Source organism: Paenibacillus zeisoli, from assembly GCF_003994465.1.
Lineage (GTDB): Bacteria > Bacillota > Bacilli > Paenibacillales > Paenibacillaceae > Fontibacillus > Fontibacillus zeisoli.
Genome location: NZ_RZNX01000001.1, coordinates 115,343 through 173,013 on the forward strand (window position 1 = coordinate 115,343; position 57,671 = coordinate 173,013).

The 57,671-nt window shown below is 46.2% G+C and carries 52 protein-coding genes and 1 pseudogene (1 of these 53 cut by a window edge); 39 read left to right on the forward strand and 14 right to left on the reverse strand.

Translation table 11 applies throughout. From position 1 onward, the window contains the following. The 3 genes in view from EJP77_RS00475 to EJP77_RS00485 are tightly spaced (at most 28 nt apart) and all read left to right on the forward strand, a layout consistent with a single transcriptional unit that may run on beyond the window. A protein-coding gene (locus tag EJP77_RS00475) for an ABC transporter substrate-binding protein (RefSeq protein WP_127197235.1) crosses the window boundary here: on the forward strand, positions 1–430 show its 3' portion. It extends 911 nt beyond the left edge of the window; 430 of the gene's 1,341 nt are visible here — the last part of the coding sequence; its start codon lies beyond the left edge, outside the window; the stop codon is at positions 428–430. 28 nt (positions 431–458) lie between these two features. Next, a complete protein-coding gene (locus EJP77_RS00480) occupies positions 459–1,388 on the forward strand; it encodes a carbohydrate ABC transporter permease (RefSeq protein ID WP_127197236.1) in 930 nt (309 codons plus the stop codon). Continuing rightward, complete coding sequence (locus EJP77_RS00485) at positions 1,388–2,278, forward strand: carbohydrate ABC transporter permease (RefSeq protein WP_127197237.1); 891 nt, start codon at positions 1,388–1,390, stop codon at positions 2,276–2,278. The genes EJP77_RS00480 and EJP77_RS00485 overlap by 1 nt, the downstream gene beginning before the upstream one ends. A 115-nt stretch (positions 2,279–2,393) precedes the next feature. Here the strand turns inward: EJP77_RS00485 and EJP77_RS00490 are convergent, their stop codons facing one another. Continuing rightward, positions 2,394–2,753, reverse strand: a complete 360-nt coding sequence (locus EJP77_RS00490; RefSeq protein WP_127197238.1) for a YmaF family protein — start codon at positions 2,751–2,753, stop codon at positions 2,394–2,396. A 210-nt stretch (positions 2,754–2,963) separates the two neighbouring features. On the opposite strand from EJP77_RS00490, the gene EJP77_RS00495 reads away from it, so the two are divergent. The 6 genes from EJP77_RS00495 (at position 2,964) to EJP77_RS00520 (ending at position 7,110) form a co-directional block, all read left to right on the forward strand. Next, entirely contained in the window at positions 2,964–3,515 is a 552-nt protein-coding gene (locus tag EJP77_RS00495) for a glutathione peroxidase (RefSeq protein WP_127197239.1), read from the forward strand. A 178-nt stretch (positions 3,516–3,693) separates the two neighbouring features. After that, on the forward strand, positions 3,694–4,386 hold the full coding sequence (locus EJP77_RS00500) for an AzlC family ABC transporter permease (RefSeq protein ID WP_246021582.1): 693 nt from the start codon (positions 3,694–3,696) through the stop codon (positions 4,384–4,386). Then, complete coding sequence (locus tag EJP77_RS00505) at positions 4,377–4,706, forward strand: AzlD domain-containing protein (RefSeq protein ID WP_127197240.1); 330 nt, start codon at positions 4,377–4,379, stop codon at positions 4,704–4,706. The genes EJP77_RS00500 and EJP77_RS00505 overlap by 10 nt, the downstream gene beginning before the upstream one ends. A 140-nt stretch (positions 4,707–4,846) precedes the next feature. Next, positions 4,847–5,704 carry a carbon-nitrogen hydrolase family protein gene (locus tag EJP77_RS00510; protein ID WP_127197241.1) on the forward strand — a complete coding sequence of 286 codons (858 nt, stop codon included), beginning with the start codon at positions 4,847–4,849 and terminating at the stop codon, positions 5,702–5,704. 36 nt (positions 5,705–5,740) lie between these two features. After that, positions 5,741–6,433 carry a GNAT family N-acetyltransferase gene (locus EJP77_RS00515; protein ID WP_127197242.1) on the forward strand — a complete coding sequence of 231 codons (693 nt, stop codon included), beginning with the start codon at positions 5,741–5,743 and terminating at the stop codon, positions 6,431–6,433. A gap of 5 nt (positions 6,434–6,438) precedes the next feature. Continuing rightward, entirely contained in the window at positions 6,439–7,110 is a 672-nt protein-coding gene (locus EJP77_RS00520) for a GNAT family protein (RefSeq protein WP_127198240.1), read from the forward strand. Between the two features lie 50 nt (positions 7,111–7,160). Here EJP77_RS00520 and EJP77_RS00525 read toward each other — a convergent pair whose 3' ends face one another. After that, on the reverse strand, positions 7,161–7,592 hold the full coding sequence (locus EJP77_RS00525) for a MarR family winged helix-turn-helix transcriptional regulator (RefSeq protein ID WP_185897081.1): 432 nt from the start codon (positions 7,590–7,592) through the stop codon (positions 7,161–7,163). A 109-nt stretch (positions 7,593–7,701) separates the two neighbouring features. Next, entirely contained in the window at positions 7,702–8,673 is a 972-nt protein-coding gene (locus EJP77_RS00530) for a copper amine oxidase N-terminal domain-containing protein (RefSeq protein ID WP_127197244.1), read from the reverse strand. Positions 8,674–8,867: 194 nt separating this feature from the next. On the opposite strand from EJP77_RS00530, the gene EJP77_RS00535 reads away from it, so the two are divergent. Beyond that, entirely contained in the window at positions 8,868–9,710 is an 843-nt protein-coding gene (locus tag EJP77_RS00535; protein WP_127197245.1) for a putative periplasmic lipoprotein, read from the forward strand. Positions 9,711–9,818: 108 nt separating this feature from the next. Continuing rightward, positions 9,819–10,499, forward strand: coding sequence for a hypothetical protein (locus tag EJP77_RS00540; protein ID WP_127197246.1), 681 nt, complete (start codon positions 9,819–9,821; stop codon positions 10,497–10,499). A 230-nt stretch (positions 10,500–10,729) separates the two neighbouring features. On the opposite strand, the gene EJP77_RS00545 is transcribed toward EJP77_RS00540, so the two are convergent. Both EJP77_RS00545 and clpP read right to left on the reverse strand, forming a co-directional pair. Then, on the reverse strand, positions 10,730–10,939 hold the full coding sequence (locus EJP77_RS00545) for a hypothetical protein (protein WP_246021584.1): 210 nt from the start codon (positions 10,937–10,939) through the stop codon (positions 10,730–10,732). A 12-nt stretch (positions 10,940–10,951) separates the two neighbouring features. Further along, a complete protein-coding gene (gene clpP, locus EJP77_RS00550; RefSeq protein WP_127197247.1) occupies positions 10,952–11,536 on the reverse strand; it encodes an ATP-dependent Clp endopeptidase proteolytic subunit ClpP in 585 nt (194 codons plus the stop codon). Between the two features lie 166 nt (positions 11,537–11,702). Here clpP and EJP77_RS00555 point away from each other — a divergent pair, with 166 nt between their 5' ends. Then, positions 11,703–12,263 (forward strand): NADPH-dependent FMN reductase, encoded by a 561-nt coding sequence (locus EJP77_RS00555; protein WP_127197248.1) that lies wholly within the window; start codon positions 11,703–11,705, stop codon positions 12,261–12,263. A 99-nt stretch (positions 12,264–12,362) separates the two neighbouring features. Here EJP77_RS00555 and EJP77_RS00560 read toward each other — a convergent pair whose 3' ends face one another. The 3 genes from EJP77_RS00560 to EJP77_RS00570 all read right to left on the reverse strand — a co-directional run bounded on the left by EJP77_RS00560 (position 12,363) and on the right by EJP77_RS00570 (position 14,312). After that, positions 12,363–12,494, reverse strand: a complete 132-nt coding sequence (locus EJP77_RS00560; protein WP_127197249.1) for a DUF4023 family protein — start codon at positions 12,492–12,494, stop codon at positions 12,363–12,365. A 100-nt stretch (positions 12,495–12,594) separates the two neighbouring features. Continuing rightward, positions 12,595–13,425 (reverse strand): carbohydrate ABC transporter permease, encoded by an 831-nt coding sequence (locus EJP77_RS00565; RefSeq protein WP_127197250.1) that lies wholly within the window; start codon positions 13,423–13,425, stop codon positions 12,595–12,597. Further along, on the reverse strand, positions 13,425–14,312 hold the full coding sequence (locus EJP77_RS00570) for a carbohydrate ABC transporter permease (protein WP_127197251.1): 888 nt from the start codon (positions 14,310–14,312) through the stop codon (positions 13,425–13,427). The genes EJP77_RS00565 and EJP77_RS00570 overlap by 1 nt, the downstream gene beginning before the upstream one ends. Positions 14,313–14,521: 209 nt before the next feature. Between EJP77_RS00570 and EJP77_RS00575 the strand changes: the two genes are divergently transcribed. The 6 genes from EJP77_RS00575 to EJP77_RS00600 all read left to right on the forward strand — a co-directional run bounded on the left by EJP77_RS00575 (position 14,522) and on the right by EJP77_RS00600 (position 22,125). Then, on the forward strand, positions 14,522–16,363 hold the full coding sequence (locus EJP77_RS00575) for a sensor histidine kinase (RefSeq protein WP_342772968.1): 1,842 nt from the start codon (positions 14,522–14,524) through the stop codon (positions 16,361–16,363). Beyond that, positions 16,341–17,999 (forward strand): response regulator, encoded by a 1,659-nt coding sequence (locus tag EJP77_RS00580; RefSeq protein ID WP_127197252.1) that lies wholly within the window; start codon positions 16,341–16,343, stop codon positions 17,997–17,999. Before EJP77_RS00575 ends, EJP77_RS00580 begins: the two co-directional genes overlap by 23 nt. Before the next feature lie 115 nt (positions 18,000–18,114). Then, on the forward strand, positions 18,115–19,446 hold the full coding sequence (locus tag EJP77_RS00585; protein WP_127197253.1) for an ABC transporter substrate-binding protein: 1,332 nt from the start codon (positions 18,115–18,117) through the stop codon (positions 19,444–19,446). A 245-nt stretch (positions 19,447–19,691) separates the two neighbouring features. Further along, positions 19,692–20,306: a bifunctional transcriptional activator/DNA repair enzyme AdaA gene (locus tag EJP77_RS00590; protein ID WP_127197254.1), complete on the forward strand. Its 615-nt coding sequence runs from the start codon at positions 19,692–19,694 to the stop codon at positions 20,304–20,306. Further along, complete coding sequence (locus EJP77_RS00595) at positions 20,257–20,802, forward strand: methylated-DNA--[protein]-cysteine S-methyltransferase (RefSeq protein ID WP_127197255.1); 546 nt, start codon at positions 20,257–20,259, stop codon at positions 20,800–20,802. Before EJP77_RS00590 ends, EJP77_RS00595 begins: the two co-directional genes overlap by 50 nt. A 90-nt stretch (positions 20,803–20,892) precedes the next feature. Further along, entirely contained in the window at positions 20,893–22,125 is a 1,233-nt protein-coding gene (locus tag EJP77_RS00600) for an aminopeptidase (protein WP_127197256.1), read from the forward strand. A gap of 168 nt (positions 22,126–22,293) precedes the next feature. Here EJP77_RS00600 and katA read toward each other — a convergent pair whose 3' ends face one another. Next, positions 22,294–23,748 (reverse strand): catalase KatA, encoded by a 1,455-nt coding sequence (katA, locus tag EJP77_RS00605; RefSeq protein ID WP_127197257.1) that lies wholly within the window; start codon positions 23,746–23,748, stop codon positions 22,294–22,296. 278 nt (positions 23,749–24,026) lie between these two features. On the opposite strand from katA, the gene EJP77_RS00610 reads away from it, so the two are divergent. After that, the gene (locus tag EJP77_RS00610) at positions 24,027–25,025 is read left to right on the forward strand and encodes a phosphotransferase enzyme family protein (RefSeq protein ID WP_127197258.1); all 999 of its coding nucleotides are present in this window, start codon (positions 24,027–24,029) and stop codon (positions 25,023–25,025) included. 191 nt (positions 25,026–25,216) lie between these two features. Further along, positions 25,217–25,345: a hypothetical protein gene (locus EJP77_RS20965; RefSeq protein ID WP_281278440.1), complete on the forward strand. Its 129-nt coding sequence runs from the start codon at positions 25,217–25,219 to the stop codon at positions 25,343–25,345. Positions 25,346–25,383: 38 nt separating this feature from the next. On the opposite strand, the gene ybaK is transcribed toward EJP77_RS20965, so the two are convergent. Beyond that, positions 25,384–25,866: a Cys-tRNA(Pro) deacylase gene (ybaK, locus tag EJP77_RS00615; protein ID WP_127197259.1), complete on the reverse strand. Its 483-nt coding sequence runs from the start codon at positions 25,864–25,866 to the stop codon at positions 25,384–25,386. A 235-nt stretch (positions 25,867–26,101) separates the two neighbouring features. Here ybaK and EJP77_RS00620 point away from each other — a divergent pair, with 235 nt between their 5' ends. The 5 genes from EJP77_RS00620 to treR all read left to right on the forward strand — a co-directional run bounded on the left by EJP77_RS00620 (position 26,102) and on the right by treR (position 33,169). Next, positions 26,102–27,793 carry a M20/M25/M40 family metallo-hydrolase gene (locus EJP77_RS00620; protein ID WP_127197260.1) on the forward strand — a complete coding sequence of 564 codons (1,692 nt, stop codon included), beginning with the start codon at positions 26,102–26,104 and terminating at the stop codon, positions 27,791–27,793. A gap of 297 nt (positions 27,794–28,090) precedes the next feature. Next, entirely contained in the window at positions 28,091–29,794 is a 1,704-nt protein-coding gene (treC, locus tag EJP77_RS00625) for an alpha,alpha-phosphotrehalase (protein ID WP_127197261.1), read from the forward strand. Between the two features lie 39 nt (positions 29,795–29,833). After that, complete coding sequence (treP, locus tag EJP77_RS00630; protein ID WP_127197262.1) at positions 29,834–31,789, forward strand: PTS system trehalose-specific EIIBC component; 1,956 nt, start codon at positions 29,834–29,836, stop codon at positions 31,787–31,789. 166 nt (positions 31,790–31,955) lie between these two features. Then, complete coding sequence (locus EJP77_RS00635) at positions 31,956–32,411, forward strand: ASCH domain-containing protein (RefSeq protein WP_127197263.1); 456 nt, start codon at positions 31,956–31,958, stop codon at positions 32,409–32,411. A 41-nt stretch (positions 32,412–32,452) separates the two neighbouring features. Further along, positions 32,453–33,169, forward strand: coding sequence for a trehalose operon repressor (treR, locus tag EJP77_RS00640; protein WP_127197264.1), 717 nt, complete (start codon positions 32,453–32,455; stop codon positions 33,167–33,169). Positions 33,170–33,329: 160 nt separating this feature from the next. Here the strand turns inward: treR and EJP77_RS00645 are convergent, their stop codons facing one another. Next, positions 33,330–34,364, reverse strand: a complete 1,035-nt coding sequence (locus EJP77_RS00645; RefSeq protein WP_127197265.1) for a glycine-rich domain-containing protein — start codon at positions 34,362–34,364, stop codon at positions 33,330–33,332. 152 nt (positions 34,365–34,516) lie between these two features. On the opposite strand from EJP77_RS00645, the gene EJP77_RS00650 reads away from it, so the two are divergent. The 7 genes from EJP77_RS00650 to rbsB all read left to right on the forward strand — a co-directional run bounded on the left by EJP77_RS00650 (position 34,517) and on the right by rbsB (position 40,488). Next, on the forward strand, positions 34,517–34,717 hold the full coding sequence (locus tag EJP77_RS00650; RefSeq protein ID WP_127197266.1) for a DUF4177 domain-containing protein: 201 nt from the start codon (positions 34,517–34,519) through the stop codon (positions 34,715–34,717). A 113-nt stretch (positions 34,718–34,830) separates the two neighbouring features. Continuing rightward, positions 34,831–35,811 carry a LacI family DNA-binding transcriptional regulator gene (locus tag EJP77_RS00655; protein ID WP_127197267.1) on the forward strand — a complete coding sequence of 327 codons (981 nt, stop codon included), beginning with the start codon at positions 34,831–34,833 and terminating at the stop codon, positions 35,809–35,811. 1 nt (position 35,812) lies between these two features. Beyond that, complete coding sequence (gene rbsK / locus EJP77_RS00660; RefSeq protein WP_127197268.1) at positions 35,813–36,691, forward strand: ribokinase; 879 nt, start codon at positions 35,813–35,815, stop codon at positions 36,689–36,691. A gap of 2 nt (positions 36,692–36,693) precedes the next feature. Next, positions 36,694–37,092 carry a D-ribose pyranase gene (gene rbsD / locus EJP77_RS00665; RefSeq protein ID WP_127197269.1) on the forward strand — a complete coding sequence of 133 codons (399 nt, stop codon included), beginning with the start codon at positions 36,694–36,696 and terminating at the stop codon, positions 37,090–37,092. Positions 37,093–37,106: 14 nt separating this feature from the next. Next, positions 37,107–38,588, forward strand: coding sequence for a sugar ABC transporter ATP-binding protein (locus EJP77_RS00670; RefSeq protein ID WP_127197270.1), 1,482 nt, complete (start codon positions 37,107–37,109; stop codon positions 38,586–38,588). 1 nt (position 38,589) lies between these two features. Then, positions 38,590–39,558: a ribose ABC transporter permease RbsC gene (gene rbsC, locus EJP77_RS00675; RefSeq protein WP_127197271.1), complete on the forward strand. Its 969-nt coding sequence runs from the start codon at positions 38,590–38,592 to the stop codon at positions 39,556–39,558. 15 nt (positions 39,559–39,573) lie between these two features. Continuing rightward, on the forward strand, positions 39,574–40,488 hold the full coding sequence (rbsB, locus tag EJP77_RS00680) for a ribose ABC transporter substrate-binding protein RbsB (protein WP_127197272.1): 915 nt from the start codon (positions 39,574–39,576) through the stop codon (positions 40,486–40,488). A 72-nt stretch (positions 40,489–40,560) separates the two neighbouring features. Here rbsB and EJP77_RS00685 read toward each other — a convergent pair whose 3' ends face one another. Further along, positions 40,561–41,121, reverse strand: a complete 561-nt coding sequence (locus tag EJP77_RS00685; RefSeq protein WP_127197273.1) for a DUF1003 domain-containing protein — start codon at positions 41,119–41,121, stop codon at positions 40,561–40,563. Positions 41,122–41,324: 203 nt separating this feature from the next. On the opposite strand from EJP77_RS00685, the gene EJP77_RS00690 reads away from it, so the two are divergent. Further along, positions 41,325–42,944, forward strand: a complete 1,620-nt coding sequence (locus tag EJP77_RS00690) for a stalk domain-containing protein (RefSeq protein ID WP_127197274.1) — start codon at positions 41,325–41,327, stop codon at positions 42,942–42,944. A gap of 157 nt (positions 42,945–43,101) precedes the next feature. On the opposite strand, the gene EJP77_RS00695 is transcribed toward EJP77_RS00690, so the two are convergent. Then, the gene (locus EJP77_RS00695; protein ID WP_127197275.1) at positions 43,102–43,332 is read right to left on the reverse strand and encodes a hypothetical protein; all 231 of its coding nucleotides are present in this window, start codon (positions 43,330–43,332) and stop codon (positions 43,102–43,104) included. Between the two features lie 261 nt (positions 43,333–43,593). Here EJP77_RS00695 and EJP77_RS00700 point away from each other — a divergent pair, with 261 nt between their 5' ends. The 3 genes from EJP77_RS00700 to EJP77_RS00710 all read left to right on the forward strand — a co-directional run bounded on the left by EJP77_RS00700 (position 43,594) and on the right by EJP77_RS00710 (position 47,216). Further along, a complete protein-coding gene (locus EJP77_RS00700; RefSeq protein ID WP_127197276.1) occupies positions 43,594–45,345 on the forward strand; it encodes a tetratricopeptide repeat-containing diguanylate cyclase in 1,752 nt (583 codons plus the stop codon). Between the two features lie 172 nt (positions 45,346–45,517). Continuing rightward, positions 45,518–45,934, forward strand: a complete 417-nt coding sequence (locus EJP77_RS00705; RefSeq protein WP_127197277.1) for a hypothetical protein — start codon at positions 45,518–45,520, stop codon at positions 45,932–45,934. Beyond that, a complete protein-coding gene (locus EJP77_RS00710; protein WP_127197278.1) occupies positions 45,924–47,216 on the forward strand; it encodes an ammonium transporter in 1,293 nt (430 codons plus the stop codon). The genes EJP77_RS00705 and EJP77_RS00710 overlap by 11 nt, the downstream gene beginning before the upstream one ends. A 53-nt stretch (positions 47,217–47,269) precedes the next feature. Here the strand turns inward: EJP77_RS00710 and EJP77_RS00715 are convergent, their stop codons facing one another. Further along, entirely contained in the window at positions 47,270–48,295 is a 1,026-nt protein-coding gene (locus tag EJP77_RS00715) for a LacI family DNA-binding transcriptional regulator (protein WP_127197279.1), read from the reverse strand. A gap of 528 nt (positions 48,296–48,823) precedes the next feature. On the opposite strand from EJP77_RS00715, the pseudogene EJP77_RS00720 reads away from it, so the two are divergent. From EJP77_RS00720 to EJP77_RS00730, 3 genes and pseudogenes are all read left to right on the forward strand, one after another. Beyond that, a pseudogene (locus tag EJP77_RS00720) lies at positions 48,824–52,492 on the forward strand (GH32 C-terminal domain-containing protein). 147 nt (positions 52,493–52,639) lie between these two features. Next, positions 52,640–53,758 carry a Gfo/Idh/MocA family protein gene (locus EJP77_RS00725; RefSeq protein WP_127197280.1) on the forward strand — a complete coding sequence of 373 codons (1,119 nt, stop codon included), beginning with the start codon at positions 52,640–52,642 and terminating at the stop codon, positions 53,756–53,758. A 290-nt stretch (positions 53,759–54,048) separates the two neighbouring features. Further along, positions 54,049–57,561, forward strand: coding sequence for an S-layer homology domain-containing protein (locus tag EJP77_RS00730; RefSeq protein ID WP_127197281.1), 3,513 nt, complete (start codon positions 54,049–54,051; stop codon positions 57,559–57,561). Positions 57,562–57,671: the final 110 nt, after the last annotated feature.

Genomic DNA, 57,671 nt, shown 5'->3' on the forward strand with positions numbered 1-57,671 from the left:
CTATGGTCAGAATCTCAACTTTGGTGTCGCACCACTTCCTGAGAACAAACCGGACTCAGGGCATTACAGTGTTGGTGGCGGCTTCGTTATTGAGATTCCTTACGGATCTAAGCATCCAGATGAAGCCTTTGAATTCCTGAAATATATGACCGATGTTCAGGCGCAGACCTATTGGGCGCAGAAGAACTTTGACAATGTAGCCAACAAGGAAGCTTCTAACAATCCAGAGCTGCAAAAGAATCCGGTGTACAAAGCATCCGTTGATAATTTGGCTGTCACCAAGATGACGCCGAACCCGTTATTTGCGCCAGACTATATCAATTTGATTAATCCTCAGCGGGACGCGATTATGCTTGGAGAGAAATCAGTCCAAGATGGCCTTAACCAGGCACAAGCCGATGTGGAAAAGTTAATTTCGAACAATAAATAAGCTAAGCATATAGAAAGAAGGTAGGATCATGGCCCGAACCGCGGCAAGTTCACAGGGCAGCTCTCTCAGACGCAGGGAAGCTTGGCAGGGTTACGTTTTTGCCAGCCCCTGGATTGTTGGATTTCTGCTATTCACGGCGGGTCCTCTGTTGTTCTCCCTGTACGCAAGCTTCACGAATTACGATATTACATCCAGGATGGACTGGATCGGGATGCAGAACTATGACACGATGTTCAATCACGACCCTCTATTCTGGAAGTCACTGAGAAATACCCTTTATTTCGTAGTGATCAGTGTCCCTCTTCAGACAGCAGGGGGGTTACTGCTTGCTGTGATTCTGAACCGGAAAGTGGCAGGCATTCGCTTGTTCCGTACTGTATTCTACTTGCCCTCAATCTTGTCAGGGGTTGGCGTGTATGTACTGTGGATGATGCTTCTCTCGCCGAGTGCGGGGCTTGTCAATCTTATGCTGAGCTGGGTAGGCATCGACGGCCCGGCCTGGTTAACCGATCCGGCTTGGACCAAGAATGCCGTCATCCTGATGAAGATCTGGGGAGCTGGCGGGATGATGCTGCTGTATTTGGCCAGCCTGCAATCCGTTCCCCAGCAGTTGTATGAAGCGGCTGAGCTGGACGGGGCAGGAAAGTTACGCAAGTTCTGGCATGTTACTCTTCCCATGATTACCCCGGTCATCTTTTTCGAGATCGTGACAGGGATGATTGGAGGGTTCCAAATCTTCCAGGAAGGGTACGTAATGGGATATAATAACGACCCGGGAGCGCCAATGAACTCACTTCTATTTTATAATCTGCATATGTTCCTAAAAGCCTTTAAAGTGTTCGATATGGGCTATGCGATGGCCATGGCGTGGTTCCTGTTCCTAATCGTGCTTGTCCTCACCCTGATTAACCTGACTCTGTCCAAATTCTGGGTTCACTATGAAGGGGGGGAACGCTGATGAGTCTCTTGGCTGCACAGGAGCAAGCTCGCCTGAAGAAGCTGAGTACCCCTCAGAGAAAGGTGAGGAGCAAATGGGGAGCGGTTTTATTATACGCTATAATGATCGCCCTAGGCCTGCTTCTGCTGACTCCACTGTTCTGGATGCTCTCTACATCATTGAAGTCTATGCAGGAGATCATGTCGTATCCGCCAACCCTGTTCCCCAAGGTGATACACTTTGAGAATTACCAGCATGCCTGGGAGAAGGGGAACTTCGGGAGATATACCCTGAATACTCTGTTTCTGGCGGGCGTTGGGGTGTTCTCCCATGTGCTCTCGAATACGTTCGTAGCTTATGGATTCGCCAAGATCAGATTTCCTGGCAAAAAACTGCTCTTCTCGGTAATGCTTGGAACGATGATGATTCCAAGCTTTGTAACCTTGATTCCGCAGTATATTCTATTCTCGAAATTAGCATGGATCAATACGTACTACCCGCTGACTGTGCCAGGGTTCTTCGGTAGTGCCTTCCAGATTTTCTTGATTCGTCAATTCTTCATGACCATCCCGAACGAGTTAATTGAGGCCGGGAAGGTGGATGGCGCAAGCCATTATCGAATCTGGTGGCAGCTCATGCTTCCACTGTCCCTGCCGGTCATTGCCACAGTAGCGATCATGACCTTCCAGGGCGCGTGGAATGATTTTACCGGGCCGCTGATCTATATTAATTCAGAATCTCTCTTCAATCTGCAGATAGGACTTCAATCCTTCAAAGGCACGGAGTCAACTCAGTGGCATTATTTGATGGCCGGTTCGGTTATCGTGCTGCTGCCGGTAGTGCTGCTGTTCTTCTTCTTCCAAAGATACTTTATTGAAGGAATGAACATCACGGCTGGAACTAAGGGCTGAGAAGGGAGAATCACAAAGAACACCGGGGGCTTAAAGCCTGCTCGGTGTTCTTTGTGTTGTATGAAAAGTGGTAGTATGCAAGATTATGCAGTTTCGAACGGATAAAGTTACAATACTAAACAAGAGGTGCATTAATTAATGTTGCGAAATTGAACTGGTGCACATGGCCATCATTTAATGTTGTCTGACCTGTTACAAAATGTATGTGTTTTCCATTTCCGACGGGGATTGCGGGTCCGGTTCTAATTTTTTTAAGATTATGAAAGTGATTGAGGAAATCTGTTTTGGTCAAATCAATTTCATGGACATGACTGTTCCCTGAACGAATCGCTTGACCTGTAACCCCTGCGAATCGATGGTTATGTCGATCGGCACCTGCTTCAGCAAGTTTCGTACTGCCCTCGAATTCATGTACGTGTCTCTGTGTTTGTCTGGAAGATAAAGGTTTCTTTAAAGTTGGTTTTTTCTTCGGCATTCGTGATTGGCCTCCTAATAATGTGGTTACCTCAGAACATCCTATTGAGGTTAACCCGCTAATGTTCTGGGCGGTAGACCCAAAAACATTTTCTAGAGCTTAAGAGGAACAGTAATCTCCTGAACTTCAAAATTTTTACTGGTTTCTTAGATTACAATTAGTTAGTATTTAGCTTAAGGTAAATAACTTTTTGTAAGGGGATAACAAATCATGAGCATCTATGATTATTCAGCTAAGGCAATGAATGGTAAGGAAATCTCTTTGGAGCAGTATAAAGGCAAGACTGTGTTGATTGTGAACACGGCAAGTGAATGCGGATTTACATTCCAGTATGAAGACCTGCAGCGTTTGTATGACCGGTATAAGGAGAAAGACTTTGTGATCCTTGGATTCCCGTCGAACCAGTTCGCAGACCAAGAGCCGGGGACAAATGATCAGATTAATACTTTCTGTACGCTGAATTACGGGGTTTCTTTTCCCATGTTCCAGAAAGTGGATGTAAGGGGAGACAACGCTCATCCGCTATTCAACTTCCTGGCCTCCAGCAAGCCGTTTGAGGGATTCAATCATTCACACCCGGTTGCCAAAATTCTGATGGATGTCATCAATGAGAAACACCCTGAATATATGAGCGGGGACTCCATCAAATGGAATTTCACAAAGTTCCTGATTAACAAGGAGGGTGAAGTCGTGAAACGATTTGAAGCCACAACTGATCCACTCGACATGGAACAGGATATTGAGAGTGTCCTTCAAGCTTGATTTCGCTGATGAAATCTAAATAGACCTCATTAATTAGAATAATCTCCATAAGCCTCTTGCGCTGCAAGGGCTTTTTTTACTGTCTATGTATAAGGCATGTCCTTTCCTGGACCGGATGTTATAATATAATTTCAATTTAATTGTTAGGACAACATGAGAAGAAAGGGCAGGAAGGATCGTGCATAAAGAGGAATTCATCAGAGGGGTTAAAGATTGTGTCCCTACTTTACTCGGGTATTTAAGTATTGGTTTTGCCGCAGGAATTATTGAGAAAACGGCCGGACTCAGCATCATGGAGATTGGTCTGCTTAGTATCCTGGTATATGCGGGGTCCGCCCAGTTTATTTTTGCCGGCATGGTGAGCACAGGAGGCTCGTTAGTCGGAATCATCACAACCGTATTCTTCATTAATCTTCGTCACCTGCTCATGAGTGCCGCATTGTCCCCTTACTTCCGGCAGCTCTCTTCGGTGAAGAACGCCATGATTGGCGTACTGCTAACGGATGAGACGTTCGGGGTAGCTTCAAGTGAGGTCGCAAGATCAGGAAGGCTGAACAACAGCTGGATGCAGGGGCTGAATCTAACGGCTTACTTTAACTGGATTGCAGCGAATCTGGCTGGTGCCTATTTGGGGGTGTGGATCACTGATCCCGAGAAATTCGGACTTGATTTTGCACTTCCAGCCATGTTCATTGGCCTGCTGGTTCTGCAAATCATGCACCGGAAGAAGTACGTTCTCGACGTGGTTGTTGGACTTACTGCAATCCTGGTAGGGGTGGTCTGCGGGTTCTTCATTTCCAAAAGTGTCGGTGTGATTGCAGCAACTATTGTGGCCGCTTCAGTAGGGACGGTGATCGAACGATGGAGGTAAGTTGGGATATATTCCTGCTTATCGCAGGGTGCTCGGTGGTCACTATACTTCCAAGAGTTGTGCCGCTTGTTCTTCTAAGCCGAATTGCACTACCTGAACCGCTGCTGAGATGGCTAAGCCATATTCCGATAGCGGTGATGGCCGCCTTGGTGGGACAAGAGCTCATCCAGATGGATGGGGGCTTCCAATTAAGTGATCATCTGGATCTTGCTGCCGGAATCCTCACGTTCGCCGTTGCGCTCAAGACCCGGAATTTGCTATGGACTGTGGTGATGGGGTGCGTATTTGCGATGGTACTGAGGCTCCTTGTAAATGGCTGAATTCCAATTTGCGGAGTAGGCTGATACAACGTTGACAGTATCCTCTACTACACTAGGTTACTTGAATGTCAGTACTTGTTAAGAATAACGCCGCAAAGCATAATTAGAGTTATCACTATTGCGCTAACAGAGGAGGACACATGAAACTTAGAGTATCCGCGGTTCAATACCATTTGCATACGATTCAATCCTTTGAGGAATTTGCCAAGCAGGCTGAACACTATGTTAAGACTGCCGAAGAGTTTGGCACGGAGTTCCTGTTGTTCCCTGAATTCTTCACTACCCAGCTGTTGTCGATTGGTAATGAGCAGGGAGAGGCCTTGCCTATTCAAGATCTCCCCAGCTTCACGGAGGCTTACCGTAATCTGTTCTCCAAGCTTGCAGCCCAAGCGAACATGCACATTATTGCCGGAACCCATGTAACAGAGCGGAATGGCAAATTATATAATACGGCCCACTTGTTCTACCCTGATGGGCAAATTGCGGAGCAGCCCAAGCTTCATATCACACCTACTGAGGTTCACGAATGGAACATGGCTGCAGGGGATGGGGTGCAGGTATTCGAGACCGAGAAGGGTACTATTGCGATGTTAACCTGTTACGATATAGAATTCCCTGAAATCGTACGTATGGTGAAGGCAAAAGGTGCGGATGTCATCTTCTGCCCGTCCTGCACGGACGATCGGCATGGCTTTCATAGAGTTCGTTACACGAGTCATGCCAGAGCCATTGAGAATCAGGTATATGTGGTCACTACAGGTACAGTCGGATCTCTACCTACCGTTGATTTCATGAGAGGGAATTTCGGACAGGCCGCGATCATTACACCTAATGACGTGCCTTTTCCGCCTCAAGGTATTCTTGTTCAAGGTGAAATTAACGACGATATGATCGTTACTGCGGACCTGGACCTGCAGCTTCTGTATGAGGTTCGCGAACGAGGCTCCGTAACAACCTGGCGTGACCGGCGTACGGATTTGTATCCAGATTGGGAGTAACCTTGCCTCAGCTGTTATAGGAAGGAGGACGATGGATTGTACCTGAAAGAGTTTTTTGTATATGACCAAGGCCGTCCGGTAAAAGCTGTTATTCGCACCTACAAAGAAGAGGACTTTACGAACCTTATTCAGGTTCAGCAGGAGTGCTTTCCACCTCCCTTCCCATCAGAACTCTGGTGGAATGAGGAGCAGCTGCGGAACCATATTACTTTGTTCCCTGAAGGGGCTTTATGTGTGGAGCTGAATGGGGAATTGGCCGGCTCCATGACCGGTCTGATTGTTGACTTCGAAACCCGACATCCCCAGCATACCTGGGAAGACATTACCGATCAGGGTTACATCCGTAATCATAACCCGAAAGGGAACACACTTTATGTCGTGGACATTAGTGTCAGACCCCGGTATCGCAAGCTGAGCCTCGGACAATGGCTCATGTTCTCGATGTATGAGACGGTAGTTCATCTTGGGCTCGAACGGCTGCTTGGCGGTGGACGAATGCCGGGTTTTCATTTGAAGAAGGATGAGTTGACCGCAGAGCAATATGCGGAGGCGGTTATAACAGGAGAGCTTCAAGATCCGGTTATTTCCTTCCTGTTAAGATGCGGCCGTACTCCGGTCCAGGTGGTTCCCGATTATCTGGAAGATGAGCAGTCGCTGAATTATGGATTACTTATGGAGTGGAAGAATCCGTTCCTGATATCAATGAATGGGAAGGAGAATGAAGCATGAGCAAGCTGACATATGAACGCATTACAAGTATTGCAAGTCCGTTGTTTCCCCAAATGCATCAGCTGATGCAGGAGGTATTCCCGGACGAAGAGGTACTGGAATTTGATCTTTGGAAAGAGCCCTTGGAGGACCCGGGAATTCGGGTATTCGTCGCCATTTATAATGGGGAAGTCGTCGGAACTACAGAATATCGTTATTACAAAGACTTTAACGTGGCCATGACGGACTTTACAATTGTAGGCAAGCCCGGCCTTGGAATCGGTAGGTTCTTGTGGAAGAAGAGACAGGAAGACCTAGAACGGTTAAGCCGGGAGAACGGCAAAGAACTGTTTGGCATGTTCGCAGAGATCTACGATCCCTACCGGGTGAAGGAGCATACTTTTGGCGGCGTGAAGACCATGGATCCGTATGTCCGCCGGGAAGTGCTGTCGCATCTGGGATACAAAAAGCTGGATCTCGCTTATGTGCATCCTTCATGGAACAATGATGGGGAGGCAGTCGAAGGCCTGGATCTTGGATTCATGCCGTCGGACGACAATCTGGAGGGAATTCCATCCTCACTCGTTGTTGACTTCCTGATCCGATATTATACGGTACTCCCGAATAAGCCACAGGCTTGGGTTGACATGATCAACGGGTTAAAAGATAAAGATACGGTTAGCCTACTCCCCTTGTGATAAAGCTAACCTGAACCATAAAGAAGGCTCCTGTACATGACAGGAGCCTCTTATTGTTTCACTGGATCACCAACAAGCTTTCTGTACAAGCTCGTTAATTGCTGTAGTTCCTCATCGGACAGCATATCGAAAAAGCTGGAAAACTGGGTGTTACCATGCTGGCGTGCCTCTGCGACGATAGTTCGCCCTGCTTCGGTAATTTCAAGCTGGACGGATCTGCGATCCTCTTCGCCCCTAGTTCGATGGATAAGTCCCGCTTTCACCAGTGTGTCCGCAAGACCGGTCACTCCTCCGGTTGTTATCTTCAGGCTTGCGGCTAGTCTGGACGGATTCTGAGGACCTTCCTCATTGAGCAGGTTCAGAATGAGTTCATGATTTCTTGATAATCCATTCGTATTTCGCTTGTTCCATTCCTTCTGCCACATTTGATAATGGCTTTCGTACAGCCGGGATAAATTCTTCAGAAGCTCTGTCCGGTCCACTTCCATCCCCCTCTGTAGTGATATCTGTTACATAATATCACTAAGATATTTAGGACTCAAGGATAGAAGAGGCGAAATGAACAATGAAGTGAATATTAGTGTTCCTTGTTTACTCTAAGTAATCAATTGGTGGAAATCCCCCAATTGAGGACGATTTATAACTTCTCAGCATTTTACTAAAGATTAATGGCTTTCCACTTGTCTGTTGATACCCCCAATTTTGCCCTAGTATTTTCTGCAACTGTAGATCTACACCGTTGTCAATATTAAACGCTGTTTTTATTTTATTTTTACTATCTGTTAGTTCACCAATCCAAACGATATTAAATTTGTTGTCTTTAATTTCAAGATGTACGATTAAATCATAAAGAGGTCCAGTGCCTTTCCACTTATCTGAATACGTCTCTACATCCCCACTCAAACCACGATTTATGATGCGAACTGCAAGTTTTGTTGAATCACTGCTATCAAAAAAAAGATTATAAATGTAGTAGTTCTCAGCAGGTTCTTTAATAGTATTGTGTAAAGTAAGCAATTTCCTCCAATCGTAGAACCGCTCACCTACAAGTTGATCAACTTTCTCACGACTTTCACCTGATTTAATTAAGTCATTAAGCGACTTTGCTTGTATGTTAATAAATTCTTCAGTCAAAATCTCTACGTGTTTCTTCTCTTCAAACCATCTGACTTTAGCATTAAAAGCTTGGGAAATAAATCTTAACGGAACCCAGGTTCTTCCGTTTTTGAGAAGTGGAGGATTACTTAATTCGAGTTTAGTGTTATTTTTATATGCAATGTTTTTGTCAATAGCTAAGACCAATGCATTTGATCCATCGTTTACTTTAATCTCCTTAGTCTGAGGGTTCCAATCCAAAATTAGATTTAGTGCACTTAAAGATCGTAATGGTACAAATACGGAATCCTTAATAACAAGTGATGAATCATTAGGATTGACCTTGTTGACCTCTTGTAGCTGTCCATTCACTGAAATGGATATCTTTCCACTTCCATAGGCAATGGAACTGAAAAACACTGAAAAAATGAGAACCATGAGCATAGATAAAAACTTTACTTTTATCATCCAAGTTAATCTCCTTTTTTCTTTTTATGACGCACTTTACCAAAATTTGTTGTGCTGTTCTTAACTTTATTACTAAAATGTCAATAAATAAGCATCTATTTTCCATATTATGGTATGTAGTGGATGAAACATTAAATTTATTAAAGGGGTGGAATTGATAATTCGGGATTTAAAACAATGAGGAGGAGCATAACGTGAAGAAAATCACTATTCTAGGATTGGTTTTGATTTTACTCTCATTTTCACTTGTGGGTTGTGGAAGTAATGCAGATCAAGCCGTAAAAGTACCATCTTCAGTACAGACTCAAAAACAAGAGGAAAATCAAAAATTAAAGGAAAGTTCAATTTCAACGGTTCATGTAGATAAAGATAGTGAGAAGCCTAATTATTTCACTTCTAGAGCAGAGGCTAAAATAACCTCCACGAAGAATCATCTAACATGGAACATGGATACTATAACTCTTACCGCCAAGAAATCATCAACAACAATTACTTCTATAAAAGTAAACACTGGAGCGAGCCAATACGACTTAAGTATACCTAGAGAAATAAAGATTCAACCCACTGACCTCACCTCGATCGCCTTATCGCCAAGCGAGAAATTTATAGCCATAAACGTATTTATTCAGAACGTCGGAAACCTATTAATGGTCGTCAATCTAGATAACGGTAAAAGCATTACATTAAATAATTTAACTCATGTTTCTTACGAAACTATTCATGCTTATAACTGGTCTCCAATAGATGATCAACTTGCCTTTTCATATGGGGATACAAGTTACAGTAAATTAGCTATATATGACTTCAATAATCAAGAATTGAAAAACCTACCCGAAATAAAACACCTGGTCTCCACTATGTATATCATGTGGAATAAGGACGGCACAGATTTTGACTTTATCAGTGAGTCGCCCCCCGATGAGTTCAAGCTATATAGGTATGAAGGGATTACGAATACCGCAGAAAAAATATCTCCAATTTCTAGACAGGAATTCCCCAAATATAAGAAATTCACTCCAAACTACTTTAGATTTTAATTTTCGAATAGCAATGGGTTTACAAACTCATAAAATAATTTCTCATACCAAAAGGGAACTTTTTCAATCATTAATTGTTTATACTTTTATATAATGAAGAGGTGAATTATGATGAAATCTCTATCAAAAGTTGTGCTGTGTACTGCACTCGGGGCGATGGTTGTTGTTGGTTCCGTATATGCAGAATCCAAATTAAATTTGCTTATCAATGGCCAAGGTGTTGTGACGAGCAGTCTAGATCTTCAAGTTAAGGATGGCAAAGTACTTGTTCCGATCGATCGTCTTGCTGAAGCATTTAAAGGCAAAGCGATCTACGATGCTGATAAGAATGAAGTTCAAGTGACGTTGCCGGAATCCGCTCAACAAGCGATTCAGATTGAACGGTTGGAAGGAGCGATGGTTCCCTCAACAGCAAAAGAAGCCTTAAAGGTTTGGGTCAAAGGTATTCAGACACGCAATGGAGCGTTACAATTCGCTGTATTCTCACCTGAACTACGCACCAAAACCAAGAAGGAATTCGAAGATCATTACTGGACAACTGGTGGCTCCAGCCCACACCTATCTGCGATAGAAAGTCTAAAAACAAAGTCACTGAATAAAACGACAATAGAGTTCTCATTCATTTATAGCCTTATCGCTTCTAATTGGAAAGGCAAGGGTTTTGCGGTTGTCACCGTTGAGAAAATTACATCTAAAGGCTATGAAGGCTGGTTTATTAAGAATATTAAAATGAAAGACCCGAGCGATACAGGTACCACGATCGGTGTCGAACCGTTAAAAAATAAATGATCCCACTAAATGATATAACGGACTAAAATCTCTCAGAGCCTTGACAGGGGACAGCCCCCCCCCCCCCGGGTGTGAGATAGGGATCGAGTTCTGAGCGAAAGGGATCGGTAATTTCCGCGAGTTACCTTTTTAGTAGTTTCTATTAATAATTTTACTGTTATCTTTCCACTGTTATCCAGGCAGCCTAGGCATTGCCGAGGCTGCCTGGATTATTCAAGTTGGCTACGAGGCTATTGCGAGAATCCAACTCGAGGCCGCTGCCGTTCTTTTGTATTCACGGCCACTGACTTGATCGAAGAGATGGGGATGTATAGAATCTGGAACTCATCGCTGTATTTAATACCCTGATCGTCAACCTCCTCAATTACCCCGCTTGTGACACTGGAACCATCAATGAAATGAATCGTGACTTCCTTCCCTACCAGGCTTTTGAACATCATTTGAATACCTCCTTATATCGAAGTGATGACTCTGTCAATAATGCCGTATTCGGCAGCTTCCTCGGCCGACATGAAATAGTCGCGGTCCATGTCCCGCTCCACCTTCTCCAGGGGCTGCCCGGTTCTGTCAGCGGTAATCTGAATCACTTTCTGGCGAATTTGAAGAATTCGCTTGGCACTAATCGCAATATCACTGGCCTGACCCTGGGCACCCCCGTGGGGCTGGTGGATCATAATTTCGCTGTTCGGCAGAGCGAACCTTTTGCCCTTGGTTCCGGCAAGCAGCAGCAGCGACCCGAAAGAGGCCGCAAAACCGGTACAGATCGTATGGATATCCGGCTTGATATACTGCATCGTATCATAGATGCCAAATCCAGCTGTAGTAGAACCACCCGGACTGTTAATATACATGAAAATATCTTTGTCCGGATCCTCTGCGGACAGGAACAGCAGCTGGGCCGTAATACTATTGGCAAGCTGATCATCAATGGCTGATCCCACGAATACGATGCGGTCCTTAAGCAGTCTTGAATATATATCGTAAGTCCGCTCACCCCGGCTCGTCTGTTCAACTACATAGGGAACATATTGGCTCATAGTCGTCGTACCTCCATTTTAAGTGAAATTGGTGTTACATCTACTTAACGAATAAGGAATAATGAAGGATACGTGAAGAAGAGATGAAGTTATACGAAGTCGGAATTTTAGCAGGCAGCTCTGTGCTAGAATAAGCAGGAAGGAAAAAGAGGGAGGAGAGGTTCGGATGAGTCATCACACGTATCAAATCCTTATGATTTCGGGAAGCTTGAAGCAGGGATCTATCAATACAGCCGTTCTAAAAGGACTATCCTTGCTGCCCGGTAAGGAGATGAATATGGAGTTCAGGTACTACAATGGTCTGAGCGAACTGCCTCATTTCAATCCTGAACTTGACACAGAGCATGCCTTCGAGGCGGTTGAACATTTCAGGGAACAGCTGCGCACTGCGGATGCTGTGATTATATGTACGCCGGAATATGCGGCCGGGGTTCCGGGGACTTTGAAGAATGCACTGGACTGGATCGTATCTTCCGGTGAATTGATGAACAAGCCGGTTGCCGCCATCAGTGCCTCGCCTTCCATGCAGGGCGGAGCCAAGGCGCTGGATTCACTTGTCCTCACATTAGGCATGATTGAAGCCAGGTTGTTCGACGGAGGGATCGTTCGTATTCCTATGGCAAATAGGAATAAGCTTGGTCCCGATGGGGAAGTTACCGATTCAGAGTTAAGATTAACTCTGCTGGGGACTCTAAACGCGCTGCGTTCTGAATTAGGCAGAGAGTAGGGCTAAGCCCAACTTGGTCGGTCATAAGGCTCAATAAGAAAAGGGATGCCCTGGCCGTTGGTACGGCGCGGGGAACATCCCTTTTTGCTCAACTAACTGCTATTTGTTCGTGCTGTGCTGCTTATTCGGAAGCTGAGAGCCGGGATTTCCTTTGGCCCGGTGTTTGTTCTTCTCGGCCTTCTTCTGAGTGTCGTGCACTTTCTCTACAAATTCATGCAGATCCTCGGTCATGCTGAATTCCTCCTTTAATTAGGGTTCCTTGTTACTATAACCAAAGTAGGAAATTTGATGATGAGGACTACAGTTTGGAAAATAACACCCTGATTAACCGTTAGCCTTTCACTGCCCCGGCGACGACCCCTTTTACAATGTACTTCTGCAAAAGGATAAATACGATTATCGATGGGAGCACAGCCATAACCATCGCTGTCATGGCATACTGCCAATCTGAGGTATACTGCCCAACGAAGGTATAGGCAGCAAGTGTAAGTGTCTTCGTCGCCGGAGAGCCGTTAACCATAAGCAGAGGCAGGAGGAAGTCATTCCAGATCCACATCACATCAATAATGATGATGGTCGTGGTAACTGATTTCAGCAGCGGGAAGATAACTGAGAAGAACAGCCTAAAGCCGGAAGCTCCATCAATCTTAGCGCTTTCGTCAATTTCTCTGGGAATTCCTTTGATGAAGCCATGATAGATAAAGACGGCAAGGGGGGCGCCAAAGCCCCAGTACAGCAGTCCAAGTCCCCAAGTGCTTTCGGAAAGCTTCATATCTTTGGCCAGCTGCAGAACGGTAAGCATGATGGATTGAAAAGGAATCAGCATCGGCATAATACATAGCAGGTAGATTACGGCGCTGTACCTTGTCTTGGTCCGTCCCAGCTTGTATGCAGCAATAGAGGAGACGAGGATGATTCCAGCTAGACCTACAACGGTAATGATCGTATTATTCAGGAATAGTCTTGGATAGTTAATGAAATTCCATACATACGAATAGTTGGCGAACGACAGCTTGTGCGGAAGAGCGATGACGTCGGTCATCACCTCCTGAAAGCTTTTGAACGAGTTAAGGACCGTCAAGATTAATGGAAGAATAAACAGCAGTGACAAGAGAATCATCACAATCTCGAGCAGGATGCGTACGGCTTGATTCCGCTTCATCAGGCTTCAACCTCCCTGCGTTTGAAAATAGTTAACTGCACAATGGTGACAAGCAGTACAGCTACGAATAAAATGAGTGCCTTTGCTGTTCCGTAACCGTACAGGTTGTTCTGGAACGTATCGCGGTAAATATCATAAGCTACGCTGTACGTAGTTCCGCCCGGTCCTCCGCCGGTCAGGGACAGAATCACATCGAACACTTTAATGGAGTTCGTAAGCGCCATAAATACCGAAATGGTAATGGACGGAGCCAGAAGCGGAAGGGTAATGCTGAAGAATCTCCGAAAGGGCCCCGCACCATCCATCACCGCAGCTTCTTTCATATCATCAGGTACAGCCTGAAGCCCGGCAATGTAGATGACCATATAGAATCCGATGGACTGCCAAATGGATACCCCAAGAATGGAGATAAAAGCAAGCCCCGGCTCACCAAGCCAGCTCAGGTGAAAGATTCCAAGGCCTGTGCTGCTCCCCAATGATTCAAAGCCCTGCATGAATATAAACTTCCAAATAAAACCTACAATGACAAGACTCAGAATGTACGGAATGAAGAACGCAGCCCGGAGCCATGTAGTTGAACGAAGCTTCATGTCCAGTACCAGAGCCAGCAGAATCGCCAGCACGTTTACAAGTACGATATACAGCACGGCATACTTGATCGTGAACCAGGCTGAGGAGCTAAAGTTCGCGTCATGTAGGAAAATTTGCTTGAAGTTGTCCAGTCCAATGAACTTCGGATGTTTGGAAATCCCGTTCCATTTCGTGAATGAGTACCTTATGGTCAAGGCAAACGGAATATAGAATGCAATGAACACACAGATCAGTACGGGAAAAGTGAACAATCCAAACTCTAGTTTTTCCACCCATTTTCTTCCTAATCTTCTCATAGAGCACCTCTTTTTTGGTCTGCGCTGTCCATGATCCGGCTTCCATAAATATCCGAATAGGGTCGGCGCTATGTCGTGACCGGTCTGTACAACCGGGTGGATCTCGTTATAATGAATTATAAATTAGCGGGTTCCTCTCACAGAATGGATTTAAGGGAACAGTTAAGGGTAAAAAGGTGAACTGTGGAGAAGACCGGGAGGACACTCTGATGATCATGATTCGTCTCAAAAAATGGGCTGCAGCCCTTGCAGAGAGGGCTACACGCAGACTTGTCAACAAGTTGATTCTACTGTTCTCAACTACGATTGTGCTGATTGTTGGATCGCTGACTCTCATTTCTTATCAGATTATTCAGAAGGAATCAGTCAACAGCAGCATCGCGAGCACGTCTAACAATTTACATCTGGTGAACAAGAATTTGGAGGCTTATTTGACCGGGATGGAAGTGCTGTCACAACCGCAGCTTCGCTATGATGAGATCATGCATGCAATCAAGAATGAACCCAGGGAGTATGCTTCAAGGCAGTATCTGGAGAACTATCTGCGGGACTTGTTCTTCTCACGGAATGATCTTGAGGCGATTTATCTCTATCTGGTTGAAGAGGGAAAGTACTATGCTATCTACCGTGAAGCGTACACAATATCCAATCGATCAGGGACAATTGCACAGCTCGAGCAGCAGACATGGTATAAGCAGACGATGCTCAGCAAGCAGAACCGGGCGTATCAATCGTTCCTGAATCCGGGAGAAGAGACGGGATATGCGATTAACAAGGACAAGATTACAATGGCCTTTCACAAGGTGCTTCGTTCGATTGCAACCCGTGAACCGCAGGCAGTCTTGTCATTCTACTTCAACTCCAAAGCCATGAGTGAGACAATGAAAGATATTCCGTTAAGCAAAGGGGAGCATGTCCTCCTGCTTAGTCCCGATCAGATTCCATTCTATGTGGATGACCGGGCTTTCTATACACGAGCTAGTGAGGCTGGAATGCTAGAAGGAATGAACGGCAGGAGTGATGGACAGTACAACTGGAGTAATGGGGACAACCGGTACCTGGTAGTAGATAATGCAGGAGCGAATCAAGGCTGGTCTCTGGTGAAATCGATTCCGTATCAGGAAATTTACGAGGCTGCGACGAAGACCCGCAATGCAAGCTATTTGATCGGTGCTATCTTTCTATTCATCGCGGTTATTCTAGTCATTCTTACGTCTAATGCCATCACTCTGCCGCTAAAGAAGCTTGCTTACCAGATGCGTCGGTTCAGTGAAGGAACGTTTAATGCTGAGGCAGAAGTCAAAGGCCGAGATGAAATTGCCTATCTGGCAAGGCGGTTCAATCAAATGGTAGAGCGAACCAATGAGCTGATTAATGAGCGGTACAAGATGAAGATTGCTCAGAAAAACGCTATGCTCAAAGCGCTGGAAGCTGAGATTAACCCGCATTTCCTATATAATGCCCTGCAGGCGATCTCCACTAAGGCTCTCAAGCACGGTACGGATGAGGTTGCAGATATGGTTGATGCCCTTGCCATGACTCTCCGGTATTGTATCAGCGGCAAAGAAACGGTACAGGTGTATGAGGAACTGAAGCATATCGAGCGCTATTGGGTGCTCCAAAAGGCACGATTCGGCAGCCGCCTCCGAGTAATAACGGACTGGGATGAAGCTTTAATGGAACTCTATATTCCCAAGCTTTCGCTCCAGACTCTGGTCGAGAACGCAGTGAAACATGGGGTCGAAAGGGTGTCCAGTCCCGTAACAATTAAGATAAAAGCTTATTCTGATAGGGATCAGGCTGTGATTGTAGTAGAAGATGACGGACCCGGCATTCCCAGAGAAAGATTGGAAGAGGTGCAGCGAATGCTTACTGCAGGCTTTGAGGAACGGGAAGGGGAGAGCATTGGTCTTCATAATCTGCAAATGCGCCTCCAGTTTCTGTACGGCGAAGCGGCCGGCCTGTCCATTGAAGCCAGGGACCAGGGAGTTACTATGACAATGTTCCTGCCGAAGGGGGATAGCTCTAATGTATACAGTATTAATCGTTGATGATGAAGAGCCGGTACGCGAAGCTATTCGCATCTTGGGAGAATGGAAGACTCTCGGCGTCAGCCAGATTTATGAAGCGGCAGATGGTAAGGAGGCTCTTGCCATGTTCGAGAAATGTAAGCCGCAGCTGGTCATGGTGGATATGAAAATGCCGGAAATGAACGGGGCTGAATTTCTGCAGGTGGTGGAACAGATCTATCCGCAGCTGCTCACCATCGTCATCAGCGGATACAATGATTTCCAGTTTACCCGCCAAGCGATTCGCTCCAAGGTCGTTGATTATTTACTTAAGCCGGTGAATCGGCAGGATCTGAACCAAGCTCTGCGAAAGGCTATCGGGGTTATCGAGGCCAAACGCATCAGTGAGAATGAACAAATAACCCGGAATATTACACTCAACATGTCTCTTCCGAGACTTAAAGAGAATATTTATTTATCGATTCTGGAGCGTTCCTACAAGGAGCAATCAAGCGAAGGTCTTCTGCCGCTGATTGAAGCAGACGGCTTGAAGAGTTGTTATCTTACTGCCGTAGTCAGAATTATGAATCAGAATGCGGTCTGCAGCAGACGGTTTAATGGGGAAGCAGCCCTGCTTCAATATGCGGTATCCAATGTGCTTGGTGATGTATCCGATTCAAACCTGCAGGCTTTCAGCTTTGCCAACCCGAAGCGGCCAAGAGAAATGGTGGTTGTCTATACCTCAACTAAAGGATACTTGGAAGATAGCTCCTTTAAGGCAGGTCTCCTGGTTAAGAGAGCCTTAACCACGCTCGGCAGATTATTTGATATACAGGTTGTAGCCGGAATAGGATCACCTTACAAAGAATTGTCTGAGCTGGCAGATTCGTATGATGAAGCCAAAGCTGCTCTACAAGCGACCGATCTATTGAGGCTCAGCGGCAGCGTAATCAGCACGGGTACGCTTGAAAGTAGGGGATCCCGAGAATCACTAGGCTTGTCGCTCGGCAGTAGGGTGGCACTCCTGCGCAGTACGCTTGAAGCGGGTAATATGGGACAGGCCCGCAGCCTGCTGGATGACTATTTGAGCACGGTTAAGAGTCTTGGAAAATTTACACTGGGTGAAGCTGACTGGATGCTCCATGATTTTCGTATCCTGCTGAGTGACCTTGCGATTGATTTCGGGGTTCCGGTGAATGCCCATCAGGCATCGGGCTTGTTCCGCATATTGGACACCGCACAGACTGGGCATGATTTCTTGAATTTTGAGCAGTTCCACTCCGTCATGGGAGAACTTCTTAAAATCTATGGGGAGCAGATTCGTCAGAGAGTGGCGGGCAGCCGGTCTTTTCACATTGAAGACGTCAAAGAATATATTGATCGTTATTACTATGAGGACATCAAGATCTCCATGTTCACAGAGAAATATTATTTGAGTAGAGAGTATCTCATGAAGCTGTTCAAGCAGCAGTACGGATTCGGCATCCATGAGTATATGCAGAGCGTTAGAATGGAGAAGGCAGCAGATCTCCTTAACGATCCCCAACTGAAGGTCCAGGAAATCTCCGAGATTCTGGGCTATAAGGACAAGAATTATTTCAGCAAAGCGTTCCGCAATTATTATCATCTATCCCCATCCGAATATCGGGCGCGCAGCGCAAATGCTGACAGAGGTTAAGCAGGTAAGGACACTTTTTTACCCTAAATCATTCACTTATCTACATTTCGATCTCTCACAAGTATCGATACAATAAGCATCATAAGTCAAAGTATAATACGAAGTGGGGGCGTAGATGATGAAAAAAATGATGGCGCTATCAATCAGCCTGATCATGCTCATGGCATTACTTGCAGGCTGTGGCAGCAGCGGAAGTACCGAAGAGAAATCCGGCGGGAATACAGACGCGAAGCAGGGTGCGAGCACAAGTGACACAGACTCTTCAAAGCCGGTTACCATTAACATGTTCACTGCATCACCGGAATACACGCAAGCTTTCAATGCCTACATCGAAGAATACAAAAAAGTTAAGCCGAACGTTACGATTAACCTTGAAATTATGCAAGCTGACTATAACACCGTGCTTAAATCCAAAATTGCGGCAGGCAGCACGCCAGACGTATTCCAGACGACCGCAGGCGGGGATATCGATACCTTTGCTGAGTATAGCGCAGACCTTACGAATGAGCCGCTGGCTGCAGCCATGACGGATGCCGTAAGAGCAGATATGTCTTCCAGTGATGGCAAAGTACTTGGACTGCCGGTGAAAGGCGACTTGTTCGCGCTGATGTATAACAAAAAGCTGTTCGCGGATGCAGGGATTACGACGCCTCCGTTAACTACTGCAGAGCTTAATGAAGCCATCAAAAAGCTTGAGGCCAAGGGCATCACGCCATTCGCAAATGCCTATAAGGAATGGTGGGTATGGAAGCATATCTTTCAGCACTTTGTAGATGCCGCTGCAGAGGAGTCAGGCCAGACAGCCAAAGATCTCGTGAAAGCTCTTATTGAGGGCAAGACAACATTTAAGGATCATCCGGTGCTGTACAATAACTTCTTCAATTTTATTGATACGACAATAGCTCATGGCACATCAAAGCCGCTTGAGCGTGACAGTAATGCTGAGGTTAGTGACTTTGCTTCCGGCAAGGCCGCGATCATGACGGGTAAAGGGGCTTGGGATGAAGAAGCGATTAAGAAGATCGCGCCGGACTTCCAGCTTGGTATTATGGGCTACCCGGTCAGCGATAAGCCGGAGGAGTCCCGGATTATTACGGGCGCAAGTCAGGCGCTCCGGATTAACAAGGATTCGGCAGTGGTGAAGGAATGCGTAGAATTCTTCAACTGGTTGTACACTTCCGACTACGGTAAAAGCTGGTTCTCTACCGTCGCGAAGGTGATTCCACCTATTAAAGATGTTCCTCTTCCGGAAATGGATATGCCTAAGGCAATGAACGACATGCTGAAAACTGCGAAATCAGGTGAGCTCTCTGTGAATTACTCACTAGACACGTTCCATCAGAAGTTTGGTGAGCTCATGCAATCCTATATCGGTAAAACAAAAACAAAAGATCAAGTCATCGAAGAAATTCAACAGGCATGGATTCAACTGGGTTCTTCCCAATAAATTTAACGTAAAAAGTATTTATGTAACAACTCATAGTCTGGAAAAGTGAATGTAAGCCTTATGCGAACAACTTGATGGTATGAATAAGCAATGAGCCCTGCACCCTTTAGGTGACGGGTTCTTTGCTTATGTACCTGGGCTTCGCAATCTTGCTTTTCCATTCAAGAATACATCCCAAAATCAGGATTTGGGGGTATACTGAGTGAAGTGTTCATGAGCCGCAAGGCAAGAGGGAGGCAGGGCCAATGAAAGACGAATTCTGGGAGGCTATTATTACGAATAACGCTTCTTATGATGATCAATTCCTGTATGCGGTTAAGACAACGGGGATTTTTTGCAGACCGTCTTGCAAGTCTAGAGAGCCTAATCGTCAGAATGTTCGCCTATTTAGATCTGCTGAGGAGGCAATTCGTGCGGACTACCGTCCATGTAAGAGATGTAAGCCTGCCGGCAAGCGTCTTCCTAACGAAGACTGGGTAGCTCAAATCACGGACTATATCGATCTCCATTACCATGAGCGGCTTTCACTACAACTCTTGGCAGACCTGTTTCATGGAAGTCCTTATCATCTTCATCGTACGTTTAAGCGAATAACGGACCTGACCCCGGTTGAATATATTCAAAGGCTTAGAGTCAAGAAAGCACAGGAGATGCTGGATAGCACGGATTACACGGTTGGAAATATTGGATTCATGGTGGGGATTCCCAGCTCCCCTTATTTTATTACCCTGTTCAAGAAAATAACCGGATACACTCCTGCCGAATACAGGCAGCGGCATAATAGAATCGACCTTGGAGGAGGGGAACTAGATGGCCGAATTAGCGAAGCCGCAGATTTACTGGACCAGATTCACATATGACAAGTGGAATCTATTTATAGCAGCAACTTCCCAAGGACTATGTTATGTTGGGTCCGATCATAGTCCATACCAAGAGATGGCTGATTGGGTTGCGCGGAGATTTCCGGGAAGCTCGTTAACTCAGGATGAGACCCGGTTGGAATATTATGTGTCAGAGCTGAAGGAATATTTGCAAGGGGACCGTAAGCAGTTCGCCGCACCCGTGGAATATCATGGAACACCCTTTCAAGTTGAGGTATGGAACGCTTTGTGCGAGATTCCTTATGGGGAGACCAGGTCGTATTCAGATATCGCTCTTCACATCCAGCGACCGGCCTCGGTCCGAGCCGTCGGTACGGCCATTGGTGCAAATCCAGTGTTGATCACTGTCCCTTGTCATCGGGTGATTGGCAAGAATGGATCACTTACTGGTTATCGTGGGGGACTTGATATGAAGACAAGGCTGCTTGATCTTGAACGGTCATACGTGGGACTAAACGGAATCAGGGATCTCTAAAGTGCGATGAATCCCTACTAATTGGAGGTCAGACGCTAAGCCGTGATAATATAAGGCAACAAGCTTAAGTCTTAGGAGGTTATCGTATCTATGAATGAGTTCGGATTATTATTATCGAAATATGCAGAGCTGGTAGTTAAGGTAGGGGTTAACATACAGCAAGGTCAAGTGCTTATTGTACAAGCTCCAATTGAGACTGCAGAATTTACCCGTCAGATCGTATCCAAAGCTTATGAGGCTGGTGCCAAATACGTTCAGGTAGAGTGGGAGGATGAACAGGTTACCCGCATCCGGTATGAACAAGCCAGCGATGAATCCTTCGATTATTACCCTAAATGGCAGGCTGACATGATGGAGCAGCTCGCAGAAGGAGGGGGAGCCGTGCTGCATATTAAAGTGCCTGACCCTGAGTTGTTCAAGGGTATCGAGTCCTCCAAAGTTTCTAGAGCCGTCAGAGCTGCAGCCGTTGCCCGCGAGAAATACTCATCTTATGTACGCACCAACAAGGTCAGCTGGTCGTTAATCAAAGCCCCTACTCGTGCTTGGGCTGACAAGGTTTTTGCTGATCTTCCTGAAGAGCAGCGTATTGAAGCTATGTGGGAAGCGGTATTCCAAATGAACCGGGTTGGCCTCCAAGAGGATCCGGTTAAGGCATGGCAGGAGCATATCAGGCACTTGAAGCAAAGTCAGGAACGCATGAATACGAAACGCTATAAGAGCCTTCACTACAGAGCACCTGGAACAGATCTGAGAGTTGAGCTGCCTGAGAAGCACTTGTGGCTTGGCGACGGTGACGAGAATGCAGCCGGCGTATATTTCGTGGCCAACATGCCAACTGAAGAAATCTATACCATGCCGCTGCGAACAGGAGTTAACGGAACTGTAAGCAGTACAATGCCGCTTAATCTGAACGGGCGTTTGATTAACGGAATCCGGTTGACCTTCAAAGACGGGGAAGTTGTAGAATATGATGCTGACACAGGCAGGGAGGATCTTGCTTCCTTGCTAGAGACTGATGAAGGCGCCTCTTATCTGGGCGAAGTTGCTCTGGTTCCCCAGGATTCTCCCATCTCTAGAATGGGAAGAATCTTCTATAACACGGGCATTGACGAGAATGCCTCTTGTCACTTTGCGCTTGGCAGTTCTTATCCGGTTAATTTGGAAGGGGGCACGAAGCTGAGCAAGGAGGAGCTGCTTGCGAGCGGGGCGAATGTGAGCTTGACCCATGTGGATTTTATGATTGGATCGGCAGATCTTGAAATTGACGGTGAGCTGCAGGATGGCCGTATAGAGCCAGTATTCCGTAAAGGCAGTTGGGTGTAGTTCTTAGGCTATCCCATTATCATCATGGATGACTTATGGGATAACTTTTATTGTTGTAGTGCCCGACTAAGAGTCCGGATGTATCCCTTATTTCTTCGGGTAAATCAGTATGACAAAAAAGCCTCCCTTGAAGGGAAGCTTCTTTGTTGCTGCACAGAACTCATTTATTTAAACGCCTTGTGGGGCAGGCAGGCCCAGGCCTTCAGCGATGCGGGTTCCATACTCTGGATCTGCCTTGTAGAAATGCCCGATTTGGCGGATTTTGATCTCGTCCTTCTCCACCGGTGTCATGGCCGCCACAATGTTGGCAACCAGACGAAGCCGTTCTTCTTCACTCAGCAGGCGGTACAGGTCACCCGCTTGGGTGTAATGATCATTGTGATCATAAGGTACGCTGTCTGCCAGGCCGGATACGGCGAAAGGTGCAGGCTTGTGGCTTGGCGATTCGCTTGCACCACCATAACTGTTAGGCTCGTAGTAGATCGATGAGCCGCCATTGCCATCGGCTCTCATGGCTCCGTCACGCTGATTATTGTTCACTTCAGCGATCGGCCGATTGATCGGAAGTGTGTTATGGTTCGCACCTACACGATAACGGTGGGCATCGGCGTACGCGAAGATGCGTCCTTGCAGCATTTTGTCCGGAGAAGCCTCGATGCCGGGTACGAAATTACCAGGAGACAGAGTCACCTGCTCAACTTCGGCGAAGTAGTTCTCCGGGTTCCGGTCCAGAACCATACGACCTACTTCGATAAGAGGGTAGTCCTTCTGGGACCATACTTTGGTGACATCGAACGGATCGAAACGGTAAGTCTCGGCATCCTGGACCGGCATAATTTGAACGTAAAGTTTCCAAGCCGGGAAGTCCCCCTTGTCAATCGCAGTGAACAAATCTTCTGTGTGGTAATCGGGATGTTCCCCAGCGAGTCTGGCCGCCACGGCTACATCCATGTTCTTCACACCTTGCTCGGTCTTGAAGTGGTACTTGACCCATACAGCTTCACCTTCAGCATTCACCCATTTGAAGGTATGACTTCCAAAGCCATGCATATGGCGAAGAGAGGCAGGAATTCCGCGATCCGACATGAGAATCGTTACCTGGTGCAAGGATTCCGGAGACAAAGACCAGAAATCCCATACGGCGTTTGGATTCTTCAAATGCGTTTGCGGATGACGTTTTTGCGTATGAATAAAGTCCGGGAATTTAATCGCATCGCGAATAAAAAATACAGGTGTGTTGTTGCCAACCAGATCGTAGTTACCTTCTTCAGTGTAGAATTTCACTGCAAATCCTCGTGGATCGCGGACCGTATCCGCCGAACCAAGCTCACCGGCTACGGTAGAGAAGCGGATGAAGATAGGGGTGCGTTTCCCTACTTCAGATAGAAAAGCCGCCTTGGTGTACTGCGATATATCCTTGGTGACTTCAAAATACCCGTGGGCACCAGCACCCTTGGCATGGACCACACGCTCAGGCACTCGTTCTCTGTTGAAATGTGCTAATTTCTCAAGCAAGTGATAGTCTTGAATCAAGGTTGGACCACGGTGTCCCGCAGTCATTGAGTTCTGATTGTCACCCACCGGCGCTCCGGTGCTGGTCGTGAGAGGCTTTTGGTTATCCATATAAGGAATCATCCTTCCGTTCGTAATTATATTTGTTTTTAGACTTAATCTAAATCATGAATTGATTATAGCATGCTCTCATTCTCTTCATCATGAGGTTTAGATGAGTTTTTGATGAACAGTGTGATCTTTCTCTCCGTCGTTCATCACCCTCATGTTTATGTCGCTGACCCGTATGAAATACCAGCAGAATAGAAGTATTTAAAGAAAGAAAGATTGGACAAAGCCGTTTTTTCTATATAAAGGTATGGAGTTTCTATGGGATAATTGTTCCATATATGAAAGAGGGGCAGGAGCGTAAAATGTGCGTGCTGCAGGAAGACCAAGAATTAGAATTTTACTATGAGCTAGCAAGTAGGGCGCTGAATAATTACAACATGCCCGAGACTACGGTGTATTTTCTTCAAAAAAGTGATACGGTCACATTTAAGCTTGAATCGAGCTCAGGAGTCTATCTTCTCAAAATACATAATCAGGCACAGACACGTGAAAGCATTGAATCCGAGCTTAGGTGGCTGCAGGCCATCAAGGAAGATACGGATCTGGTAGTCTCGGAGCCTTACCTTAATATTAAAGGTCATTTGGTTACTGAGATCATGAGAGGAGATACGCCATTTCTTGTGACTATTCAACATTGGATAGAGGGAGAGGTGCTGAACAGGGAACCTACAGCGGAAGAAGCCCTAGCACTAGGAAGGCTAATATCAACTCTTCACAAGCACTCGCGAGAGTGGGAACGGCCTGAAGGGTTCAGCCGGGTCTCGTATGATCTTGAACAACTGGATGCAACTGTTCAGGCGATGCAGGCATTGGTTACCCACGGGATTATCGCTGATAATGTTTATGTCATATACCAAGAGACAGTCAGGATGATGAAGATTGAGATCGAAGCATTTCCTAAGTCGGAAGCGAATTGGGGATTGATCCACTCAGATCTGCATGAGAGCAACTATGTTGTCCATCACGATCGGATCAGTCCTATTGATTTCTCAGCCTGCGGCTTTGGGTATTATTTGCTGGATCTAGCAGAGACCTGCCAGCATTTAAGCCGGGAGAACCGAAGAATTTTGGTTCATGCTTACGGGGAACAGATCAAGCTTCCAGATCAGTTGGATCGATTGTTGGAGGCCTTCATACTGTGGGCAGTAATAAGAGGTTTCGCCTTCCACGCGGGCAATCCCGATGAAAGGGAATACTTGTCTGAGACCGTGCCCGCTATCGCGGAGGCGTGGTGTTCTAAATACCTTCAGGACGTCCGGTTTCTATTTACTGGATAAACGTGTCGGAATCAGTTAATATGTTAACGTTTTTTTGGGACGGTCATAGCTCTGGTGAATGCTTGGACTTTCAGCTGCTGACCGCCTCAAATTTCTATAAAACTAATTGCACTCATTCTTGGTTTAATTACTAAAGAGATAAATAGTTCCCCATGTCATAACTAACACAACTAAGCAAAGGAGGCATGAGAATGGAAAAACGGTCTACAAAGCTTGATAAAGTAATTATCATCGGTGGATTACTTGGTGCCGGAGTACTTATCATTTTAGGTTTGCTTATTTATATTGGTATTAAATACAATGTAATTCGGCTGAATTAGTGATTCTAAATTAAAAGAAACTTAATTCAACACAAGTGTCACACGCAATTATTTGATGACATTAAATCCGCAAATTCTGCCCTGATGCACTCTGCAAGCTCGGTCGGCTTCAGCTCCATTTGCATGCCAATCTTCCCCGCACTGACCGCTATCGTATCCAAATGAGTGGCTGAACTATCGATATAGGTAGGATATAGCTTCTTCATTCCCACAGGGGAACAGCCTCCCCGAATATACCCAGTCCGTGAGGTCAGGTCTTTCAGAGGAAGCATGTCTATCTTTTTCTGCCCTGAAGCTTTGGCAGCTTTCTTCAAATCAAGTTCGGACTCTACAGGAATAACGAATACAAATAGTTCGTTCTTGTTATGGGCCACAAGAGTCTTGAATACGCTCTCAGGCACGAGACCGATCTTCTGGGCTACCGCCGTTCCGTGAACCAGCCCATCTTCACTATCGTAGGTATGCACGTTGTAGTGTATTTGGTGATTGTCCAGTATTCGCATGGCATTGGTCTTCTGCATTAAAGTGTGCCTTCTTTCTGGAAGGAGGTGACTACAAGGAATTATCATCAGATTCCGTTCATTAAATATTACCAAATCCTACAGCTGAATTCGAGGGATTCCCCTAAGAAAGAGCCGAACAGAAGAAAACATTGGGATTCCGTATTTTAACAAAATTGGAATAGATTTTTTTGGCGTTACTGAGTAGAATCAAAGGGATTGTAACCCGTAATGTTAAAAAAAGGAGGCAAGCGATGTGTATGAAGCTCCACATACTGCACTTGTAAGGTGGGGGAGAAGGGCAATCCTATCTTTACTTCTAATAGGGACTATCTTTGTGGGCTTATTGCCCATTCAATCTCCTAGTCCGGTGCCATCAGATGCTCCGCCAGATAAGTTCTCCTCATCCCGAGCATTAACGAAGCTAAGATCGATAGCGCAGGAGCCGCATCCTGCGGGAAGTGCAGCCCATCAAGCAGTTCGTGACTATCTGTTATCTGAGCTGATCACACTTGGCCTCCAACCAGAAATACATAAATCGAGTGTCCAAATCCACGAGGAGAATAACAACACAAACCGAGCGGTAGAACTCGAGAATATCGTTGCTAGGATTCCAGGAACCGAGAACAGCAAAGCTATCATGGTTGCCGCACATTACGATTCGGTTGCAAGAGGACCTGGGGCAGCAGATGACGGGTCAGGCATTGCAGCCATGCTGGAGACCCTACGTGCCCTGAAGAATTCTGCACCGCTGAAGAACGATCTCATCATCCTCATGACGGATGGAGAAGAGATGGGAATGTTAGGCGCAGAAGCTTTCATGAGGGAGCATCCCTGGGCTAAGGATGTAGGTCTCGTACTCAACTTTGAAGCAAGAGGCAATAAAGGACCTTCCTTCATGTTCGAGACAAGTGATCAGAATGGCTGGTTGATCAAGGAATTTATCAAAGCAGCACCTCAGCCCATCGCTTATTCGCTGGTCTACAATGTGTATAAGTTAATGCCGAATGATACCGATTTGACTGTATTTCGCCTCGGCGGCTTGAACGGCCTCAACTTTGCTTTTGGCATGGGAGTAAATGCCTATCATCAGCCGATAGATACGGCTGACAACTTGGATCCATCCAGTCTGCAGCACCAAGGGGAGTATATGCTGAGTTTGACACGTCATTTCGGACAGCTTGATTTAAGACAAATTACCGAAGAGAATCAGATCTATTTCAATCTATTTGGACATAAAATGGTCAGCTACCCGGAATCCTGGGCGATTTGGTTAGCCGGCTTCGGTTCGGCATTATATATCGCTGCTGTTGGGTATGGGATTATCCGCAAAAGATTGAGTGTGAGAGGAACACTGGGCGGTTTTCTCGTAACGCTGTTAAGTTTACTTGTTGTATACGGGTTGGTTACCCTAATATGGGGAATATTCGTCTTCGGAATAAGCGGCGGTCAGCTCATTACATCGAGGTTAACACCGGAAGTAAGTCTGTACTACTTTGTAGGTCTGCTTCTGTTCATGCTGCTTATTGTAATCCCGCTAATTCGCTGGCTGTCAGGTTATATAAGAACAAACAATCTCTGGGCCGGAACGCTTCTCTTGTGGACCATCCTTTCGGTAATGACTGCACTCTATCTACCGGGTGGAAGCTATCTATTCTTATGGCCCATGATGTTCAGTATAATCGGGCTGACCTTGTCCCTTGCCATGAAAGAGGGAAGTTGGACATGGTTCTCACTAGGTTTCTCATTGCCAGGATTTCTATTAATGACCCCGATCTGTTATATCGTCTACATATTAGTCACATTGCAAGTGGCACCAGCTGTTATGGTTCTGCCAGCCATAGCTCTGACGCTTATATATCCATTAATTAGCCGACCCTCCAAGAAAATTCTCCTGAAACATGCTAAAGAGCACCATTCTACTTCTGCTCATAGCGGGAGACACTAGCACAATAAGATAGTTTGTGAAGACTTTATTCTTCTAGTACAAAAGGAGCCGCAAATTAAAGGCCTCAGCAGCCACATGCGAATTAGCATGTGGTTTTTACTTGTACTTAAACACTTATCAATGAAACCTCTAGGACCGTACTAGTTGGGTCATCCTATATAGAGGTGTTTTAGTAAAAATAGGATTTGACAGCCTGTATATACAGGTTTAATATAAACAAATGAATTTACTTGTATATACAGGTTAATGTAAGCGTTCCAAACTTATCGTTTGCAGAAGACAAAGGGGGAAGCATCCTTGAAGAATAGCATTACGAAGGACTGGTGGCGTAAATCAACGGTTTATCAGGTATATCCTAAGAGCTTTAAAGACACGACAGGCAGTGGAGAAGGGGATATTCGCGGACTTATTGAGAAGTTAGATTATTTGCAGGACCTCGGTATTGATATTATCTGGCTGCAGCCCGTCTATGTGTCCCCGCAAAATGATAACGGTTACGATGTGGCAGATTATTGCGAGATTAACCCCGATTATGGAACGATGGAGGACTTTGACGAGTTGGCCGCGGAGATCCGCAGCCGGAACATGCATCTGATGCTTGATATTGTAGTTAACCATTCCTCTACAGAGCATCCATGGTTCCAAGCGTCAAGGCAATCGAAAGATAACCCTTACCGGGATTATTATATCTGGAAGGATCCGGCACCGGATGGGGGTCTTCCTAACAACTGGCAGTCCAAGTTTGGCGGACCGGCTTGGCAGTATGATGAAGGGACGGGTCAATATTTCCTGACTCTGTTCGACAAGACTCAGGCCGATCTGAACTGGGAGAATCCTAAGGTCAGAGAGGAAGTTGTGAAACTGATGACTTTCTGGGCTGAGAAGGGAGTTAGCGGCTTCCGAATGGATGTCATTAACCTGATCTCGAAAGATCAGGATTTCCCGAATGACGATGGATCAGTTCTTCCCGGTGACGGACGCAGGTTCTATACAGATGGTCCAAGAGTTCATGAATATGTGCAAGAAATGCATGAGCGCGTATTTGGTCCTTATAATTTGGTAACGGTAGGAGAAATGTCTTCCACTACGATGGAGAACTGTATCCGATATTCGAACCCCGCAGAGAAGGAGTTCTCGATGACGTTCAACTTTCATCATTTGAAGGTGGATTATCCAAATGGACAGAAATGGGAGCTCATGCCGTATGATTTTGAACAACTCAAACGTTTGTTATCCGACTGGCAGACAGGTATGCAGCAGGGTGGTGGCTGGAACGCACTGTTCTTCAACAATCATGATCAGCCCCGGGCGCTTTCACGGTTCACGGATGACAAGGAGTATCGGATTGAAAGTGCCAAACTGATCGCAACTACGCTGCATGGTCTTCAAGGTACTCCCTATGTTTTTCAGGGGGAAGAGATCGGCATGCCGAACCCGCACTGGAAGGATATCAGTGAACTAAGAGACATTGAATCGAAGAATATGTATCAAATCCTTCAGCAGAATGGTAAATCAGCGGAGGAAGCCATGGCGATCATCCGTGAACGCTCAAGGGATAATTCCAGAACTCCTATGCAGTGGGATGATGGCCCACAGGCTGGATTTACGAGTGGCACCCCTTGGATTAAGGTGGATGAGCGATATCCGGATATCAATGTGAGGCAGCAGCTGAATGATCCAGATTCGATCTACCATCACTACAAGAAGCTGATTGCCCTGCGAAAAGAACTTCCGGTGTTAACAGATGGCGAATATATCCGGTTGGATGAAGGGCATTCTCAGGTGTATGCCTATGCGAGAGTTAGCGAGCTGGAGACACTGATTGTAGTGTCGAATTTCAGTGACCGAGATGCTCTTCTACGGCTGCCTGAAGATTTTCAAGCCAAATATGTGGTGGGTAGGCATTCGAAGCTGCTTATTGGGAACACCAAGTTGCAACCGGAACTTCAAGATCAGACTGAGCTATCTCCGTATGCTTCCTATATGTGGTTAATTCGGTAACGAATTTTAGATAAGAATAATTTGTTAGGAGTTGAAATCATGGCGATCGACAGAAAAAGCGTTGAACAAATCGTTCAGGCGGTCGGTGGAAAAGATAACATAGAAGCGGCCACACATTGTGTGACCCGGCTTCGTCTGGTATTAGTCGATGATTCGATTGTCGATGAGAAATTGCTTGAGCAGAATGAGCTTGTAAAGGGTCATTTCTCAACTCAGGGACAGTTTCAGGTGGTTATCGGTCCTGGACTGGTGGACAAGGTATATGATGAGATGATCTCCATCACGGGCGGGCAGCGCGCTTCCAAAGATGAAGTGAAGGCTGCTGCTGGCAAGAAACAGAATCCTATTCAGCAGGCGATCAAAACCCTCGCCGATATCTTTATTCCTATTCTTCCTGCCATCATAACAGCAGGTTTGCTGCTGGGGATTAATAACATCTTGACTGGCCCGGATATCTTCTTCAAGGGACAATCCCTTGTGCAGGTCTATCCTGCCTGGGCGGATTTCGCTTCAATTATTAATCTGATCGCAAGTACTGCGTTTGCCTTCCTGCCAGCATTAATTGGGTGGTCAGCTGTAGTCAGATTCGGAGGCAGCCCGCTGCTCGGGATCGTTCTGGGATTGATCCTTGTTCATCCCGATCTGCTGAATGCATATGGCTATGCGGAAGCCTCAGCCAAAGGCACCATACCGATGTGGAACTTGTTCGGCTGGCATATTGAGAAGATAGGATATCAAGGCCAAGTGCTGCCTGTACTAGTATCCTCTTATGTTCTAGCCAGAATAGAGCGATTCTTGAATAAAAGAGTGGCCGATTCTATCAAGCTGCTCGTTGTGGCTCCTGTGGCCCTGCTTGTTACAGGTTTCCTTGCCTTTACCGTCATTGGACCGATTACCTTCGCCATTGCGAATGCAATAACTTCGGGACTGGTGTATATCTTTCACGCGTTCCCGTTCCTTGGTGGACTGCTCTACGGAGGGCTATATGCCTTGTTGGTTGTAACAGGTATGCATCACACGTTCCTTGCGGTTGATGTTCAGCTGATCGGCAGCCAAGGAGGAACCTTCTTGTGGCCGATGCTTGCTCTTTCCAACATTGCTCAGGGTGCCGCGGCACTCGCGATGCTGTTCGTATTGAGAGATCAGAAAGCCAAAGGGCTTGCGGTGACTTCTTCCGTCTCTGCCTTTCTGGGTGTGACGGAACCGGCGATCTTTGGGGTGAACATAAGATTTAAATATCCATTTATCTTTGGTATGGTCGGTTCTGCGATAGGCGGAATTCTGCTGACACTGAATCATGTATTGGCTTCTTCGATAGGGGTAGGCGGGATACCTGGATTCCTATCCATCTTCCCGAACCAGTGGCTGGTATTCTTCGCGGGTATGGGGATTGTGCTGGTGGTACCATTTGGATTAACGGTGCTATACGGTAAATTCTCTAACCGGAAGAAGCAGGTAGAACCAACAGCAACCTCGCATGAAGAAGTCAAGGCTGAGACGACGTCCGAGGAGAAGCAATCCGGCGGCAGCATCCTTGAGATTCGTTCACCGCTTACCGGGACGGCAGTTCCATTGAATCAAGTGCCTGATCCAGCTTTTGCCCAGGAACAAATGGGGCAGGGAATCGCCATTGAGCCCACCGAAGGGCGGGTTGTTGCTCCTTTTGACGGAGTTGTGGCCCATGTGATCAAGAGCAAGCACGCTGTAATTCTGCAGCATGCCTCAGGACTGCAAATTCTGGTTCATGTCGGAATCGATACGGTCTCCCTGAAAGGCAATGGATTCACTTCACACGTTCAAGCCGGCGATGAAGTGAAGGCGGGACAGCTGTTGATTGAGTTCGACATGGAGGCCATACGAGCGGCCGGATTACCCTTAATTACCCCAATCCTGATTCCGGATGGTCAAGAAGTGGTAGGGCAGTTGAAAGAGCAACCTTTGGGACCAGTCGTGATGTATCGGGATATAATTCTAAGTATTCGCTTGACTTCGTAATAAGCTAGGTATACCTGATAGTCCAATTCAAATATGAATTGGACTATTTATTTTGTTTTTGTTAATAGATCCATGTAAATTGAGCTTACCTTTTAAATCAGGAGAGGGGAATATATAATTTAGCTTAGGTAGCTGCCTAGTTCTGTTTAAAGGGAGAGAGCAAATTATGAATACGGCATCACAGATATATTGGAACGAATTTTGGGAGTCTCAGAGTCAAGAACCACCGAAAGCAGTAAGTGCGTGGCAATTTGGAGCTAATCCAGATCATCTGGCTCAGCTAGTAATAGAGGGTGTAAAGACGGCCACGTGTTCTGGGCTGGTCTTTTATGAAATCGACAACGAGCCATTACCCTCCGTTGGAAATTACAGCATTATCTTAGATAGTAAAGATGAGCCTTTGGCCATTATTAAGACAGTAGAAGTGAGTATACTGCCAATGAATGAGGTTCCAGAGGAATTTGCTATCGCAGAAGGTGAAGGAGACAGAACTTATCAATACTGGAAGCAAGCGCACGAAGACTTTTTCACAAAAGAGTTAAGTGAATTGGGGCTTAAATATACCAAAGAGATGATGCTGGTGTGTGAATATTTCGAATTAGTGGATGTAAAGATCAGGTAGGAAAACTTCGGCTTATGGTAAGATGAGGACGGTGATTATGGATGAAGAAGAATATATACCTGAACATTTATAATGAATATGCAGAGCTAATCCAGACCGGATCGCTGGAGCCAGGGACGAAATTGCCCTCTGAGAGCGAGCTTGCTGAACAGTATGGCACAACTCGGGAAACGGTTCGGAAAGCACTTAATTTGTTGTCCCAGAATGGTTATATCCATAAAATGATGGGCAAAGGCTCATTTGTGCTGGATATTGGAAGAATGAATTTCCCCATTACCGGGCTGATTAGTTTCAAAGAAATGTCAGAGAAGATTGGCCGGCCGACCAGAACGATTGTGGAGCAGACAGCGCAGATTGAAGCGCCCAAGGATATTGCATATTTCCTTCAGATTCCAACTCAGGCTCCGGTCTGGGAAGTTATACGGGTCAGAGAGATTGAAGAGGAGCGGGTTATTCTGGACAAGGATTATTTGCTGCCTGAAGCCGTGCAGACTATGACCGCAGAGATAGCTGCTGAGTCTATCTATGATTATGTCGAACAAACCCTAGGTTTGGTCATCAGCTATGCAAAAAAGGAAATATCAGTCGAAGAAGCGACAGAGGAAGATCGCAGGCTGATGGATTTAAAGGGCTTGTCACATGTGGTAGTGGTGCGCAACTTCGTATATTTGGAAGATACCACCTTGTTCCAGTACACAGAGTCCAGGCATCGGTTGGACAAGTTTCAGTTTGTTGATTTTGCACGGCGAATACGCTGAGTTAAATTAGCCGGCAACAAAAATGGCACTTTATGAGTATATAACAAGAAGATGACTTCTGAAATTAATCTGAAGTCATCTTTTTATTGTTCATATGACCAAGCAATAATCGAGTAATCGGGCAGTGAAATGATTGTCCTGTTGCACAATTAGGGATCATTTAATCCCCGCCTCCGCCCCCGCACCCACTGCCGCAGGATGAGCCACTGCTGCAAGATGAACTGCTGCAGTGTGAACCACTGGAGTGAGAGCCGCTGCAGTGACTCGATGAGCAGCTTGGATTGCTGGAATCTGCTCCACCGGACCCACAGGCTGAAGCGGAGGTGCAGCCAGAGGTGTCTTTTCGATTAGCCAGCTGCTCGGGAACCATGTGATCCACAAAGTTATCTGGATCATTGAACGAGAAGAATACGGCAGATGTCAGCAGCAAATCCGTGTCACGGAAATCCATTTTACGGTCTGGAGTAAGTTGCTGTTCAGCAAGTTCGATACGAAGCTGCAGATTGTCTATGATCTTGTCTATGGCTTTACGTGCTTCGGGAGATTTCTCATAAGCCCATGTGTTGAACCGGCTTTGAGGTTCCAGCACACTGCCGGGTTGGCTGTATCGCTCAAGCTCCTCCTTGGGAAGTGGATTCCTGAAGAAAGCTCCCCAGATCACGGCATTATGATAATTCCAGCCGAACAGTTCTACATATACAAGGTCGAACCAGGCGCGTTCATTAGGCATTGGGATTGAAGGCTCACCATTAGGTGCATGGTGAAGCATTTGCCCCAGGAAGCGATTGGAGAATTGGTGGTATTCTTGAGTGTACATGAGCATTTCATGCCAGACTTCATCAACGGCCCGGCTGAACATAGGAACCTGCTTCAGGACCGAACACATGACAAAGAAACGCTTCAATTCCACCCAGCGCCATTCGTATTCGCGTTCGGAGATATACGGATGCTCGGCAAGAACCCGCTGCTTCAAGGAATTGGCCCATTCTGCCGAGATGGACTTCTCCAGCTTGACAGCCAGATCATAGGCTGGACTTTCTGGTTCTGCCAGGGAGGGGGCATCAGGCGCTTTACGGAACGATCTGGCTAAAGGATTAAGCCGGTGAATCTTCCTTGTGCTGCTTACTTTGCGAATTAGGGAGAATACAAATAGGACAATGAGTAAGCTGATCAGGACTGACACGATAGTGTTCAATATAGTTCTCTCCTTGCAATTGTATTTATTTACATTATTACAAAATTTTGAAGCGGTGCAAAGAATGTCACAGTTGTTATTACCATTTCCTGCCGAATATAATTAGCGTATATGAATCTAATCTATGAAGTAAAGCAGAAAGGTTGAGTGACATGGACAAGTGGGAATATAGAACGATAAAGTTTAAAACAGGTGGGTTTATGGGCGGTAAGATTAACGAAGAGAAGTTCCAGGATGAACTGAACCTTCATGGTCAAGAAGGATGGGAGCTTGTGTCCTGTTTTGATACAAGTCAATATGAGGGTGCAACCCGGGATATTATTGTTGTTTTTAAAAGAAAAAGTCTGTTCTAATCCGCCTGGAAACAAAACCCTGTGAAAGCGTTAACAAAAATGGCTTGTCAAACTGAAATCAGTGTGTTAATTTTAATGAGTAACCGGTTACATATTTGAGAGGTGATAAGACAATGGCCACAATCAAAGATGTCGCGAACCACGCAGGTGTATCGGTGGCTACGGTTTCGAGAGTCATTAACGATACGGGTTATGTTCATGAGAATACTCGTCAGAAAGTTGACGAAGCGATCAGACAATTAAATTATTCTCCTAATGAAGTGGCGCGTTCTTTGTTTAAGCGGAAATCGAAATTAATCGGCCTTCTACTGCCTGACATCACGAACCCGTACTTCCCTGAGCTTGCTCGCGGGGTTGAGGATCGGATGCAGGAGAGCAGCTACCGGTTGATATTCGGCAATAGCGATGAGGATGAACATAAGGAACGGGATTACATTCAGACTTTTGTCCAGAACAATGTGGTCGGCGTGATTTCTTCGACGAACGACCCGAACGCGGACACTTATATGAAGCTGAAGATCCCCGTTGTCTTTCTAGATAGAACTTCAAATGACATGCCGTCTGTTTATGCGGATGGCCGGGAAGGCGGTCGCATAGCGGCTCAGCAAATTCTGGCCCGCGGAAGCCGGAATGTTACGATTCAACAAGGGCCCAAGCATGTTCGGCCTGCCCAGGACCGTTATCAGGGAGCGCTAGAGATTCTTGAACAATCCGGAACACCCTACCAGGTTGTTCAGACGTCCTCCTTCTCCTATGAGCAAGCAGGGGTCAGCGCCAAGGAATTATTTCAGAAATATCCGGATACGGATGGGGTTATCGCAAGTAATGATATCGCAGCTGTGGCTGTGCTGCATGAAGCGCTTCGTCTAGGTAGGCAGGTACCCGATGAATTACAGATTATAGGCTTTGACGATATTCCTCTTAGCAGTCTGGTGTATCCAACACTTTCAACTATTCATCAACCCGCCTATGAGATGGGCAGGGAAGCAGCAGGTCTGTTAATAGAAATTATGGAGAATGGATATGCGCTTCACAATAATATTCAAATGCCCGTAAGCTTTATTCAGCGGGATACGACAAGAAAGGTGGATTAATATGGTTAAAATTGGTGTAATAGGAAGCTGCGCTGTGGATCTGGTCGTTACCTCAAGCAAACGTCCCGGTGCGGGGGAGACCGTTCTAGGTGAAAGCTTCAAGGTGGTTCCCGGTGGAAAAGGGGCCAACCAGGCAGTCGCTGCTGCACGGCTTGGTGCTGAGGCGGTCATGATCGGCCGGGTAGGCAAGGATAACTTTGGCGAAGTTATTTTGAACAATTTCAGATCGAATCATATTTCTGTCAGCCATGTGGAACCGGTTACATATTGTGAAAGTGGAACAGCCCATATTGTTCTGGCGGAAGGGGATAACAGCATCGTCGTTGTCAAAGGGGCTAATGATCTCGTAACGCCCGAATACATCGAGCAGAAGCTTGATGTGATTAGGGAGATGGACATGATCTTGATCCAACAGGAAATTCCGGAGGAAACCGTTCTCTATGTCAGTCAAATCTGTGCTGAGATGAACATCCCGCTGCTGTTAAATCCGGCTCCTGCCCGGGCAGTGGATCCTTCTGTAATCGAGAAAGCGGCTTATCTAACACCGAACGAGCATGAGGCGGCTATTGTTTTTGATGGACTAAGTGCTTCCGAGGCCCTTCGGAAATATCCTAACAAATTGTTCATAACGGAAGGTGCGCAGGGAGTCAGATATTTTGATGGACAGCAAGAAATTCTTGTTCCTGCTTATAAGGTTGAGGCGGTAGATACAACGGGGGCTGGCGATACTTTTAATGCTGCCTTTGCTGTAGCTTTGGCTGAGGGGAAGCCCATCTATGAGAGTGTAAGGTTCGCTAATCGTGCAGCTTCATTATCGGTGACCAAATTTGGAGCCCAGGGCGGAATGCCTACACGTGAAGAAGTTGAGGGGAGTCTTTAAACATGAAGAAGCATGGCATCTTGAACAGTCACATTTCCAAAATACTGTCGGATCTTGGACATACGGATTACATTGTCGTAGCGGATATCGGACTTCCGATTCCAAGTGGTGTACCCAAGATTGATCTGGCTTTAACCTATGGAATTCCTGCGTTCCAACAGGTCGTAGATCTGATTGCAGACGATATGGTCATAGAGAAAGTAATTCTTGCTGAAGAGATAAGGACTGACAATGTACCTCAAGCGAACTATATGGAGAAAAAATTCTTAGGTACCCCTATGGAATGGTGCACCCATGAGAAGTTCAAGGAATTGTCCCGCCATGCCAAAGTCATCATTCGGACGGGTGAAGCTACACCTTATGCCAATTGCATTTTACAGGCGGGTGTCCATTTCGGTTAAGGAGGAAGTTCATTATGCAAATTCAAATGACCAACATTCATAAATCCTTCGGTACCAACCGGGTGCTGTCCGGCGTGGATTTTGAGCTTAGAGAAGGAGAAGTCCACGCGTTAATGGGTGAGAACGGAGCCGGGAAGTCCACGCTCATGAACATTCTCATCGGTCTCCACCAGCGGGACGAAGGGAATATCATCATAGATGGGCAGGAGAAGTATTTCACTTCTCCCAAGGAAGCTGAGGAATACGGAATTGCTTTTATTCACCAGGAGCTGAATGTCTGGCCGGATATGACCGTGCTGGATAACTTGTTCATCGGTAAGGAAGTTACTTCAAAAAGCGGATTTTTGAATACAAAACAAATGAAAACGCTCGCAACAGAGCAGTTCCGCAAATTATCCGTGGATATCCCTCTTCACCAGGAAGTGGGTGAGTTATCGGTAGGACAGCAGCAAATGATTGAGATCAGTAAGGCCTTAATGACCCATTCGAAAGTCATCGTTATGGACGAGCCCACCGCAGCGCTGACAGAACGTGAGATTCAGAAGCTGTTCGAGGTAATAGCAGCGCTCAAGCAAGATGGGGTTTCGATTGTCTACATTTCACACCGGATGGAGGAAATCTTCGCAATCTGTGACCGGATAACGATCATGCGGGATGGCAAAACCGTGGATACCAAGGAGATTCCACATACCCACTTCGATGAAGTAGTCAAGAAGATGGTGGGTAGAGAGCTGACAGAACGCTATCCAGCAAGACAGGCTAAGCTAGGAGACGTGGTGCTTGAGGTCAAACAAGCTTCTAGAAAGAATCAATTCGAGGACATCAGCTTTCAGGTAAGAGCCGGTGAAATCGTCGGATTCTCTGGACTGATGGGTTCGGGAAGAACAGAGATTATGAGAGCTATATTTGGCCTTGATTCCCTAGATCATGGGGAAGTGAGGGTTCGGGGCAGGAAAGTGAACATCCGCAGACCTGAAGATGCGGTAAAGCACGGAATCGGATTTATTACGGAAGACCGCAAGGACGAGGGACTGGTGCTGGATTTCACGATTCGTGAGAACATGGCTCTCCCTAGTCTGGCAAGCTTCACTACCAAGGGATTCATCTCCAGCAGCAAAGAGCAGGATTTCGTGGACATGCTGATCAAGCGTCTTCAAATTAAGACACAATCTGGCGAAACGGCTGCACGGAATCTGTCTGGTGGTAATCAGCAGAAGGTGGTTATCGCGAAATGGATGGGGATCGGCCCGAGCCTGCTCATTCTGGATGAACCCACCCGCGGAGTGGATGTCGGGGCCAAGCGTGAGATCTACCAGCTGATGAATGAGCTGACCGACAGAGGGGTCGCCATCATTATGGTCTCCTCTGAGCTGCCTGAAGTGCTGGGCATGAGCGATCGGATCATCGTCATTCATGAAGGTCACTTAGGCGGGGTACTAACGCGCGATGAAGCTACCCAAGAGAAAATCATGACATTAGCAACGGGGGGACAATAACATGACTACCATGAATGAAGCCAAAACCACTAAGAAGTTTAATGTATCCCAAATGACTCAAAAGCTCGGACCGCTTCTTGGTCTCATTATCCTAATCATCATCGTCTCTGTCCTGAATCCAAGCTTCCTCGAGCCGCTCAATATCCTCAATTTGCTTCGTCAGGTATCTATTAATGCACTGATCGCTTTCGGTATGACTTTTGTTATTCTTACCGGCGGAATCGACTTGTCTGTCGGATCGATATTGGCTCTATCGAGTGCATTCGTAGCCAATCTGATGGTCTCCGGTTTTGACCCGATTCTAGCGATTATTATCGGATGTCTTGCTGGGGGTGTCATGGGTGCAGTCAACGGACTTATGATCACTAAAGGTAAAATGGCACCTTTTATCGCAACTTTGGCTACTATGACTGTATTTAGAGGACTTACTCTGGTCTACACAGACGGAAATCCAATTACGGGCCTTGGGAACAGCTTGGTGTTCCAATTATTCGGACGAGGTTATCAATTTGGGATTCCGGTTCCGGCCATCACCATGATCATTACTTTCGCTGTACTCTGGGCTGTACTGCACAAAACGCCATTCGGCCGCAAAACTTACGCTATCGGTGGTAATGAGAAGGCTTCGATTGTATCTGGTATTAAAGTTGATAAAGTAAAAATCATGATCTACTCGCTGGCAGGACTGCTCTCGGCACTTGCAGGGGCTATTCTTACTTCCCGTCTGAACTCAGCTCAGCCTACTGCAGGTACATCTTATGAACTTGATGCGATTGCAGCCGTAGTTCTGGGCGGAACCAGCCTATCAGGCGGGCGTGGACGAATTGTAGGTACTTTGATTGGTGCGCTTATCATCGGAACCTTGAATAACGGTTTGAATCTGCTCGGCGTATCTTCCTTTTATCAAATGGTCGTTAAAGGGATCGTGATCGTCATCGCTGTACTCATAGACCGCAAGAAATCTGCTTAAGAGGAGACGACTACTATGAAAAAAGTTACGTTAGTGCTTATATCCCTAATGCTTGTTCTGATGACAGGATGCTCGCTGGAACCTCCCGGCTGGGCCAAGCCCAAAGCCGCGGGGAGCTTGAAGGATGCCAAGATCGGACTGTCCATTTCCACCTTGAACAACCCCTTCTTTGTCTCACTCAAAGACGGGGTTGTGAGTGAAGCGGCCAAGCAGGGGATTAAAGTCATTGTTGTGGATGCACAGAACGACTCGGCTAAGCAAAGTAATGATGTGGATGATTTGATTCAACAAGGGGTTAACGCACTGCTCATCAACCCAACCGATTCGGCATCCATCTCTACGGTGGTGCAATCCGCCAATAATTTGGGAATCCCAGTAATTACACTCGACCGTTCCGCTGATAAAGGTGATATTAAAGCGTTGGTGGCTTCGGACAATATCAAAGGCGGTAAAATGGCAGCGCAGTATATTGTAGATCAGCTGGGCAAGAACGCCAAGGTTATTGAACTTGAGGGTGTCCCTGGTGCTTCAGCTACTCGTGAGCGGGGGAAAGGCTTCCACGAAATTGCGGATCAACAGCTGAAGGTGATTGCGAAGCAGGCTGCTGATTTTGACCGGACCAAAGGACTGAATGTCATGGAGAATCTCCTTCAAGGTAACCCTGATGTACAGGCAGTCTTCGCACACAATGATGAAATGGCACTTGGTGCAATTGAAGCGATCCAAAGCTCAGGCAAGGATATCCCTGTAATCGGATTTGACGGGAACAAAGATGCACTGGATTCGATCAAGGCAGGCAAGCTAACAGCCACTATTGCACAACAGCCGGAGTTAATCGGTCAATTGGCTGTGAAGGCAGCCAAGGATGTACTTCAGGGCAAGAAGGTAGAGAAATCGATCCCTGCGCCACTGAAGCTGGTAACCAAATAATTAAGTATTAAAGAAGCCATTTCAGATTGTTCTTACTGAAATGGCTTTTTGGTTTGTAATTCTATCGATTCATCATGATTGATTTCTTCTAACATGCCTGCGTTTATTCAATGTGGCAGCTTCCATATATTTCAGTCTCTCTTCCATGTGCAGCAGATGATTCTGGATCTCTACATTTTCCTTCTCAGCTTTGTAATTGATTGCAATATCCATAATCTGTTCTTGTTTGTCTTTCACCGCCTGCCGATTCTGACTCATCTGGATCAAAGTGGCTTGAAACACCGTGAATATAGAAAGAATGAAGCTTAAGATGAACAAGGAGGAGCGGCTGTGATTCCAGATCAGCCAAGAGCTCATTATAGCTGCAAGGGAGAATATGAATTTCCAGCTGCCTCCGAATATGGCCACTTTGTCAGCGATCCTTGCTCCCGTACCTGCGTTTCTCTCATGCTGTTCAAGAAGACCAGCCTTGATCTTACCCTGGTACTCGTTCACCATTTTGGCGAGTCGATGTATATCGTGCGTGTCCAGCTTTCCCTCTGGAAATTGCTCGAGCTCATGAAAGAGCAGCTCATCCGCATTTAACTCAGACTTAGATGCATCAGTCGGTTGACTATGACTATGTTTTCTCATAATTCGTTCCTCCTTCTAGAAAGGATATTTCTCTCCTTACCCGTTTTGTGTTGATAGAATACTTTTTTATATTTCCTCTTTTATCCAGTTGTATTATTCAGGTAAAATTAAGATTGGGGAAAGGGGGTTGAAAGGACAAACCTTGTATGATGTAACAGGATTAGTCATTCAAAAAGTAAAGTCTCCTTGAAAGGTGGATTTAGATGAAGGGAAAACTGTTAACTAGAGCAGGACTAGTAAGTTTAGTTCTCTCGCTGAGTGTAACCGCAGGAGCAGCTTTTGCGGAAAGAGAGGCTAATCCCAAAAACCTGGTGCCTCTTCGGGCCTATGCTGAGCAACTGGGCGGAAAGGTAAAGTGGGACCACGGGACCCGGACAGCGACCATTTATCGGCTTGGACACTCGTATTCAGTAACCATTGGGAAAGATAAGGCTATGGTCGATGGTGCAGTACGAAGCATTATTGCACCGCTTACAGAGGACGGAACTACATATGTATCCCTTCAATTCTTGCAGGATGCTCTAGGAACAACCGCGGGTTGGAGCTCGCAGAATGGAGTCATTCTGGATAAGCAGGATGTTACCGATAAAGCAATTGTATTTACGCAGCAGGCGTTTGGTAACCCATCTGCACTTCCGAATCTTGCGCTTAGTGAAAATCTGAAATCCGCACTTTCTGCTGATGTACTCAGTAAGGAGATCACTGCTCTAACAGGGCAGCTCGGCGCCTATAAAGGAATCGAAAGCGCAGCAACCGATTCTAATTCTGTTCACCGGAATGTTACATTGAATGTTGCATTTGAACGAACTTCTCTTCCTGTAACGATTAGATTCAAGTCAGAAGGGGAGATTGATGATATTTTCTATAATACTACCGGAGCGGCAGGACCTTACAGCAAACCTGGCTATGATAAACCTGAGACCTATACGGAGAAGGAGGTAGTTATTGGCCAAGGGGCATGGGCTCTTCCAGGTACATTGACTCTCCCGTCTGATTCAAGCAAAGGACCCTTCCCTGTTCTGATACTTGTGCAGGGATCAGGTCCAAATGACCGGGATGAGTCACTGGGCGCGCTGAAGCCATTCCGGGACCTTGCCGTAGGCCTAGCATCCAAAGGGACTGCAGTTCTTCGTTATGAGAAAAGAACCCGCGAATACCCACATCAATATGCGGCAAATCCATCTGCAACGATCAAAGAGGAAGCTTTGGATGACGCTTTGGCAGCCGTGGATCTGATGTCCAAGACGGAGGGAATTGATTCGAAGTCTATCTACATACTGGGGCATAGTCAAGGTGGGTTTATGATGCCAAGACTACTTCAGGCGGATACTAGTCACCGAATTGCAGGTTCGGTCATCATGTCGGGTCCTGGCGGTAACTTCTTCGATCTGTTGATTGAACAATTCACCTATTTGGCAGGTCTGCACCAATTGCCTCAGGCAACTTTGGATCTCTTTAAGACCCAATTCGCTTTGCTGAATAGCAAAGACTTCGATCCGGCACACCCGCCTAAAGATTTCATTCTTCCGAAATGGTGGGTTGATCTGAAGGGATATGAGCCTGCGGAAATGGCGAAGACTCAAAGCGGACGTATGCTCGTTCTGCAGGGGGAACGGGATTATCAGGTTCCAGCTGCGCAGCTGGATATCTGGAAGAATGCACTGAAGAATCGTTCCGATGTGGTCTACAAACTGTATCCGAAGCTGAACCACTTTTATTCCGAGGGGGATGGCGGACTCAGTACACCAGCGGAATATTACAAACCGGGCAATGTTCCGGATTATGTCATTGACGACATAACCAAATGGATCCAAACCCGCTAATTACCATAAAAGGATATCCCCTAAGTAAACAAATATGGTTATGGGACATCCCGATTCTCTTATACCAAATATTGCAGGAGTAACAAAGGACCATTAATGGAGAATGGCGCCACAAGGGTTAATGCCCTGTGGCGCCATTTATAGCTATAAAAGTGTATTATGAGGCACAACCAGCACACTCAATATAATTGTCGCCAACGGCTTTGCTAATGCTTAGCAGATCGCCCATTTTGATATCATCTTCAGATGTAAATTCATAATCGTAAGCTGTCTCCAAAGCCAGCTGAAGAGCTTTCTCTTTGTTATCTGCCAGAACGCTGATCTGTTCTTCTTTCCCCGTAGATATGACCTGATAGGCAAAAGTATAACGAAGCATTTCCTGTTCCATGCTATCACCTCCTGAACTTGTGTATAATTCCTCTCCTTAAGGCTTGAGAGAATTATATTATACACTAACAAATAGTTACTCGCCTACTTATAGAAATTATGAATCTAATGGCTTCCAAATTTTATTAAATATAGAGTCGTAGATTTAGTGAATCCGTGGTATCCTATTTTGTATTATATTTTTACCTCATTAGCGCTTTGATGGGACAAAATCGGTCAGTATAGAGATAGAGATACGGTTATCGTTGGGGGATATGGACACATGGAAAGACATCTGATTCAACTCGAAAATCCGGTAACTTCATACAATCAGCTTTGTTACCAATGTCATACAAGGATAATCAGAGAGCTCGGTGAGGGACCGGCAGGAATCTGCCCGCAGTGCTGCTCACAGATGACGGATTATTGGGGGATGACTCTGAGTATAGGGCCTCAAGGGGAGTATTCAGAAGAATGGATGAAGCGTGCTCTTGATAGGCTGGAGATTATGCCCTTTCAGGATGTTGAATCCGCCGCAGGTCCGGCAAGGCACGCTCTTGAAGCAGCCTATGAATTAGGGATAGAGGAGTTAAAGCAGCGGGCATTACTTGTATACGCTGATGTGCTGGGGCGAAAAGGATACGTTGCTGAAGGAGGACAAATTATCCTTGAGGTACAAGCATGGGCAGCTGAGCAGCAGAACTCGTATATTTTGGCAAGAAGTCACCGGTTACTGGCGGGTTTCTTCAGACGGATTGGTGAGACGGCAAGTGCTTTTGAGCATTCTATTCAAGCCGTTCAGCATACGGAAGAATCTGCTCCTCTTCGTATAAGGGCAGATCATATTCTTGCTCATGCGATGATGCTTGATGAGACCGGAAATTCCGCTGCTTCAATAACAAAGTATAAGGAAGTCATGGATATAGCCGAGAATATTCAGGATATTCATTTAAGTCTAGCAGCGCTTAACAATCGGGCTTATACCTGCGGAGAGACGGGTGATACTGAAGAAGCGTTGGCTCTCGTGAACCAGCTTAGACAGCTCGCTGAGCAGCAAGGTGTTCCACTGGACGGACTGAAGCTGGACACCATCGCCCGGATCGAGCTTATGCTGGGAAAGCCGGAGGCAGCCGAGACAACGCTGCAAGCTGTACTTGAGGATAATACGGGCCACCTAATTAGTGAAATGGCAGGATTGCCGGAGTGCCTGCTTACTGCCGCTGAAGCCATGCGGTTACAAGGCAAGCTTGAGCAAGCTCAATCCATTGTGGATAAAGCCAGGAAAGTATGTGAGAAGCATGGATTTGAAGGGCAAAAGGTAAGAGTAAGACTCGAACAAGCCCGAATCTTAGCGGCTATGGGGAGATACAGGGAGGCGTATGAGGAGCATGTTGCTTTCCATGACGAAACGGAGAACCTCCGTTCACATGAAAACAGAACCCGGGCCAATATCCTTCAGACCGTATTTGATACCAAGGAAGCCAGAAGAGCTAGCGAACATTTTCGGGAAATGGCATTTCGTGATGCCCTGACCGGACTGCACAACCGCAGGTATTTGGATGAGCAAATGGACGGGCTTATCCAGGAAACCTTGATGAGAGGGGAGACAGTGACGGCTATGGTCATTGATCTCGATCATTTCAAGAGAATTAATGACAGTTATTCGCATCAGATCGGGGATCTGGTTCTGGTTAAAGCTGCGGGAATCTTGAGAAATGCAGCCAAGCGAGCGGCAGCGATAGCTGCCCGCTATGGAGGCGAAGAGTTCGTCATCCTTGCCACAGGCCTGAATGAGAAAGAAGCTGCCGAGCTGGCTGAGGATGTACGCCTGGCTATCAGCTCCGCTGAATGGAATGAGATTGCCGAGTCGCTCTCTGTCACAACAAGTATAGGGGTATGCACCTCTTCGGAAGGCTGCTCCAATCGGAGAGAGCTTCTGGGTGCGGCAGATCATAATTTATATACAGCCAAGCGCTCTGGGCGAAATAGAGTAATTGGCACCAGTATGAGCCGAATGGAATGCGCAAGTGTATGATTCAGCGTCATTTAGGCAAAATTAGCAGAAGAGGCTGCTCACTCCTGACTTAAAGTTGGAGATGAGCAGCCTCTTCTGCAATGGCTTCAAAAAACATATGTAATAAATGTTGACATAATAGAAAAATGAAAATACAATCAGGTAAGTAACTTAACGTGTGAGGAGACCTGACATGGATGTAATAGATGAATTATACCAGCGTGTTGCTTTTCAAATTCCAACGGAAGAATTCATTCATATCATACAATTATTGGTCCGGAAAAAACAAGATGATATTGATTACATCAAGAACAAAATTGCGCAGTATGAGCAAAAAAGGAGAAAGGAAGAAGCGATGTACCAATCGCTCTCTCCGATCCGCAAGCTTTTTACAGGGCGGCCTCCGAGTCATCATACAGCTGTGGAATATATGGTATATGTCAAGGAACCTTTCAAAAAGATTGAAGTGATTAAGAGAGAGATCAGAGAGCTTGCGCGTGTATTGAAGCGAATTGAGGATAATCCTGACTCGGACGAAATTATGCTCTCTACTCATCTTATCAATCAGCTTACCCAGCAGGAAAGAGAGGATCAGATAGATGAACGTTGAGTCTTTGCATTCTGGCCTGGATACCGTATGGGTGGTTCTTACGGCGGCCATGATTTTGCTTATGGAGGGTGGATTCGCGTTAGTTGAAGCCGGATTTGTCCGTTATAAGAATAATGTGAACATCATTATGAAGGTTTTTGCGGATATTACGATCGGAACATTATGTTATTATGTCCTTGGGTTTGCCCTGATGTACGGTAAAGATGTGTGGGGCGCCATCGGTACTAGTGGATTTCTGCTGCATGGTGATCTTTCTCATTTGAACTTTTCTATCTCCATAGACACCTACTGGCTGTTTCAGGCAGCCTTCGCCATTGCGGTCATCTCGATTGTATCGGGTGCAGTTGCAGAGAGGATTAACTTCCGTGTATACCTGCTCTACATTGTGCTTATGACAGCACTGATCTATCCCATCGCGGGTCACTGGGTATGGGGGAACGGCTGGCTTGGGTCTTTGGGAATGAGGGATTTTGCCGGTTCTGCCGTAATTCATGCACTCGGTGGATTCTCAGCCTTGGCTGCTGCCATAGTGATCGGACCGCGCAAAGGAAAATTTACGTCCAAGGGCTCAAGTACGATTGCGCTGCCAAGTAACCTGCCTTTAGCCTCGGTTGGAGCATTCCTGCTCTGGTTCGGCTGGTTCGGATTCAATGCAGGAAGTACTTTAACGGCGTCAGATGTTCGAATTGGACATATTGCTGTGGTGACGATGTTATCTGCTGCGGCTGGTGGTGCAGTCACTCTCGTATATACACTTATCCGGTATAATCGATCCGATGCACCGTCCGTTATTAACGGATCTCTTGCTGGACTAGTTGGAATCACAGCAGGTTGTGCTTTTGTCAGCGATGGAGCTGCCATATTCATTGGAGCCGTCTCTGGACTTCTCATGATGGCTGCGACGAACTGGCTGGAAGCGAGGAAGATTGATGATCCTGTCGGCGCATTCCCTGTTCATGCTGTATCCGGAATGTGGGGCACGCTGGCTACCGGCCTGTTCGCTCAAGATGGTGGGCTGCTATACGGGCAGGGCTGGCATTTGATTGGTGTTCAGGTTCTGGGCTTGGCAGTACTGTGTGCTTGGGGCTTCGCTCTAACTTGGCTGGGACTCAAACTCATCAACCGGTGGATTCCTGTGCGTTCGACTGAAGAAGAGGAAGAGATCGGGCTCGACATCAGCTACCATGGCATTATGGCGGCTCATCAGGCACACGATTTCATTGATGATGAAGAAAGTTTGTTCAACGAAGTTTTGCGGGAACAAGAAGAACGCAAACTATAGAAGACAACAAGACAAACAAGATATGTAAGTCATACTGAAGATAACTCCTGGTATCAGGGGTTATTTTTTTGTGGTTGTCTTGTTGATTGCCGCCATACCAGGCTTGTATCAAGATATACCGTTTCGTTATGACGATCGGGCCTGTCAATTCTGTTCATCAGAGACTCGACAACACGGATACCCAATTCATAGGGGTATGTATGTACGGTAGTTAGGGCGGGTTCGATAATTGCTGAATTTGGAACATCGTCAAATCCAGTAACCTCAATGTCAGTCGGAATTTGATAGCCTAGGCTCTTAAGAGAACGAATTACACAAATGGCAATATCGTCGTTTGCACATACAAAGGCCGTAGGCAGCTTTTTTAAAGATTTAATTTGTGATGTCATCCAATCAACGGACAAATAGGGATTTGTATCTTCGAGTTGGATACTGAATTGACTGGAGTTGCTGAGGCCCCCCTGTGAAAGAGCACGTGTGAAGCCAAGCCAGCGTTCATAAAAGCTCCTGCAATGATTCGCATCTCCAATGAAGCCGATATCTTGATGCCCCCGATCTATCAAATCCTTGGTAAGTTGGTAAGTCGATAACTCATTCTCGACCATAATGACATCGTATTTGTGATGTTCGAACAGGGAATTGGGCAGCGAATCAATAAAAACCGTAGGAATGCCTGTGCCTAGCACTTTCTGCATGTACAGTTTATCGAAGATTTCCACGCTGATGATCCCGTCAAGATTCGACTGTTGTATATTCACAGGCAGGTTGCCTGAAAGGATATCCTCTGGTTTCACTAATGTCAGTATCAGATTGTAGCCATTTGCACTTAGACTTGTCTCAATCCCTCTGATGGTCTCGGAATAAAAGCTAATCGCATTGATATCACTTCGGGTCAACAGAGCAATATTCTCAATCTTCATTTGGGAGTAGTTCTTATATTTAAGATCCGCCGCTTTCTGGATTACCTTGTTTCTGGTTTGCTCCGGAATTTGAGGGTGGTTATTAAGCGCTTTCGACACTGTGTTTCGGGATAGTCCAAGGGCATCAGCGATGTCCTGAATCGTTATTTTCTCTGCCATTTCATGTACTCCTTTAACCAAAGCAGTTTGTGATTTTTTATCAGCTATTAGTCAATATAGTAACACAAAAAATGCGCGTATATATCGATATAATCCTTACAATTGCGATGTTCATTGATGATCCACTCAACATTAAAATTCGGTTGACACCATTTCTATGCAAGCGTATACTTCTTTATTGAACACAAAGTGTTTATTTTTGTAAACATAAATGTAAATAAAAACTAAAGAGAAATGTAAACTGGAAGCATGATTTCGTGGTGAGAATTACTTTGGAATTTCTTCAGTACGTTCAGGGAAAGGAGGGGGCTATGCGATTATAAACTTGGCTGATATATTTGTAATTCTGCTCTATTTCCAGGTGTAAGCAATGATATTCATGTCTGCATAACAGGGAGAGGGATAAATGTGAACCAACGGGCTAATTCAGCATTCAAGGGGTTAATAGTAGCATTAATGATAATTTCCATAGTGATTCCTGTAAGCGATTATGCGGGAGCAGAACAGCGAAATAGCAAGGAGTTATCCATGACTAATCAATTTAATGTAAGCGTTACCAATACAAATACGAATCTTACCAAATGGAACGTTATCGGTGGAGGGAAGATGATCGATAGTCCCGATGGACTGCAGTTAGTTTCCGGTTCCAATGAGACTATGATGGCTATCTCTGCCACGAAATCAGGGGATTTCATTTATGAAGCTGATGTGATGGTCAAAGACATAGAGGCAGATACCGGCTTGGTTTTTCGTTCTAATCAAGATGGTCGGTCCTCCTATATGCTGTAGATTATCCCTAAAGATGGGCTGCTCAGATTGCAAGATGCGAATGAGGGGGCTGGAAGACTTAAAGAAGAACGCCAAGTCGATCTGAAGCGAGATGAGATTTATCATCTGAAAGTCAGAGCGGAAGGATCTAATCTTAAAGTATATTGGGGGGCGAATTATAAACCTGTTATTGATGTTACGGATACAGCCTATCCCGAAGGTTATTTGGGACTGAACGTGCGGAATGGATCTGCATTTTTTCAGAATATTCTGGTAAGCGACCTGCACACCAACCTTTCGAATGAGATTTTGACACGTGGAGAGTGGCAGCCTCATTTAAAGGGGACCAAAGCATCAGCCCAAAGTAAGGAAAACGCCATCAAGGTGTACAATACCGCGGCTGATGATCTAGAGATGGAGGGTGACATTACGCTTAATGATGGATCCCCAAATGCCAATGCAGGGCTATTATTCAGGGGGAGTAAAGATGGATCAGCGGGTTATGTGGCTTCTATCCAAGGTCAGGGAGACCAGGTACAAGTTCTTTTAATGCGCGCAAATGGCACGATTGTTAGCAAGTCTGCACGTCTGTATCCTGGAGGGAGTGACAGCAAGCATCATCTCGAGATCAATGCCTCGGGTGACCGTATACAGATATTTATGGATGGCTACACACCTGCAGCTATTGATATTAAGGATAAAAGCTATACAAATGGTTATTCTGGAATGATTGTTAATCAAGGCACTGCCTATTTCCAGGACATCTATCTGACGCAGGCTACGGATTACTATACGGAGAGATATCGCCCACAGTATCATTATTCACCAGCAAGGGGCCCGGCAAGTGACCCGAACGGAATGGTATATTTTGAGGGAGAGTACCATTTGTTCCACCAGGATGGCGGACAGTGGGCTCATGCAGTGAGTAAGGATATGATTCACTGGAAAAGGCTCCCGATTGCTTTGGCTTGGAACGATTACGGCCATGTATGGTCTGGATCTGCTGTTGCCGATCTAACCAATGCCTCGGGGTTGTTCACCAATACAGGCGGCAAAGGATTGATCGCCTATTATACATCTTTTACACCTGATGCGCAGAATGGGAACCAGAAAATTGGTCTGGCTTACAGTACAGATGCTGGCCGGACTTGGACTTATTCGAAGGAACATCCCATTGTTATCCAGAACCCCGGCAAGAATGACACCGACCCAGGCGGATGGGATTTCCGGGATCCGAAAGTCGTCCGTGATGAGGCCAATAACCGCTGGATTATGGTTGTCTCCGGTGGGGATCACATTCGCTTCTTCAGCTCCAACAATTTAATCGATTGGACCTTAACCGACAACTTCGGATATGGAGCGTATATACGCGGCGGAGTATGGGAGTGTCCTGATTTGTTCCAGCTTCCGGTAGATGGGAATGGAGGCCGCAAATGGGTGTTGATGATCAGCACGGGAGCGAATCCCAAGACAGGTGGCTCGGATGAGGAGTATTTCGTAGGCGAGCTTACTCCAGATGGAAAGTTCAAGAATGACAATCCTGCCGGAAAGGTATTAAAAGCCGATTGGGGCAAAGAATTTTACGCCTCTTCTTCTTTCTCCGATGTTCCTGGAGGACGCCGGATCCTGATGGCCTGGATGACGAACTGGGATTATCCTTTCAGCTTCCCTACGGCTCCTTGGAAAGGAGAATTGACGATCCCAAGAGAACTGTCCTTGAAATCAACGAATTCGGGGATTCGGTTGATTCAGACACCGATAGCGGAGTTAAACTCACTCCGGAAACCTCTTGTCTCTGTCAAGAATCGACTAGTTACAGAATCGCAGGAGAACCTGCTTGAAGGTGTGAAATCAGGTGCTTATGAAATCGAGGCCGTCCTGCAGCTGCCCGAACAGGATGCAGCTTCGGAGTTCGGATTCAACCTACGTACAGGTGGAGACCAACATACTGTGGTTGGTTATAACAAAGCCAAACAAAAGTTGTATGTAGATCGGTCAGCATCTGGAGCCACGGATTTCTCTAATCTGTTCACCACACTTCATGAAGCACCGCTTGCCCCATCTGGCAATCAGGTGAAAATACGTGTATTCGTGGATGAGTCTTCAATAGAAGTCTTCGGTAATGATGGGGAGGTTGTAATCTCTGATGTCATTCTTCCCGATTCGGCACGAAGGGGGATGAGTTTTTATACCAAAGGCGGTGCTGTAAAAGTTATCTCCATGAAGGTACACGCGATGGATAATATCTGGAGGTTCTCAGGATCATCTGATACTAGGGTTATTATGGACCGTTCAGAAATGGAACTGACAACTGGGCATACAGAGACCTTGTTTGCCAGTATAGAGAATTCTAAGGGAGCGGCAAAGCCGATCACCTGGAAGTCAAGCCAACCGAATGTAATTCAGATCATTTCTTCTGACAATGAGACTGCTGTGATCCGGGCAGTGGGACCGGGAGACGCTGTGATTACTGCCTCTTCAAGCCATGCGATTAGCGGAAACACTCGGTTCACCGTTAGCAGCGGAGAGTTCAAGACGAATCTTACCGGATGGAAGCCGCAACCATCCACCTCTCTCTGGACCCTGACACCTCGGGGGATTCGCGGCAGTTATAACAGTGATGCCAATTATATGGCAGTCGAGAGAGCAGGGAATTTCACTTATGAGGCAGATATGGAGCTGGCTAAGAGCGGCGGTGCAGGGTCCATCCTATTCCGGGCCAGTGCGGATGGGAATAGCGGATATTATTTTAATTTAGATCCAAATATGAAATCTATCCGATTATTCTATAAAGTAGAGGGCCGGTTTGAGGAACGGCAGGTGCTTGCTAAAGTGAGCCGGTTTATTCAGAGTGAGAGACAATATCATGTAAAAATTGTTGCAGATGGTCCTCATCTTCAGATAGATCTTGATGGGGAACGGATTATTGACCTCAAGGACGGAACATTTGCCGAGGGACAATTCGGGGTCAACGTGTTTGGGGGGCAGGCCTATTACCAGAATGTTATGGCGACTCATACATCCGGGGCAGGCCTTGCTAAAGTGCATATCAAGAATGAGAATTCAGGTAAATCTCTTCAGTATGAAAATTCGATCAACGGAGCGCCCGTGGCTGTTGCGGTTGATGATGCTAATTCTACAAATCAGGAATGGGTTTTTGTACCTGTTGGTGATGGAACATATTCTATTAGAAACATCGATGACAGAGCTTTGGACCTCGATACCGGACAGAACCGAATTCAGTTGTACAATTACCTTGGATATGATAACCAGCGCTGGACTAAAACCGAGAACGCTGACGGGACGGTAACGATACGCTCCGTCCATAACGGTAAAGCTTTGGAAGTCTCTCAAGACGGTACGCAGCTGCAGCTTGGAGAGGTGGTCCCTGATTCATCGCGCCAGAAATGGCGGCTAACAGGCGAATGAGCCCCACATTCGATTAGATCGAGTGTTATTACATGAGCACAGGCCCTTATCCCTCTGGGATAAGGGCTGACTCCTGTGGCAGCCGGTATCAAGAGGAAGCTTCGTTAGCACGCGACGAACAACAATAATTACTAGGAGGAATGTGAAATGAAACTCGGGTTTATAGGGTGTGGCGTCATCTCGGTTGCTCATTTGGAAGGATTGGCACACTTAAAAAAATTAAATAAACAAACATTCGAATTAACCGCTGTATGCGATCTTCGGCTAGAACGAGCTGAGGCATTTGCTTCGGAAGTTGAGAAGCAGCTCGGGAAACGTCCTGAAGTATTTACCGATTACCGTGTAATGCTGGATCAACAGGGTTTGGATGCGGTTTCGATTTTGCTGGACCATGATCTGCATCATCTTGTGGCGGAGGATTGCTTCGCTGCCGGTGTTCACGTTCAAATGCAAAAACCGCTCGCGATCTCCCCTTCTTTCGGACGCAAGATGAGTGCTGACGCCAAGAAATACGGCAAAATCTTGACACTGTCTGAACCCAGTGTATTGGGCGCCAGCAATGTTGCCATGGTCAGAGCAGTAAAAGAAGGTCTTATTGGTTCCGTATACATGATGATAGACTACGCCGCTGTTACGTTAGAAAGAAAGTTCTTCGCCGGTACGGCATGGCGGCATATGAAAGGAAGAGCGGGGGCCGGTTGGATTAATGACCACGGGGTTCATCGGACTCATTTTTTTACTGAAGTAAATGGCCCAATTAAAGAAGTGTTTGCCTATACAGATATATTCGAGAAGCAGCTGAGTGATGGGATCAACACCATTACTCCTACGGGTGAAGATACGTCCGTAACGGTATTTCGTTTTGAGAATGGAGGATTGGGGCACTGGATGTGCAGTACGGCTGCACATGGGGAGAAGATGGGCGGCGTATGGATTTATGGCAGCAATGGTTGTCTTCGTCCCGGTCAACATGCTGTTATGGGTGACGGACAGGTGATACCAATGTCGGAGCTTATCGAGCGTTATGCCCAGAATGTGGTGGATGATCCTTTTGCCCATTCTTACGTGGAGTTGGCTGAAGCAATAACAGAACAGAGGAGACCGATATCAAGTGCGGAACGAGGGCTTGAGGCGCTTAGCGTTGTGTTCGCTGCACTGGAGTCGGCGACGACTGGCCAGCCAGTTCGAGTGGAAGAGATTATCCATGGAGAGAAACATGTGTACGAAGATACTGTACTTGAGGAAATGAACGCTGGAAGACCATAAGAAACGGTCCGTTCAGGGAGCGTTCACGGAGCGTTCAAACGAGTGTTCACATTTATCTCACTCCAAAAGGGGCTTTCCCAACCAGCCATTTCATGGCTTTTGGGCAGCCCTTTTTTTGCGCCTATGCTAGTTACCGACTTATTTCGACTTATAACGACAAAATTCGATCTTTTATCTTTAGATTATTCTCGTAAATGCCGATAAGAACTTAACGGATCTGATTACATAAGAATTTATATGTGAATTGAAGCATGGATTCGTAACTTTAAATTAAGAATTGAGGGAAAGTAATGAGGTCAACACCCAGCAAATGGCTGATTGCATTAGCACTCACTGTCCTCTCATCTCCAACAGCTATTCAGACTGTGGCGTTGGCAGCTAGTGGGATAACTTCAGAAAGCCCTTCAGACCGTCTTCCATTCAAAGACATCGGTAAAGTGACGTCGGAGCAAAAAGCAAACATCCTTCAAGCAGTTCAAGCAGGCATTTTGCATGGTGACCCTAGTGGATCATTTCGCCCATCGGACCTTCTGACTCGTCAAGAGATGGCGGTTTTGTTGACCCAAGTCTTGAATCTGCCTGTCCAGCAAACAGCGAGCAGTTTCACGGATGTAGCCGGGCAAAGTTGGTCTAGCCCTTATATTGAAGCCGTTCATCATGCTGGCCTAATGAATGGAGAGGGCAATGGTAAATTTAGACCAAAGGGAAGAATCTCGAGAGAGGAGATGGCGGTTCTGCTCATGCGGGCAGCGCAGCTTTCCCAAGGAATAGAAACACCCAATTCTTTCAAGATGGCGGATTGGAATCGTGTCAGTGGATGGGCTAAACCATCCGTTAGCGCTGCACTTGAATCAGGCTCTATGGTGCCGATGAATATGAAATTTGAGCCGAAGGCTGAAGTTAAGCGACAAGACATTGCTCTCTTTATGCTTTCAACTTTCTACCCCAAGGAACATCTGGCTCATCTTCAACGCGTGGAAGACGAGAAAGTACAAATTAACGGTATTGAGTACAAGCTTGCCGACTCGGTTAAAGGCATACTGAATTCAGATAATGGCAAAGTTCTGAAAGAAGCAGGAATTGAGTTCTCCGCAGCGCAGCGTACGATTCGGTCCATTACTAAGCTTGAGATTCATTCAAGTGGTCAAGCTCCATCTCTATATGCTCCGGAATTTAGCGGTAACCTCGTTCTGGATGGGCATGGCTCATCCATCGAAGGGGATCTGACGATTGCAGGAGACTTTGTATCTGTGAAGAATCTGGACGTTAAGAATGATTTTACGATTACTCCAAGGCTCGGTCATGACTTTTATGCATACAAGTTAATGGTTCATGGAGAGTCGAAAATTCAGGGTGGAGACCAGAATACGGTATTATTTGAAGATTCCCAGCTGCAAAATGTAGAGGTATCCAAACAAAATGTACACGTTGTTACCCAAGGTGATTCCTTGGTAGAGCAAATGACATTGAAGTCCAATGCGACGATAGAAAATAGCTCCTCTTCCACTATTCAGCAGGTCACCGTACTCTCTGGTGCACAGCAGGTTGAATTACAGGGAACAGTACAGCAATTGGCAGTCAATAGTGACCAGCCAACAAAGCTGACGGGCAGCGCCGCGATTGAATCATTGATCGTGAATAATTCTGCACCGGTTAATCTTGCCTTCACAGGTACAATCGCTAACTTACAAGTAAATAATCCTTCTGCAAGTATTAATGTGAGTTCAACTACAAATGTGATGAACACTACCCTTGCCCCGGGCGTAACCACATCAACCGTTTCGGGCAGCGCAGCAGTCTCAGGCGTATCGGGAGTTGGAACGACTACACCCATTGCGGCTAATACCGCCCCTGTATTGATGACGAAATACAGTGAGCAGGCGATAACAGTAGGAGATGTTGATCTCCAGGTTGACTTGCTCGGTCATTTTACGGATGCAGAACAGTCTGTTCTTAAATATACAGCTGTATCTTTGAATACTGGGATATGCACGGTTAAAGTTGAGGGAACTAATCTAGTTCTAAAAGCTGTAGGCAAAGGGACTGCGACGATATCCATAGCTGCTGATGACCAGGCTGGCAAAAAAACCGGTACAACCTTTAAAGTCAAGGTTAACGAGCCACCGGTCTCGACAGGCATTCCAGATCAGAGCAAGGAGATGGGGAGCGGTGATGTCACGTTGTCATTGAATACCCTATTCTCAGATTCGGAGAATGATCCTCTGTCCTATGAGATTTCCACTGATGATCCATCCATTGCGACGTATAGACTAACAGGGGATCAGCTTGTGCTCACCCCTACCCAAGCAGGGAAGACGAAGGTTACGGTTAAAGCATCTGACGGCCGGGGAGGCAGCGTGAGCAAGGACTTCCAACTGACGGTAACTGCGCCTGTGATACAGAATCAAAAGCCGACTGTTACACAAGTTCTAGTGAATCAGACAATAACCACTGGGGGTTCTGACTATTCACTTGATCTTGGATCGGTCTTTACGGATCCCGAGAGTGATGCCTTAACTTATGAAGCGGACTCTTCCGATACAGCAATCGCTTCAGCAGTAATCAGTGGTCCTATGTTACAAATTCACGCTTTGACTCCAGGAACAACGATGATTCAGCTCAAAGCCCGTGACGGTCACGGAAATGAAGAGAACACAAGCTTCCAGGTTGATGTTGTAGCTCCTTCAAATCCAACACCTGAACCGGATCCGACACCGGTTCCAGATCCAACACCGGTTCCAAACCCGAATCCGATCGCTGCAAACCAGGCGCCTGAAGTTATAAGCTCAGTATACGAGCAAGTATTGACTATGGGCGTGACTAATCCAAGAACCTTTGATTTGACTCAATTGTTCCAGGATAAGGATGAAGATCACTTGTCCTACACGGCTGTTTCTCAGACAGCTGATGTTGTGAATGCTGTAATTAACGGAGACACGTTGACACTTACTCCTGGTTCTTCGGCAGGGAACACACGAGTAACCATTACAGCTGATGACGGCCACGGGGGAACATCGACGTATGACATAGCTGTTCGAAATGCCCCGCTCGTGACCAATGGCAAAGTCGAAATTCGCACGAAACAGGGGGTACGGGAATCAGTTACTTATGATTTGTCAGCCTATTTTCCAAACGAAACATCCTTCAAGGTGTATACTGGAACTCCTGACTCTACATTTACTGGCCCAACTACTCTAAGTGGGGGAATCTGGGCGTGGAACGGGGATACATCGCAGTCGTTCTGGATCATTGGTTCTAATGGCTCGGCTGTTGTAATTCATGTTACAGCGGAGGTTCAAGGTCCTGAAGATCTGTATTTCTCGCAGTACTTATCGATAGATAAGACCCGCACAGCGATTGAATTATTCTTCAATCCTGTTGGAGATACATCTCAGCCGGTTGCAGGCGGATATGAACTGGAAGTTCACCAGTACAATCCAACAACAAGAACGCCGAAAGTATGGAGCCAGCCTCTTCTTCAGTTCAATAAAGGAATGCCATATATCTTTATTGATACAATTTTTTATGACTTTTTTGATATCATTAATGCGTGGTATTACAACGATGAATTGGGACTATTCCAGTCCAACACAAATTTCACTACCGGTTATGTTTTGAAAAAGAACAGTCAGATCATTGACGTGCTGGGTGACCCGTACGGGACAACTCAATTCATGCCAAATGGCGGTACCATTGTCCGCAAGAGTGGAATTAAATCAGGCTCATCTTCCTTTAGCCAGGCTGGAGAGTGGAATTCCTACCCTGTAAATACGCTTCAATTCTTCGGTCGCCACACGCCATAACGCATTTATGAAATGAACTTGATTAGTACAAAGCCCCGATTCTATTCCTAAGAATAGAGCGGGGCTTTTTGTTCTCGCATTGGCAGCATATGGAAAGTATAATTGGATAA

Bases quoted from the DNA above. Each gene is read 5' to 3' on its own strand.
- EJP77_RS00480 (WP_127197236.1), top strand. From the start codon at position 459: ATGGCCCGAACCGCGGCAAGTTCACAGGGCAGCTCTCTCAGACGCAGG.
- EJP77_RS00485 (WP_127197237.1), top strand. From the start codon at position 1,388: ATGAGTCTCTTGGCTGCACAGGAGCAAGCTCGCCTGAAGAAGCTGAGT.
- EJP77_RS00490 (WP_127197238.1), bottom strand. From the start codon at position 2,753: ATGCCGAAGAAAAAACCAACTTTAAAGAAACCTTTATCTTCCAGACAA.
- EJP77_RS00495 (WP_127197239.1), top strand. From the start codon at position 2,964: ATGAGCATCTATGATTATTCAGCTAAGGCAATGAATGGTAAGGAAATC.
- EJP77_RS00505 (WP_127197240.1), top strand. From the start codon at position 4,377: ATGGAGGTAAGTTGGGATATATTCCTGCTTATCGCAGGGTGCTCGGTG.
- EJP77_RS00510 (WP_127197241.1), top strand. From the start codon at position 4,847: ATGAAACTTAGAGTATCCGCGGTTCAATACCATTTGCATACGATTCAA.
- EJP77_RS00530 (WP_127197244.1), bottom strand. From the start codon at position 8,673: ATGATAAAAGTAAAGTTTTTATCTATGCTCATGGTTCTCATTTTTTCA.
- EJP77_RS00540 (WP_127197246.1), top strand. From the start codon at position 9,819: ATGATGAAATCTCTATCAAAAGTTGTGCTGTGTACTGCACTCGGGGCG.
- EJP77_RS00545 (WP_246021584.1), bottom strand. From the start codon at position 10,939: ATGATGTTCAAAAGCCTGGTAGGGAAGGAAGTCACGATTCATTTCATT.
- clpP (WP_127197247.1), bottom strand. From the start codon at position 11,536: ATGAGCCAATATGTTCCCTATGTAGTTGAACAGACGAGCCGGGGTGAG.
- EJP77_RS00555 (WP_127197248.1), top strand. From the start codon at position 11,703: ATGAGTCATCACACGTATCAAATCCTTATGATTTCGGGAAGCTTGAAG.
- EJP77_RS00560 (WP_127197249.1), bottom strand. From the start codon at position 12,494: ATGACCGAGGATCTGCATGAATTTGTAGAGAAAGTGCACGACACTCAG.
- EJP77_RS00565 (WP_127197250.1), bottom strand. From the start codon at position 13,425: ATGAAGCGGAATCAAGCCGTACGCATCCTGCTCGAGATTGTGATGATT.
- EJP77_RS00570 (WP_127197251.1), bottom strand. From the start codon at position 14,312: ATGAGAAGATTAGGAAGAAAATGGGTGGAAAAACTAGAGTTTGGATTG.
- EJP77_RS00575 (WP_342772968.1), top strand. From the start codon at position 14,522: ATGATCATGATTCGTCTCAAAAAATGGGCTGCAGCCCTTGCAGAGAGG.
- EJP77_RS00580 (WP_127197252.1), top strand. From the start codon at position 16,341: ATGTATACAGTATTAATCGTTGATGATGAAGAGCCGGTACGCGAAGCT.
- EJP77_RS00585 (WP_127197253.1), top strand. From the start codon at position 18,115: ATGATGAAAAAAATGATGGCGCTATCAATCAGCCTGATCATGCTCATG.
- EJP77_RS00590 (WP_127197254.1), top strand. From the start codon at position 19,692: ATGAAAGACGAATTCTGGGAGGCTATTATTACGAATAACGCTTCTTAT.
- EJP77_RS00595 (WP_127197255.1), top strand. From the start codon at position 20,257: ATGGCCGAATTAGCGAAGCCGCAGATTTACTGGACCAGATTCACATAT.
- EJP77_RS00600 (WP_127197256.1), top strand. From the start codon at position 20,893: ATGAATGAGTTCGGATTATTATTATCGAAATATGCAGAGCTGGTAGTT.
- katA (WP_127197257.1), bottom strand. From the start codon at position 23,748: ATGGATAACCAAAAGCCTCTCACGACCAGCACCGGAGCGCCGGTGGGT.
- EJP77_RS00610 (WP_127197258.1), top strand. From the start codon at position 24,027: ATGAAAGAGGGGCAGGAGCGTAAAATGTGCGTGCTGCAGGAAGACCAA.
- EJP77_RS20965 (WP_281278440.1), top strand. From the start codon at position 25,217: ATGGAAAAACGGTCTACAAAGCTTGATAAAGTAATTATCATCGGTGGA.
- ybaK (WP_127197259.1), bottom strand. From the start codon at position 25,866: ATGCAGAAGACCAATGCCATGCGAATACTGGACAATCACCAAATACAC.
- treP (WP_127197262.1), top strand. From the start codon at position 29,834: ATGGCGATCGACAGAAAAAGCGTTGAACAAATCGTTCAGGCGGTCGGT.
- EJP77_RS00635 (WP_127197263.1), top strand. From the start codon at position 31,956: ATGAATACGGCATCACAGATATATTGGAACGAATTTTGGGAGTCTCAG.
- treR (WP_127197264.1), top strand. From the start codon at position 32,453: ATGAAGAAGAATATATACCTGAACATTTATAATGAATATGCAGAGCTA.
- EJP77_RS00650 (WP_127197266.1), top strand. From the start codon at position 34,517: ATGGACAAGTGGGAATATAGAACGATAAAGTTTAAAACAGGTGGGTTT.
- EJP77_RS00655 (WP_127197267.1), top strand. From the start codon at position 34,831: ATGGCCACAATCAAAGATGTCGCGAACCACGCAGGTGTATCGGTGGCT.
- rbsK (WP_127197268.1), top strand. From the start codon at position 35,813: ATGGTTAAAATTGGTGTAATAGGAAGCTGCGCTGTGGATCTGGTCGTT.
- rbsD (WP_127197269.1), top strand. From the start codon at position 36,694: ATGAAGAAGCATGGCATCTTGAACAGTCACATTTCCAAAATACTGTCG.
- EJP77_RS00670 (WP_127197270.1), top strand. From the start codon at position 37,107: ATGCAAATTCAAATGACCAACATTCATAAATCCTTCGGTACCAACCGG.
- rbsC (WP_127197271.1), top strand. From the start codon at position 38,590: ATGACTACCATGAATGAAGCCAAAACCACTAAGAAGTTTAATGTATCC.
- rbsB (WP_127197272.1), top strand. From the start codon at position 39,574: ATGAAAAAAGTTACGTTAGTGCTTATATCCCTAATGCTTGTTCTGATG.
- EJP77_RS00685 (WP_127197273.1), bottom strand. From the start codon at position 41,121: ATGAGAAAACATAGTCATAGTCAACCGACTGATGCATCTAAGTCTGAG.
- EJP77_RS00690 (WP_127197274.1), top strand. From the start codon at position 41,325: ATGAAGGGAAAACTGTTAACTAGAGCAGGACTAGTAAGTTTAGTTCTC.
- EJP77_RS00695 (WP_127197275.1), bottom strand. From the start codon at position 43,332: ATGGAACAGGAAATGCTTCGTTATACTTTTGCCTATCAGGTCATATCT.
- EJP77_RS00700 (WP_127197276.1), top strand. From the start codon at position 43,594: ATGGAAAGACATCTGATTCAACTCGAAAATCCGGTAACTTCATACAAT.
- EJP77_RS00705 (WP_127197277.1), top strand. From the start codon at position 45,518: ATGGATGTAATAGATGAATTATACCAGCGTGTTGCTTTTCAAATTCCA.
- EJP77_RS00710 (WP_127197278.1), top strand. From the start codon at position 45,924: ATGAACGTTGAGTCTTTGCATTCTGGCCTGGATACCGTATGGGTGGTT.
- EJP77_RS00715 (WP_127197279.1), bottom strand. From the start codon at position 48,295: ATGGCAGAGAAAATAACGATTCAGGACATCGCTGATGCCCTTGGACTA.
- EJP77_RS00725 (WP_127197280.1), top strand. From the start codon at position 52,640: ATGAAACTCGGGTTTATAGGGTGTGGCGTCATCTCGGTTGCTCATTTG.
- EJP77_RS00730 (WP_127197281.1), top strand. From the start codon at position 54,049: ATGAGGTCAACACCCAGCAAATGGCTGATTGCATTAGCACTCACTGTC.